Raw genomic sequence first — 44,726 nt, forward strand, 5'->3', positions numbered from 1 at the left:
GCAGATCCGCCTGACCGCCGAGAAGCACAAGGTGGAAAAAGTGGAACGCGTAAGCTGGCTGGTAGACGAGAACGTCCACCACTACGCCCTGACGTTCTACCCGCTGATGGGCGGCACTGGGCGCGGCGTGGTGATCCGCATCGACGACATTACTCAGCGCCTGTCGATGGAAGAGCTGATGGTGCAGTCGGAAAAAATGCTTTCGGTGGGTGGCCTGGCCGCTGGCATGGCCCACGAGATAAACAACCCCCTTGGCGCCATCCTGCACAACGTGCAGAACATTCGCCGGCGCATTTCCCCGGAACTCGACCGCAACCAGGAACAGGCCGCCATCAACGGCATCAGCCTGGAATCCGTCAGCCAGTATCTGGAAGCCCGCGAGGTCCCCAGGCTGCTGGACGACATCCATCAGGCCGGCGCCCGAGCGGCGAAGATCGTGACCCACATGCTTGCCTTCAGCCGGCGCAGCAATCGCCAGCTGGCGCCCTGCCAACTGCCAGTGCTGATCGACCAGGCGCTGGAAATCGCCAGCAACGACTTCGACCTGACCGAGGGATTCGACTTCAAAGGCCTCAGGATCGTCCGTGAATTCGACCCGAAGCTAGGGCCGGTACCCGGCACCGCCAACGAGTTGGAGCAGGTCTTGCTCAACCTGTTGAAGAACGCCGCCCAGGCGATTCACCTGCGCGAGGACGACGAGGAAGGCCGCATCACTTTGCGCACCCGCCTGAGTCCGCCCTGGGCAGAAATCCAGGTGGAGGACACTGGCATGGGTATTCCCGAGAATGTGCGCAAGCGCATCTTCGAGCCCTTCTTCACCACCAAGGAAGTCGGCCAGGGCACGGGACTGGGGCTGTCGGTTTCCTACTTCATCATTACCAACAATCACAAGGGCCAGATGGAAGTGCAGTCCAAACCCGGTCAAGGCACCTGTTTCACCCTGCGCCTGCCGCTCACTTCCAGCGCCACAGACGCAGGAGCCTGAGATGGGCAACCGCCTTTCGAAGATTTACACCCGCACCGGCGACAAGGGAGAAACCGGCCTGTCCGGCGGTCGTCGCGTCCCCAAGGACCACCCACGGATCGAGGCCATTGGCGAAGTGGACACCCTGAACAGTCAGCTCGGCCTGTTGCTGGCTGAGCTGGCCGAGCGTCTGGAGCGCTGGCCTGGGCTGGGCGAGGTAATTGACGCGCTGGCGCCCTGTCAGCACCGCCTGTTCGACCTTGGCGGCGAACTGGCGATGCCAGAGTACCAAGTGGTGCAGAAGCAAGAGATCGAACGGCTGGAAGCCACCATCGACCATTGGAACGATGAGTTGGGGCCGCTGAAGAATTTCATTCTCCCCGGCGGCTCGCGCTTGGTGGCCCAGGCCCATGTCTGCCGTAGCTTCGCCCGCAGCGCCGAACGCCGCACGCAAACCCTGAACGGCGAAGAACCGCTGCGCGAGGAACTGCTGGCCTACCTCAACCGACTTTCCGACCTGCTCTTCGTCGCTGCCCGCCAGATCGCCCGGCGGCAAGGGGTGGACGAAGTGCTGTGGCAGGCGGCCAGCAAGCAGTGACGTCAATCGCCAAGCCGGTCGAAGACCGGCCTCAGGTTGGCGTTGAGCCAAGCGAAACCCGACGCGTCAGCCATCCCCTGGTCGGGTTTCACGGAGCCCGGCCAAACCTACGATTCCGGCCAGAATGCCCGAATTCCCGCCACGCCCTGTGCACCGATCTGCCAGGCGCGCTCCAGGTCCCGAGCGCCAACGCCCCCCAGCAGGAAGGCCGGCTGGTTGAAGCTGCGCAGCAGTTCTTCCGCGCGCTCCCAGCCTAGCGGCAGGGCGTCGGGGTGGGTCTGGGTCGCCTGAACTGGCGAAAGGGTGACGAAATCCACGTCCATGGCCGCGGCCAACTGCAACTCTTCGACGCTGTGACAGGACGCTGCCAACCAACGCTCGCGTGGAAACGGCCGGCCATTGGGCGCGTACTTGCGCAGCTGCTCGGCAGTCAGGTGCCAACCGGCTGCGGGAAAGTCGCCCAGCCACTCCAGCGGGCCCTTGAGCATCAGCTGCGCCTTGCCGGCGCAAAGGCCCTGCACATCGATGGCCAGGTCGCGGTACTGGGCATCGAACATCTTCGGGGCTCGCAGCTGGACCAGGCGCACACCGTCGGCCAGGGCAGTCCGGAGTCCAGCCAGCAGCACCTGGGGCTCGATGTCGTCCGGGGTAATGAGATAGCGCTCCGGTAGACGCGCAGCAGCCACGATGGGCTTGTTGGCGGCCGGGAATTCGAAATCCCCCAGCTCACGGGGAGAGGCCCATGCCAAGGGCTGGCCTTCCGCGCCGTGGGGTTCGCCGGAGAAGGCGCTGACTTCCCAGACATCCAGCAGCACGTGTTTGTCCGGGTAGTCGTGGTGTACCTGGATCAGGGGCCGGAAGGCACTGACGCGAATGCCCAGTTCCTCCTCCAGCTCGCGGGAGAGCGCTGCCTGCACAGCCTCGCCCTCCTCAACCTTGCCTCCGGGGAACTCCCAGAGACCGCCCTGGTGCTTGTCGTCCGGGCGCCTGGCGATCAGCACCCGGCCGTCGGCGCCGCGAATCACAGCGGCCGCCACATGCACTCGTTTCATTCGATGATCTCCGTTTCCTGCAAGGCGGCCTGATACCAGCGCTGGAAAGCAGGCCACCGGTAGATGGTGTCGACATAGGCCGCGGCTACCATCGGCAGCTCCACGGCATAGCTGCGCAGGCGGCTGGCCACCGGCGCGTAAAAGGCGTCGGCGATGCTGGCATGGCCGAACAGGTAGGGGCCGTCCTGACCGAAGCGCGAGCGGCATTCAGCCCAGATGGCGCAGATACGACGGATGTCTTCCGCCACGTCGTCCGATACCTCGGCAAGCGACTGGTTGCGCTTCATGTCCATGGGCATGTGGCTGCGCAGGGGGACGAAACCACTGTGCATCTCGGCACAGACCGCGCGGGCCATGGCACGGGCCGCCAGGCCGAAGGGCCAGAGATGCGCCTCGGGGAAGCGCTCGGCAAGGTATTCGGCGATGGCCAGGGAATCCCAGATGGTGCCATCTTCGGACTGCAGCACCGGCACCTTGGCGGTGGGCGAGTAGGACAGCAGGCGCTTGCGGCTATCTGCCTGGTAGAGCGGGACGCGCACTTCATCGTAGGGCGAGCCGGTGAGCTCCATGGCCAACCACGCGCGCAACGACCAGGACGAGTAGTTCTTGTTGCCTATTACCAGTGTCAGGGACATGCCTAGCTCCTTTTTTCCAGTTCCTCGGGGTCTCGCTGGATCATGGAAGCTGCCTGTACCCGTGGCAAATTCCCGATTTTCATCGAGGGATGAAAATCAGGAATGCCAGGCCAAGCCCGAGGGGGCCGGTTCATGAGCTGCTGCGCTGAAACGCAGCCGATCATGAAACGGTGCTCAGGTACGGTACTCGGCGTTGATCTTCACGTACTCGTGGGACAGGTCGGTGGTCCAGATGGTCTCGCTGCAATCACCACGACCGAGTTCGATACGGATGGTGATTTCCTCGCGGGCCATTACCGCCGCGCCTTGTGCTTCGGTATAGGTAACGGCACGACCGCCCTGGCTGGCGATGCACACCTCGCCAAGGAACACGTCGATCTTGCTCACGTCCAGGTTCGGCACGCCGGCATACCCCACGGCAGCCAGGATGCGCCCCCAGTTGGGATCGGAGGCAAACAGCGCAGTCTTGATTAGCGGCGAATGGGCCACTGCATAAGCCACGTCCAGGCACTCCTGGTGATTGCCACCGCCGTTGACCTGCACGGTGACGAACTTGGTGGCGCCTTCGCCGTCACGCACGATGGCCTGGGCAATCTCCATGAACACGTCGAACACGGCCTGCTTGAGCTTGGCGAACAGTTCGCCGCTGGCCGCCGTGATTTCCGGCAGGGCGGCCTGACCGGTGGCGATCAGCATGCAGCAGTCGTTGGTAGAGGTATCGCCGTCGATGGTGATGCGATTGAAAGACTTGTTCGCCGCGTCGCGCACCAAGGCGTGCAACACGTCACGAGCGACCTTGGCGTCGGTCGCAATGTAGCCGAGCATGGTGGCCATGTTCGGACGAATCATGCCGGCACCCTTGCTGATACCCGTGATGGTGATGGTCACCCCATCGTGCTGGAACTGACGGCTGGCACCCTTGGGCTGGGTGTCGGTGGTCATGATGCCTTCGGCAGCCTGGGCCCAGTTGTCCACCTTCAGGTCAGCCAGGGCAGCCGACAGTGCAGCTTCGATCTTCTCGACCGGCAGCGGCTCGCCGATCACGCCCGTGGAGAATGGCAGCACAGCGTCCTCAGCCACACCGGCCAGGTCAGCCAGCTTGGCGCAGGCGCGGCGGGCGCGAGCCAGGCCGTCAGGGCCAGTGCCGGCGTTGGCGTTGCCGGTGTTGGTCAGCAAGTAGCGCACGTCTCCTTCCAGGCGCTCGCGCGTGATCAGCACGGGGGCGGCGCAGAAGGCATTGGTGGTGGTAACGCCGGCGATGGTAGAGCCTTCGGCGCAGCGCATCACGACTACGTCCTTGCGCCCAGGGCGCTTGATGCCAGCAGAGGCAATGCCGAGTTCGAAACCGGGTACCGGGTGCAGGGTAGGCAGAGGGCCAAGACCAACAGCCATGGGAAGCGCTCCTTTTTCAGCAGGCGACCGGCTGCGGTTGGCGCAGGCGGCCAGGGATATCAGGAAAAACGCCGCGAGCGGCAGAGCCGGTCGCGGCGTGGGAACTACTACGGCAAGGCCTTAGCTGATCTGACCGTGGCAGTGCTTGTACTTCTTGCCGGAGCCGCAAGGGCAAGGCTCATTACGGCCTACCTTTTGTTCAGCCCGTACCGGAGCGACCGCGGCAGCGACGGCGACGTCACCTTGCTCCTCGGCCATCTCGGGCTCCTCCAGACTGGGCGCAGCGGCATGCTGGAACTGCATGCGGCGGGCCATTTCCTCGGCCTCGCGGCGCAGGCGCGCCTCTTCTTCGGCCGGGTCCTCGCGACGCACCTGGACATGGGAGAGGACACGGATGGTGTCGCGCTTGATGGAGTCCAGCAAGTCCCGGAACAGCGTGAAGGACTCGCGCTTGTACTCCTGCTTCGGGTTCTTCTGGGCATAGCCACGCAGGTGGATACCGTGGCGCAGGTGATCCATGGTGGACAGGTGGTCCTTCCACAGGTCGTCCAGCACACGCAACAGCATCTGTTTCTCGAAAGCACGCAGCGCTTCGGCACCCGCGAGGTCTTCCTTCTCCTTGTAGGCAGCCAGGAGCTCCGCCATGAGCTTCTCGCGAAGGGTCTCTTCGTACAGTTTGTCGTCTTCATCCAGCCACTGCTGGATCGGCAACTTCAGGCCAAAATCACTGTACAGCGCAGCTTCCAGGCCAGCGATGTCCCACTGCTCCGGCATGGACTGCGGCGGGATATGGGCATCGACGGTGCTGCTCAGTACTTCTTCGCGGAACTCGGCGATGGTGTCGCCGATGTCATCGGAGGCCAGCAGCGTGTTGCGCATGTGGTAAATCACCTTGCGCTGCTCGTTGGCCACGTCGTCGTATTCGAGAAGCTGTTTACGAATATCGAAGTTGCGGCCTTCTACCTTGCGCTGGGCCTTCTCGATGGCGTTGGTCACCATGCGGTGCTCGATGGCCTCGCCCGATTGCATGCCCAGCGCCTTCATGAAGTTCTTCACCCGGTCAGAGGCGAAGATGCGCATCAGGTTGTCTTCCAGCGACAGATAGAAGCGGCTGGAACCCGGGTCACCCTGGCGACCGGCACGACCACGCAACTGGTTATCGATCCGGCGGGATTCGTGACGCTCGGAAGCGACAACGTGCAGGCCACCGGACTCGATCACTTGCTGGTGGCGCTTCTGCCATTCGGCCTTGATCTGTGCAACCTGCTCGTCCGTCGGAGCGTCCAGAACGGCCACTTCGGCTTCCCAGTTGCCGCCGAGGAGGATGTCGGTACCACGGCCGGCCATGTTGGTGGCAATGGTCACGGCGCCTGGACGTCCAGCCTGAGCAATGATCTCAGCTTCTTTCTCGTGGTACTTGGCGTTGAGCACCTTGTGGTCGATACCAGCCTGGGTCAACAGCTGGGAGACATACTCCGAGCTCTCGATCGATGCGGTACCCACCAACACCGGGCGGCCATTGGCCTGGCATTCCTTGATGTCGGTGATGATGGCGGAGAACTTCTCTTCCTGGGTCAGATAGACCAGGTCGTTGAAGTCCTTACGAGCAACGGGACGGTGGGTGGGAATTACCACCACATCCAGGCCGTAGATCTGGCGGAACTCGAAGGCTTCGGTGTCGGCGGTACCGGTCATGCCGGACAGCTTCTTGTAGAGGCGGAAATAGTTCTGGAAGGTGGTGGAAGCCAGGGTCTGGCTCTCCGCCTGGATCGGCAGGTTTTCCTTCGCCTCGATGGCCTGGTGCAGGCCTTCGGAGAGGCGACGGCCCGGCATGGTACGGCCGGTGTGCTCATCGATCAGCAGCACCTGTTCGTTCTGCACGATGTATTCGACGTTGCGGTGGAACAGCGTGTGGGCACGCAACGCAGCATAAACATGGGTCAGCAAGCTGAGGTTGTGCGCCGAGTAGAGGCTCTCGCCCTCAGCCAGCAGGCCGGCCTCGGTGAGCATTTCCTCGATGAACTGGTGGCCCATCTCATTGAGCTCGACCTGGCGGGTTTTCTCATCGACCGAGTAGTGGCCTTCCTGAGTGACCTGGCCTTCCACCTCTTCGATGTGCTGCTTGAGTCGCGGGATCAGCTTGTTGATCTGGATGTAGAGCTTGGAGCTGTCTTCGGCCTGGCCGGAGATGATCAGCGGGGTGCGCGCTTCGTCGATGAGGATGGAGTCCACTTCGTCGATCACGGAAAAGTTCAGTTCGCGCTGGAACTTGTCGTCCAGGCTGAACGCCATGTTGTCGCGCAGGTAGTCGAAACCGAACTCGTTGTTGGTGCCATAGGTGATGTCGGCAGCGTAGGCGGCACGCTTTTCCTCCGGCGGCTGGAAGGGCGTGACGATGCCGACGGACAGGCCGAGGAATTCATACAGGGGACGCATCCAGTTGGCGTCGCGACGGGCCAGGTAGTCGTTCACGGTAACCACATGCACGCCCTTGCCGGACAGCGCGTTGAGGTAGACCGCCAAGGTACCCACCAGGGTCTTGCCCTCACCGGTACGCATCTCGGCGATCTTGCCCTCGTGGAGGGTCATGCCGCCGATCAGCTGGACGTCGAAGTGGCGCATGCCCATGACGCGCTTGCCGGCCTCACGCGCCACGGCGAAGGCCTCGGGCAGCAACTGGTCGAGGTTTTCGCCTTTACCCAGGCGCGCCTTGAACTCTTCGGTCTTGGCACGCAGCTGCTCATCGGACAGTGCCACCATCTGCTCTTCGAACGCGTTGATAGCCTGCACTGCCCTGGCCATGCGCTTCACTTCGCGTTCGTTCTTGCTTCCAAAGAGTTTCTTCAACAAGGGCGCAAACATATAGAGAGGTTCTTCCACACATTAGGATGGAGGGCGGCCTGGAGTCGCCCGCGCAGCCGCCATGGCTGCTTGCGAAGGGGGCATTCTACCCGGATTCCTTGTCGAGGAAAGCGGGAGCACTTCCCGGTCTCCGTAGGACGGCGTCCACAGCCCCCGGCCATGGCGCCTCGCAACGAACACGCCAGCAAATCGACCGTCCGAGCAATCGAATGACGCGCGCGCACCGTGGCGACGGGTACCCTCTGTTAATATGGGCTGCCCTGCCCTCATTCAAGCACTCACCATGGCGTTTCGTCCTTTGCCCGCCCGCTCCCCCGCCGCGCTTCTGCGCGAGGAGAAGCCATTGAAGGCGCTGTTCAATGAGGCGCAGCGTATCGACCAGCTGCAACAGCTTCTCGCCAGCCAGCTGCAACCCGCCGCCCGCGAACACTGCCATGTTGCCTCGTGGCGCGAGGGTCGGCTGCTGCTGGTCGTCACCGATGGCCATTGGGCCACAAGGTTGCGCTATCAGCAGGCCCGTCTGCTGCGGCAGCTCAAGGGATTCGACGCGTTCGCCGGACTGGAGCGGATCGTCTTCAAGGTCCAGCCGAGCTACACCCCGCACAGTCCGCCAGTGACAGAGGGCCGTCTGTCTTCCACAGCGGCGGAAAGCCTGCAAGCCACGGCGGACACTGTCAGTGATCCCCGACTTCGGGAAGCACTGGAGCGCCTGGCGCGCCACGGCAAACCACAAACGCAAGACTGAGCAATGAGCGAAGCGCGAACATAAAAAAAGGCCACCCGAGGGTGGCCTTTGAAGTCAGGAAAGAGGGTATTGCTTAAACGGCTGCTACCGGTCGCATGTAGGAGATAGGTGCAGTCCTGGCATCCTCGAAGGTCACCACTTCCCAGGCATCCTTCTGCTCGATGAGCTGGCGCAGCAAACGGTTGTTCAGCGCGTGGCCCGACTTGAAGCCACGGAATTCGCCGATCAGGCTGTTGCCGAGCAGATAGAGGTCACCGATCGCATCGAGAATCTTGTGCTTGACGAACTCGTCCTCGTAACGCAGGCCGTCTTCGTTGAGCACCTGGTTCTCATCAACCACGATGGCGTTCTCCACGCTGCCGCCGAGTGCCAGGTTCTGAGAACGCAGGAACTCGATGTCGCGCATGAAGCCGAAGGTCCGCGCGCGGCTGACCTCCTTGACGAACGAGGTGCTGGAAAAATCCACGCTCGCACTCTGGGTACGATTGCGGAATACCGGGTGATCGAAATCGATCTCGAAGCTCACTTTGAAACCGTCGAAGGGCACGAAGGTGGCGCGCTTGTCGCCCTCCTCCACAGTCACTTCGCGCAGGATGCGGATGAACTTCTTCGGCGCGTCCTGCTCCTGCAGGCCGGCGGATTGAATCAGGAATACGAAGGGACCAGCGCTGCCGTCCATGATCGGCACTTCCGACGCGGAGAGTTCGACGTAGGCGTTGTCGATGCCCAGGCCCGCCATGGCCGAAAGCAGGTGCTCCACGGTGTCCACCTTGACCTCACCGTTGATCAGTGTGGTCGACATGGTGGTCTCACCGACATTCTCGGCGCGTGCAGGGATATCCACTACGGGGTCGAGGTCGGTACGGCGAAACACTATACCGGTGTCGACTGGCGCAGGCTTGAGGGTCAGGTAGACCTTTTCCCCGGAATGCAGCCCCACGCCAGTGGCACGGATAATGTTCTTGAGAGTGCGTTGTCTGATCATGGCATTGGCCGCTTGTGCGCAAGTTGCGAACTGTTTTCAACAATGGGCGGCGATAATAGCAGAACCGCCCTTTGCTGAACACCAATCACCCTAATGCTCCTGATACAAATCATCAATCAGCCTGGCGACGCAGGAACGCCGGGATGTCCAGGTAATCCAGGTCATCCTGAGTGTTGAGCTTGGCCGCGGTGGCCGCGCCGGCGTGAGCCTGATTGCGCATCACGGTCGGGCGATCCAGGTCGCGATAATTGACAGACGGCTGCTCCGGACGAGTGGCTACAGTGGCGGTGGCCACAGTGGCTGCCTGCACGGTGTTGTCGACTACCTTGACCGGTTTCTCGATACGCGCACCCAGGCCAGTGGCCACTACCGTTACGTGCAGTTCGTCGCGCATGTCCGGATCGATCACGGTGCCCACCTTGACGGTGGCGTGCTCGGAAGCGAACTGCTCGATGATGTTACCCACGTCGGAGTACTCGCCCAGGGACAGGTCCGGACCTGCGGTGATGTTCACCAGGATGCCGCGGGCGCCCTGCAGGTTCACGTCGTCGAGCAGCGGGTTGCGGATGGCCGCTTCAGTGGCTTCGCGAGCGCGATTCGGACCGCTGGCGCAGCCGGTGCCCATCATCGCCATACCCATTTCGCCCATCACGGTCTTAACGTCGGCGAAGTCGACGTTGATCATGCCGGGACGCTTGATGATGTCGGAGATGCCGCGTACCGCGCCGGCGAGCACGTCGTCAGCCTTGGCAAAGGCGGACAGCAGGCTGGCGTCCTTGCCGAGAATGGTCAGCAACTTCTCGTTGGGGATGGTGATCAGGGAGTCGACGCTTTCAGCCAACGAACGGATGCCCTCGTCGGCGATCTGCATGCGCTTGCGGCCTTCGAACGGGAACGGACGGGTCACCACCGCAACGGTGAGGATGCCCATTTCCTTGGCCACTTCAGCGATGATCGGCGCCGCACCGGTACCGGTGCCACCGCCCATGCCGGTGGTGATGAAGACCATGTCGGCGCCCTGCAGTACTTCGGCGATGCGCTCACGATCTTCGATGGCAGCCTGACGACCGACTTCCGGATTGGCACCGGCGCCCAGGCCCTTGGTGACACCTGGGCCGAGCTGCAGAACGGTGCGTGCTCCGATGTTCTTCAGCGCCTGGGCATCGGTGTTGGCGCAGATGAACTCGACGCCTTCAATGTTGCTCTTGGCCATGTGGTTCACGGCGTTGCCACCGCCACCACCGACACCTATTACCTTGATGACCGCTGTTTGCGGAACATTATCTACGAGTTCGAACATATCCCCTCTCCTTCCTTTTTTAGTTTTTCGCCTACTGCGTACCGCGGTTAAAAATTGCCCTGAACCCAGCGTTTGAGCCGTTCCAGTACAGGAGCCTTGGCGTCTTCGGAGTAGCCGAAGCTGCCTGTGGAAGCAGGCATGCCGTCGGACTGCTTCTGCAACCCGTACATCAGCAGGCCCACGCCCGTGGAATAGATGGGGTTGCGCACGACATCGGCGAGCCCCTTGACGCTATGCGGCACGCCCAGGCGCACCGGCATGTGGAAAATCTCTTCGGCCAGCTCGACCGCGCCTTCCATCTTGGCGGTGCCACCGGTCAGGACGATGCCGGCTGGGATCAAGTCTTCGTAGCCACTGCGGCGCAGCTCGGCCTGGATCAGGGTGAAGAGTTCGTCGTAACGGGGCTCGACCACCTCAGCCAGGGCCTGGCGCGACAGTTCGCGCGGCGGACGGTCGCCGACGCTGGGCACCTTGATGGTTTCTCCAGCACCCGCCAGCTTGGCCAGGGCGCAGGCATAGCGGATCTTGATCTCTTCGGCGTACTGGGTCGGCGTACGCAGGGCCATGGCGATGTCGTTGGTCACCTGGTCGCCAGCGATCGGGATCACCGCGGTATGGCGGATGGCGCCCTCGGTGAAGATGGCGATGTCGGTGGTGCCGCCACCGATATCCACCAAGCAGACACCCAGCTCCTTCTCGTCATCGGTAATCACCGAATAGGCCGAAGCCAGTTGCTCGAGGATGATGTCGTCCACTTCCAGGCCACAGCGGCGCACGCACTTCTCGATGTTCTGGGCGGCGTTCACCGCGCAGGTCACCACATGTACCTTGGCTTCCAGGCGCACACCGGACATGCCCAGCGGCTCGCGCACGCCTTCCTGGTTGTCGATTACATAGTCCTGGGCCAGGGTGTGCAGGACGCGCTGGTCGGCAGGAATGGCCACCGCCTGGGCGGCGTCCAGCACACGCTCGATATCGGCGCCGCTCACTTCCCGGTCGCGAATCGCCACGATGCCGTGGGAGTTCAGGCTGCGGATATGGTTGCCGGCGATGCCGACGAACGCCGAGTGGATGCGGCAACCCGCCATCAGCTGCGCCTCTTCCACAGCGCGCTGGATGGACTGCACGGTGGACTCGATGTTCACCACCACGCCCTTCTTCAGGCCGCGCGACGGATGGGTGCCAATGCCAACGATTTCCAGTTGGCCGTCGGCTGCGACCTCGCCCACCAGCGCCACCACTTTGGAGGTGCCGATGTCCAGGCCGACGATCATCTTGCCGCTCTGTACGCTTGCCATGGTTCTAACCTTCTCTCTCAATTCACTGCACGGCGACCGCAGCCGCCGCTGGGGCCTCGACCGGCGTCCGCCAGGCCACTGCAAGGCCGTTGGGGTAGCGCAGGTCGACGCGCTCGATGTTCGCTATCTGATCCTTCAGCGTTTTCTCGTAGATCGAGATGAAACGCCGCATTTTCTCCACCAGATGATCCCGCCCCAGCAGCAGCTCGACGCCCTGGCCGGTGGACAGGAACCAGCTGCCGCGCTCACGCAGTTCCAGCCGGACTATGGAAAAGCCGAGCGGACGCAGCATCTGGCTGAGCATCTGGTATTGCTGCATCACTTGCTCCTGGGCCCGCTGCGGTCCCCAGAGTTGCGGCAGCTGTTCATAGTGGGCCAGCTCGCGCGGAGCAAAGGCCTGGCCCTGATTGTTCAAAAGCGCTTCATCGCCCCAACGGGCGATGGGTAGTTGTTCTTCCAGGCGGACCATCACCTGGTCCGGCCACACCCGACGTACCTCGGCATGGGCAATCCACGGCATCTGTTCCAGCTCGCGGCGCATGCCCGCCAGGTCGATGCTGAAGAAACTCGCGGCGATATACGGAGCGATTCGCTGCTGCACCGCCTGCTGGCTGATGTAGCTCAAGTCGCCCTGCACATTGACCTTGGCGATGGGCCGGTCGGCGTAAGGCAGCAGTCGCTGCGCCGCCTCATAGGCGCCGAAGCCGAGCACCGCCAGCATCACCGGCCAGGCCAGCTTCCGCAGGAAGCCGAAGCTGGGCTTGGGTAGGCGCTGCGTCAGCGGTTCCTTCGCCACCATCCGACTGGCGCCACGCGGCATCGGCTTGCGCGGCGGAACGGCGCGACCGATTACGGGTTCCTGACGACGGATAGTGGCGCTTCGCATGGAATCAGCCCCTTGCCTCGACGCTGTCGGTCAGAATCGCCAGCACCAACTGCTGGAAATCCAGACCCGCAGCGCGCGCTGCCATGGGCACCAGGCTGTGATCAGTCATGCCGGGTGCGGTGTTGACTTCAAGGAGCCAGAAACGCCCTTCAGCGTCCTGCATCACATCGGCCCGGGCCCAGCCCTGGATGCCGAGGGTTTCGCAGGCACGCGCGGTGAGCTGCTTCAGTTCCTCTTCCTTGTCCGCATCCAGGCCGCAGGGGATCTGGTAGCGGGTATCACTGGCCAGGTACTTGGCGTCGTAGTCGTAGAAGGTGTGCGGAGTACCGAGACGAATGGGCGGCAGCACCTCCCCGCGTAGCCAGGCGATGGTGAACTCCGGACCATGGATCCATTGCTCCACCAGCACCTGCGGGTCGTAGGCACCGGCATCACGCCAGGCCTCGATGAGTGCGTCGACGTTCTCCACCTTGGCCATGCCGATGCTGGAGCCTTCGTGGGCGGGCTTGACGATCAGCGGGAAGCCCAACTCGGCGGCGGCCTGGCGGCAATCCTGCTCGCTGGCGAGTACGGCGTGGCGCGGCGTCGGCAGACCGAGGCTGACCCACAGCTGCTTGGTGCGCAGCTTGTCCATCGCCAGGGCTGACGCCAGGATGCCGCTGCCGGTATAGGGAATGCCCAGGCACTCCAGCAGACCTTGCATGCTGCCGTCTTCGCCGCCACGGCCGTGGAGGATGATGAAGGCGCGGTCGATCTTCTCTGCCTGCAGGCGCTGCAGAAGGTCATCCCCCACATCGATGCCGAAAGCATCCACACCCGCGGCCTGCAGAGCCTGCAGCACCATGGCGCCGGACTTCAGCGACACTTCGCGTTCAGCGCTCTTGCCGCCGTAGAGCACGGCAACCCGGCCGAACGCAGCCGGTTCGAGGGTGGATTTCAATTGCGCGCTCATTTCGTCTTCCTCTTGGCGGCGTCAGCAGGCTGACCGCCAAACAACGGGTTCTGAATCAGTTGTGGCGCCAGCGCGCCGATGTCACCGGCACCTTGGCAGAGCAGAATGTCGCCGGGACGCAGCAGCGGCTTGACCAGCGGCGCCAGGTCAACGCCACGCTCGATATAGATCGGATCCAGTTGGCCGCGCTGACGGATGCTGTGGCAGAGCTGACGGCTGTCGGCGCCGGGGATCGGCTCTTCGCCGGCCGGGTAGACCTCCATCAACAGCAGCACGTTGGCTTCACCCAGCACCTGTACGAAATCGTCGTACAGGTCGCGGGTACGGCTGAAGCGGTGCGGCTGGTAGACCATGACCAGGCGACGCTCCGGCCAGCCACCGCGAACGGCCTTGACCACCGCAGCCACTTCGCGCGGATGGTGGCCGTAGTCATCCACCAGCATCACGCTGCCGCCTTCCACTTCCAGCTCGCCGTAGACCTGGAAGCGCCGGCCCACCCCTTGGAAGCCGGACAGGCCCTGGACGATAGCTTCATCGCTGATGCCCTCGTCGGTAGCGATGGCAATGGTGGCCAGGGAATTGAGTACGTTGTGGTTGCCCGGCATGTTCACCGAGACATCCAGCGGCTCGCGGTCCTTGCGCAGGACGGTGAACCAGGTGCGCATGCCTTCCTGGCGCACGTTGATGGCGCGTACGTCTGCGTCTTCGGAGAAGCCGTAGGTCACAGTGGGGCGTGCCACCTGGGGCAGGATCTCGCGGACCACCGGGTCGTCTACGCAAAGCACGGCCAGGCCGTAGAACGGCAGGTTGTGGAGGAACTCGACGAAGGTTTTCTTCAGCTTGTTGAAGTCCCCCTCGTAGGTACTCATGTGATCGGCGTCGATATTGGTGACCACTGCCACCATCGGTTGCAGATGCAGGAAGCTGGCGTCGCTTTCGTCGGCCTCAGCCACGAGGTAGCGGCTGGTGCCAAGCTGGGCATTGGTACCCGCGGCGTTCAGTCGGCCACCGATGACGAATGTCGGATCGAGGCCGCCGGCGGCGAAGACCGACGCGATCAGGCTGGTAGTGGTGGTTTTCCCGTGGGTGCCTGCGACGGCGATGCCATGGCGGTAGCGCATCAGCTCGGCGAGCATTTCGGCACGTGGCACGACCGGGATGCGGCGCTCCAGGGCAACCGCAACCTCGGGATTGGATTTGTTGACGGCGCTCGAAACCACCAGCACGTCAGCGTGCTCGGCATTCTCGGCACGGTGACCGATGAATATCTGCGCCCCGAACTTCTCCAGACGCTCGGTTACGGCCGAGGTCTTGAGGTCGGAACCGGATACCCGGTAACCGAGGTTCAGTAACACCTCAGCGATCCCGCACATACCCACACCGCCAATACCGACGAAATGAATACGGCGGATGCGGCGCATCTCCGGCTGTGGCATGGCTTTATGACTCTCAACCATTGGCCACCTCCAGACAGATCTCGACCACAGTGCGTGTGGCGGCAGGTTTGGCCAGACGGCGGGCGGTAGCGCCCATGGCCTTGAGTTTCTCGGGCTGCATCAGGACCTCGGTCAGCTGAGCGGCCAGCTTGGCCGCGTCAGTGGAATGTTGCGGAAGAAGGACAGCCGCGCCCTCCTTCGCCAGATAATCGGCATTGCGCGACTGGTGATCGTCGATCGCATGGGGCAGCGGCACCAGGAACGATGGCAGTCCAGCGGCTGCCAGTTCGCTCACGGTCAAGGCACCCGCACGGCAGATGACCAGATCGGCCCAGGCATAGGCACGAGCCATATCCTTGATGAAGGGCGCGACCTCGGCTTCGACCGCAGCTTCGCGATAACGCTCCGCGGTGATCTCGTCATGTTTGCGCCCGGCCTGGTGGAACACCTCGGGACGCAAGTCCGCCGGTACTTTGGCCAAAGCTTCAGGCAGCAACTTGTTCAGCGGTTCTGCGCCCAGGCTCCCGCCCAGCACCAGCAGGCGCGGCTTGCGACCTGACAGCGCATCACGCGGGGTCTCCAGGAACAGCTCCTCACGCACCGGGTTACCGGTGGTCCGCCGTTTGTCGCTTTTCCCGAAGGTTTCGGGGAAGGCTTCGCACACGCGGCTGGCGAATGGCGCCAGGCTGCGGTTGGCGGTGCCCGCCACGGCGTTCTGCTCGTGGATGATCAGCGGCACACCGGACAGGCGAGCAGCCAGACCACCAGGCCCCGTGACATAGCCCCCCATACCGAGTACGCAGATGGGTTTCAGTTCACGCACGATGCGACGTGCCTGGAACAGCGACTTCAGCAACTCGAACGGTGCCTTGAGCAGCGACTTCAACCCCTTGCCCCGCAAACCGCTCACCTGAATGAGATGCAGGGGCAGACCGGCCTGGGGTACCAATTCGTTCTCGATACCTTTCGGTGTGCCCAGCCAATGCACCTTGAAGCCGCGCGCCTGAAACTCGCGGGCGCAGGCCAGGGCCGGGAATACGTGGCCGCCGGTGCCGCCGGCCATGATCAGCACGTTGCCGCTCATGGGCGCACCTCCTCGTCGAAGAAATCGCTCTCGACGAACTCCACTTCCTCATTGCCCAGTTGGGTACGCCGCTCCCACTCGATACGCAGCAGCAAGGCGAGACTGACGCAACAGATCACAAGGGAGCTGCCGCCGTAGCTGAGGAACGGCAATGTCAGTCCCTTGGTCGGCAGCAAGCCGACGTTCACGCCGATGTTGATCAGCACTTGGCCGATCCAGAGGAAAGCCAGGCCATAGGCGACATAGGCGGAGAAGTACTGGCGCGCCTTCTCGGCCCAGAGACCGATATAGAGAGCGCGGACGCTTACGAAGACGAACAGGCCGACGGTGGCCAGGGCACCGATCATGCCCAGCTCTTCGGCCAATACTGCGAAGACAAAGTCGGTGTGGGCTTCCGGCAGGTAGAACTGCTTCTGGATGCTGTTACCCAACCCCACGCCGAACCATTCCCCACGGCCAAAGGCGATCAGCGCCTGGCTGAGTTGATAGCCGGCACCGTACTGGTCAGCCCACGGGTCGATGAAGTTGGTCAGACGCTGCATCCGGTAACTCTGGCTGGTCATTACCAGCACACCGGCGGCGAGTACCGCACCGACCAGAGGGATGAAGCGCACCAGGTTGATGCCACCAAGGAACAACATCGCGATGCAGGCGCCCACCAGCACCACGGTGGCACCGAAGTCCGGCTCGGCCAGCAGCAGCACCGCAATCGGGCCCAGCACCAGCATCGGCTTGATGAAGCCGGTGAGTTTTTCACGCACCTCATCCTGGCGACGCACCAGGTAACCGGCGATGAACATCACGGTGAACAACTTGGCCAACTCAGACGGCTGCAGGTTGAACAGACCGAAGCCGATCCAGCGCTTAGCGCCGTTGACCTCGCGACCGATGCCAGGCAGCAGCACCAGGATCAGCAGAACGATGGCGGCCAGCATCAGCCGGGCGCCATGACGCTGCCAGAAGGCCATGGGTATCTGCAGGGTGACCAAGCCCGCACCGAGGCCAATCGTCAGGTAAACCAGATGACGGATCATGTGGTACAGCGGGTTGCCAGACGAGGCCGCCGCGACCTCCGACGAAGCCGAGGTGATCATCACCAGGCCCAGGCCGAGTAGCGACAGGCAACCAGCGAGCAGCGGGAAGTCGATGTCGATGCCGCGGCGGCTGCGCAGCGGCGAGGGGGCGGCGAGCAGACGGGCCAGCATCAGGAGAGCCCCTCCACGGCTTGCGCGAACAGACGACCGCGTTCTTCGAAGTTCTTGAACATGTCCAGGCTGGCGCACGCCGGCGAGAGCAGCACGGCATCGCCGGCTTCGGCCAGCTCGGCGCAACGCTGCACGGCATCGTCCAGGGTTCTGACCCGCACCAGAGGAACTGCGTCCCCCAGAGCCTCGGCAATCAACTCGGCATCGCGCCCCAGCAGCACGACGGCGCGGCAGAAACGTGTCACCGGCGTCTTCAGTCCGGAGAAATCGGCGCCCTTGCCATCTCCACCGGCAATCAGCACCAGTTTGCCGTCGATGTCGGCTCCCAGGCCTTCGATCGCCGCCAGGGCCGCCCCGACGTTGGTGGCTTTGGAGTCGTCGTAGTAGGAAACGCCGTGCAGCTCACGTACCCACTGGCAACGATGGGCCAGACCGGCGAAGGTCCGCAGGGTGTCCAGCATGGGTTCGAACGGGAGGCCCACGGCATGTCCCAAGGCCAGGGCAGCCAGGGCATTGGACTGATTGTGGGCGCCGCGGACTTTCAGCTCGCGCACCGACATCAGCTTGTCGAATTGGTAGGCCAGGTACTTCTCGCCCTGTTCTTCGACAAGGCCGAAGGATTTGAAGTCAGGCTTGTTGAGGCCGAAGGTCCAGCAAGGCACCTGGTCCGCCACCAGTGGGCGAGACAGCGCATCGCCACGGTTGACCACAACCTGACGTGCGCCACGAAAGACGCGGTGTTTGGCCAGGTGATAGGCCTGCATGTCCGCGTAGCGGTCCATGTGGTCTTCACTGACGTTGAGCACCGTTGCCACCTCAGCGTTCAGCCGATCGGTGGTTTCCAGCTGGAAGCTCGACAGTTCCAGTACATAGAGTTCGATGTCGTCGGCCAGCAAATCCAGTGCCGGCGTGCCGAGGTTGCCGCCTACGGCGACGCGCTTGCCGGCAGCCTTGGCCATGTCGCCCACCAGCGTGGTGACGGTGCTCTTGGCGTTGGAGCCGGTGATGGCAACGATCGGCGCCTTGGCATGTCGGGTGAACAGCTCAATATCGCCGGACAGCTTGGTGCCGCGTCGGGCGGCTTCCTGCAATGCCGGCGTGGCCAGCGCCAGGCCCGGGCTCACATAGAGCTCGCTGGCGCGACCGAGGAAGTCCGGATCAAGCTCGCCACAACGCACTTCCACCTGCGGGAACTGACTCTGGAGCGTCGCAAGTTCCGGCGGGTTCGCACGCGTATCGGCCACGGCAAACGGAACGCCCTGGCGCGCCAGGAAGCGCACCAGGGACATGCCGCTCTTGCCGAGGCCGACAACGATGCGGAACTGGTCGGAAGCGATCAGCGTCACTCTCGGTTACCTCAATTTCAGGGTGGCTAGACCGATCAGCACCAGGATCACAGTGATGATCCAGAACCGTACGATGACCCGGGGTTCGGGCCAGCCTTTCAGTTCGAAGTGGTGATGAATAGGAGCCATGCGGAAAACGCGACGACCGGTCAGCTTGAACGACGCGACCTGGATCATCACCGACAGGGTTTCCATGACGAACACGCCGCCCATGATGAACAGCACCACTTCCTGGCGCACGATCACGGCGATAGTGCCCAGGGCCGCCCCCAGAGCCAGGGCACCTACGTCACCCATGAAGACCTGGGCCGGGTAGGTGTTGAACCAGAGGAAGCCGAGGCCGGCACCCACCAGGGCGGCACAGAACACGATCAGTTCTCCCGCACCCGGTACGTACGGGATGAGCAGGTATTCCGCGAATTTGATGTTCCCCGACAGGTAGCAGAAGATCCCCAGTGCGCCGCCGACCATGACGGTCGGCATGATGGCGAGCCCATCGAGTCCGTCGGTCAGGTTCACCGCATTGCTGGAGCCGACGATCACGAAGTACGTCAACACCACGAAACCGATGCCCAGCGGGATCTCGATGTTCTTCACCAGCGGCAGGATCAGGGTGGTCTCGGCCGGAGTGCTGGCGGTCATATAGAGGAAGATCGCGGCGGCGATACCAAATACGGACTGCCAGAAATACTTCCAGCGGCTCGGCAGGCCACGGGAGTTCTTCTCGATCACCTTGCGGTAGTCGTCTACCCAACCGATGGCGCCGAAGGCCAAGGTCACGGCTAGCACCACCCATACATAGCGGTTGGACAGGTCGGCCCAGAGCAGGGTGCTGATGCCAATGGCGGTCAGAATCAGCGCGCCCCCCATGGTCGGCGTGCCGGATTTCGACAGATGCGATTGCGGGCCGTCGTTACGCACAGCCTGGCCGATCTGGCGAATCTGCAGGGTACGAATCATCCAGGGACCGAGCCAGAGCGACAGCGACAGGGCTGTCAGGACGCCGAGAATCCCGCGCAGAGTCAGGTACTGGAATACGCCGAACCCTTTATGAAACTGTTGCAGGTACTCAGCGAGCAGCAGCAGCATGATTAGTGAGCCTCCCCCGTCCCGCAAAGCGCCGCGACGACTTTGTCCATCGCTGCGCTGCGGGAGCCTTTGATCAGAATTGTGGTGTTTGAGTCCTGCTCGCTGACCAGCGCCTGGATCAGGCTGGCCTGGTCGGCGAAATGACGCCCTTGGGTGCCGAAGGCAGTAACCGCATGTGCCATCAGCGGACCGACGGCGTACAAGGCGCTAACCTTGCCGCGCGCGTATTCGCCTACGTCACGGTGGCCCTGTTCGGCCCATTCGCCGAGCTCGCCCATATCTCCGAGCACCAGGACGGTGCGACCGGAAAAGCCGGCGAGTATATCAACGGCGGCGAGCATCGACGCGGGGTTGGCGTTGTAGCTGTCGTCGATTACGCGCATGCCGCTGGTGGCGAGCTGCGCTACGGCGCGGCCTTTGACAGGCTGCAGGTTTTCCAGGCCCGCCTTGATCCCGACCAATGGCACGCCCAAGGCATGGGCGGCTGCGGCAGCGGCCAGAGCATTGGCGACGTTGTGCGCCCCCAACAGGTTGAGCTGGATGTCCGCTTCGCCGACCATGCCACGAAGGCTGAAGGCCATGCATCCGCGGGCATCCCGAGCCAGGTTCTCAGCGCGCACGTCGGCGCGCGAATCATCCAGACCGAAACTGATGACTTTCCGACCGGCAGCACGTGTGTGCCAGATGTCGAATGCGCGGTCGTCACGATTCAGAACAGCGATACCGTCAGACGACAGCCCTTCGAGGATTTCACCCTTGGCCTCTACGATTTTCTCGGGCCCGCCGAATTCACCCACATGGGCAGTGCCGGCGTTGTTCAGGATCGCTACTTGGGGACGGGTCAGGCGTACCGTGTAGAGAATCTCGCCGACACGGGAGGCTCCGAGTTCGATGACGGCGCTGTCGTGTCCGGCGCCCAGTTCCAACAATGTCAGGGGCACGCCGAGATCGTTGTTCAAGTTGCCGCGGGTAGCCAGCACGGAACCCTGGGTCCGCAGGATGCTGGCGAGCATTTCCTTGACCGTGGTCTTGCCACTGGAACCGGTGACCGCGGCAACACGGCCGGTGAAGCCATCGCGGTTGTAGGCCCCCAGACGGCCGAGACCTTCGCGGGTGTCGGCCACCAGCAGTTGCGGAATTGGAGCGTCAGCCACCTTGCGCTGTACCAGCGCAGCGACGGCACCTTTCGCAGCGACGTCCGAAATGTAGTCGTGCCCATCGAAACGCGGGCCGACCAAGGCAACGAATAGTTGTCCGGCTTCAATCTTGCGGCTGTCGCTGGAGACGCCGGTAAAGGCGACGTCGGCCCCCACCAGCTCTCCCTGGAGCGGCGCGAGCAGTTCAGACAACTGGAAGGGCTTAAGCATGCGGCACCTCCCAGGCATCCAGCGCCTTGGCAGCTTCGTCCAGGTCGGAGAAGGGATGACGCACGCCGGCGATCTCCTGGTAATCCTCATGCCCCTTGCCTGCCAACAGCACCACATCGTCAACATTGGCGGAGGCGATCAGCTGGGCAATCGCCATACCGCGGCCGGCGACAAACTCAACATTGTCGGCGTCGGCAAAGCCTGGACGGATGTCACCGAATATCTGCGCGGGGTCTTCGGTGCGCGGATTGTCATCGGTCACCAGCACCCGGTCGGCGAGGCGCGCGGCGACAGCCGCCATCAGTGGGCGCTTGCCGCGATCCCGATCACCGCCACAGCCGAACAGGCAGAGCAGGTGACCCTGGACGTGAGGGCGCAGGGCTTGGAGAACTTTTTCCAGCGCATCCGGCGTGTGGGCGTAATCCACTACCACCAGGGGTTTCTCGCCTCCCCCCAGGCGCTGCATACGGCCAATCGGGCCTTGCAGCGACGGCAGCACATGCAGTACGTCGGCCAGCGGGTAATCCATGGCCAGCAGCGCGCCAACCACGGCAAGCAGGTTGCTGAGGTTGAAACGGCCCAGCAGCGGGCTGCGCAGAAGGCCTTCGCCCTGGTGGGTAACTACGTGGGCGCTTACACCGTGATCGTCGAAACGGGCTTCGCGGCAATAAAGGAAGGCACTGGAATCTTCCAGGCTGTAGCTGAACAAGCGCGACTCGTGCTGCTCGTTAGCCAGTTGGCGACCAAACTCGTCATCCAGGTTGACTACCCGCGCACGCAGGTTAGGCCAACTGAACAGCCTGGCTTTGGCGGCCGCATAGGCCTCCATGGAACCGTGGTAGTCCAGATGATCACGGGACAGGTTAGTGAACACCGCTACGTCGAAATCCAGGGCGGCAACCCGGCCCTGCTCCAGACCATGGGAAGAAACTTCCATCGCCACGGCTCGGGCACCGGCCTGCTTCAGGTTGGCCAACGTAGCTTGCACGGCCAGCGGGTCGGGTGTGGTATGACGGCCGCTTTCCAGCTCGCCGTAGAATCCGGTACCCAAGGTGCCGACAATGCCGCAACGCTCGCCCAATTGGTCAAGGGCCTGGGCCAGCAGTTGGCTGACACTGGTCTTGCCATTGGTGCCGGTGACGCCAACGAGGCGCAGGGCACGGCTCGGCTCGCCATAGAAGCGGCCGGCAATGGCCGACAGCTGGTTAGCCAGGCCTTTGATCGGAATCAGTTCCGCGCCGACAACCTCAGGCACCTCGGCACCAGCAGTTTCATAGGCCACGGCGACCGCACCGCGCGCCACGGCGTCGGCGATATGGGCACGACCGTCGTGCTGTGCGCCGGGCACAGCCAGAAACAGATCGCCCGGACGCACTTTTCGGCTATCCAGGGTCAGTTCGCGAATCAAGGTGGCGCATTGTGCTTGGAGCAGTAGTTGGTTCAGTGGCATGGGCATCAGATCCGCCCTCCTTTGCCGGTAACCGCGTTTGCGGTTTGTTGTTCCTCGGTGGGCAGGTTGTCTGGCGCGACGTTCATCAGCCGCAGGGCGCCGGCCATGACCTTGCCAAATACCGGGGCCGAAACCAGGCCGCCGAAATAGCCCGCCTTGCTGGGCTCGTCGATTACCACCACCATCGCAATGCGCGGATTTGTGGAAGGACCGAAGCCCGCGAATAGCGAGCGATAGGCGTTCTGGGTGTAGCCCTTGGTTCCTACGCTGGCTTTACGTGCCGTGCCACTCTTGCCGGACACGTGGTAGCCCGGCACCTTGGCGCGGAATACGCCGCGCGGCGCCTCGACCACCTGCTGCAGCATGACCTGCATGGTCCTGGCGACATCTTCAGGAATGACCTGGACGCCATCGGGGACATTGTCCACCCGAGTCATCGACAGCGGTACCGCCTGGCCGTTATTGGCCAAGGTGGCGTAGGCGTGGACCAGTTGGATCGCGGTGGTCGACAGGCCATAGCCATAGGACAGGGTCGCGGTTTCCGCCTTGCGCCATTCGCGGTGGTTGGGCAGATTGCCCACGCGCTCACCCGGGAAGCCAAGGCCGGTATCCTGGCCCAGGCCGAGCTTGCGCATGGTGTCGTAGATAGTCTCGCCGCCGATATCGAAGGCGATCTTGCTCATGCCGACGTTACTGGAGTTGATCAGGATACCGGTCAGGTCGAGGATCGGACCTTCGCTCCTGGATACGTCCTTGATGGTGTAGCGGCCTATCTGCAGGGAGCCGGGGTAGACCTCGACCTTGTCCTCAGGCTTCCAGCGGCCGGTCTGCAGGGCCGCAGACATGGAGATCGGTTTTACAGTCGAGCCCGGCTCGAACACGTCGATCATGGCGCGGTTGCGCATGGCCGCCGGTTGCAGGTTACGACGGTTGTTCGGGTTGTAGGTGGGCTGGTTGGCCATTGCCAGCACCTCGCCAGTCTTCACATCGACAATCACGAGACTGCCCGCCTTGGCACCATTTTCAACCAGGGCGTTGCGCAGCTCCCTGTGGGCCAGGTATTGCAGGCGCAGGTCAATGGACAGGGCCAGGGTCTTGCCAGGCTTGGCGTTGCGGGCAACCTGAACGTCCTTGATCAGACGACCACGGCGGTCCTTGAGTACCTGGCGCTTGCCTGGCACACCAGCCAACCACTCTTCGAAAGACAGCTCGACACCTTCACGACCGCGGTCATCGACATCCGTAAAGCCCACTACATGAGCGGTGACTTCGCCCGCCGGATAGAAGCGGCGAAATTCTTCGATGCCGTAAACCCCCGGCAGCTTGTTGGCGATGATGGCCTGTCCCTGCTCCGGTGTAAGACCACGCACCAGGTACATGAACTCGCGGGTGGCGTTCTGCTCGATGCGCTGGGCAAAGGCCTTCGGATCCTGCCCCAGCGCCTGGGCGATCTTCGGCCACTCGCCGCGCAGCGCCATCAAGTCCTTGGGATTGGTCCAGAGGGTAGTAACCGGCGTACTAACCGCCAGGGGCTCACCATTGCGATCGGTGATCAGGCCGCGGTGAGCGGGAATCGGGATATGCCGCACGCTGCGTGCATCGCCATGCGCCTTGAGGAAGTCATGGTCAATCACGTGCAGGTCAACGATACGCCAGGAGATGGCACCGATCATGATGGCGAGCAAACCCAGGACGACCCGGAAGCGCCACGGATAGAGCGCGCCTTCGAGTTTCATCATGGCGCCACCATCCGCACTTCAGTCGGATCGGGGATTCGCATCTTCAGCTGTTCGCTGGCCAGGGACTCGATGCGGTTGTGTGCAGTCCAAGTGCTCTGCTCGAGAACCAGGCGCCCCCATTCGGCCTGTGCCTTGTCGCGCACACTGAGCTCCGAATAGAGCTCGTTGAGTAGCTTGCGGTTCCAGTGGGCGCTGTACGACACCGCGATGGCGGACAGCAGGACGCCCGCGAACAGCAGCAACATCAGCAGGCTGCCGCCAGGCAATGGCTTGGCGTAGATGCGGCTCATCGCACCTTCTCCGCCACACGCATAACTGCGCTACGCGAGCGCGGGTTGGCCTTGAGCTCTTCGTCCGACGCGTACTGCGGCTTGCCCAGCAGCTTCAAGCGCGGCTCGAAGACAGCCTGGCGAACCGGCAGGTCACGGGGCAGCTTGTCGGCTTCGCCCTTGGCGTGTTTGCGCATGAACAGCTTGACGATGCGATCTTCCAGCGAGTGGAAGCTGATCACCACCAAACGACCACCGACAGCAAGGGACTCGAGCGCAGCATCCAGCCCCTGCTCCAGGTCGCCGAGCTCATTGTTGACATGAATGCGAATGCCTTGAAACGCGCGGGTAGCAGGATTCTTGCCCTTCTCCCAGGCGGGATTGGCCGCGGTCAACACAGCAGCCAGATCGGCGGTGCGCTCGAATGGTTTCTCAGCACGACGCTGCACCACGGCACGGGCCATTCGCTTGGCGAAGCGCTCTTCTCCGTAGTCCTTGAAGACGCGGGCGATTTCGTCCTCGCCAGCGCTGGCAATCCACTGCGCGGCACTCTGGCCGCGGCCGGGGTTCATGCGCATATCCAGCGGACCATCATTTAGGAAACTGAAGCCACGCTCCGGATCGTCCAGTTGCGGGGATGACACGCCAAGGTCGAGCAGAACGCCGTCCACCTTGCCGCCCAAGGCGCGCGCCTGCACCTCATCACCCAGCTCGGCAAAGCTCCTTTGCACAATGACAAAGCGGCCGTCATCGGCCGCCAGAGCTTGCCCCGCTGCAATCGCTTGCGGGTCTTTGTCGAACCCCAACAAGCGCCCGCCGGGCCCGAGCCGCTCCAGAATGAGCCGACTATGCCCACCTCGCCCGAAGGTGCCATCCAGGTAGCAGCCGTCTGCGCGCAAGGCGAGTCCTTCCACTGCCTCTTCGAGCAGTACGGTGATATGACGGAAGCTGCTGGTTGCGCTCACAGGATTAGGTCACGTAGTTCATCCGGCAGACCGCCAGGTTGTTTGATTGCCATGAGATCCGCCTCGGAAATCGCGTTCCAGGCATCTTCATCCCACAGTTGAAATTTGTTCAGTTGGCCGACCAGCATGGCCCGCTTGTCCAGACTGGCGTGCTCACGCAGGCGCGGCGGAACAAGGAAACGCCCGGCGCTATCCAGCTCCAGGTCCACGGCATTACCGATCAGCAGACGTTGCAGGCGGCGAGTTTCCTCGCGCAGGGAAGGCAGCTCTCGCAGCTTGGCTTCGATGAGCTCCCATTCAGGCAGGGGATAGACAGTCAAACAGGGATCGACGGCGTCGATTGTCACGATGAGCTGCCCACCACAACGCGAAACGAGCTCATCACGATACCGACTTGGCATCGCGAGTCGCCCTTTGGCGTCGAGACTGATGGCGTTAGCTCCGCGAAACAAGGCTGCGCTCCCCCATTGATTGGCTTTCCGTGCCAGTAAATCCCACTTCTACCCACTTCGCTCCACTTCCGCACACTATAGAAATGCGCAAGCCCCACCGTCAAGGCGCGCAAAAGCGGAAAATTCCTTACAGGACGGCAATTTAGCGAGGGTTCGGAAGGGATTGGGATGGTTATACCGAGGCAAAGACGGAGCAAAATCCAGCACTTACAGGAAGCTGAACTTCGAACTTAAAGTAAATTGTTAAGAGTAAGATCTTTTCGGTATTTCTAAGGAGGGTAAGAGAACGCGAAAGAGCTAACGCGGAGCAGAAAGGAGAAAAAGCAGAGAGTCGATCTGTAAGCCGGGTTCTGTCGAGGACAGTCATTCATCTACGGCTGCCATCACTGACAGCCTTTAGCAACCTACCCGAATCCGACGCGGGCCACGCCATGGATTCCTATTTGGTCTTGCTCCGAGTGGGGTTTACCTAGCCACGAACTGTTGCCAGTCGTGCGGTGCGCTCTTACCGCACCTTTTCACCCTTACCGGCGCTTGCGCGCTTAGGCGGTTATTTTCTGCGGCACTTTCCGTAGGCTTGCGCCTCCCAGGCGTTACCTGGCACTCCGCCCTATGGAGCCCGGACTTTCCTCCCTCTCAAAATCGCAGAACGAAATGAGACAGCGACTGTCCGATCGACTCTCCACCGCCAAGATTAACGGCAGGCGCTCCCAAGAACAAGCTCAGGAATCGCCCTGCCGCTCCAAGGCCGCCTGGTAGAGCAGATTCTTGCGCACGCCCGTGATCTCCGCCGCCAGCGCGGCAGCCCGCTTCACCGGCATTTCTGCGAGCAACAGGTCCAGAACTCGCAGCGCTTCTGCACTCAGAGCCCCCTCACCCTCCGGCGCCTGCCACCCCTTTACCAGCACGACACACTCGCCGCGCTGCTGGTTCAAGTCCGCCGCCACCCAGCCACACAACTCATTCAGCGGCGCGCCCTTCAGCGTTTCGAACGTCTTGGTCAACTCCCGCGCCAGCACCGCCGGGCGATCGCCACCGAATACGCCACGCATATCCTCTAAAGACTCCAGAAGTCGATGCGGCGCCTCATAGAAGATCAGCGTACGCGGCTCTTCCTTTAACTCGTCCAACCGCCCACGGCGAGCATTGGCTTTGGCCGGCAGGAATCCCTCGAAAATGAATCGATCCGACGGCAGACCAGCGGTCGACAGCGCCGCGATCAGTGCACAGGCCCCGGGCACAGGCACCACTGTGATTCCCGCGGCACGCGCTTGTCGCACCAGATGAAAACCCGGATCGGAGATCAGCGGCGTACCTGCATCAGAAATCAGCGCCACGTCATCCCCTGCCTGCAATCGCGCGAGGAAGCGCCCACCCTGGTCCCGCTCGTTGTGCTCGTGACAGGCAGCCAGGGGTGTTTCGATGCCGAAGTGCTGCAGTAGACGGGCCGAGTGACGGGTGTCCTCGGCGGCGATCAACGCAACCTCTCGCAACACTCGCAGGGCTCGGGCGGTGATGTCGTCGAGGTTACCGATAGGCGTTGCGACCACATACAGCGTGCCGGAAGCACTGCCACTGGCAGGGGAAAGAGTCACAAGCCACCTCGGAAAAGACTTAAAGCGCGCATTGTATCCCGATTCGCCGGCCCGACATCGCGCCTCAACCGGGGCTTGGGTACAATCGCGTCTTTCTTCAACGAGTATCGGGACCGATAAATGATCGCTTGCCTGCGTCCGCTCTCCGCCCTCTGCCTCGCCGGCCTGCTGGCTGCCTGCGCCAGTTCGCCCTCGTCCAGCCTTGGCGAACTGCCCCGCACACCTCAGGCCAGCATCGAGCAACTGCTGCAGCAAGCCAGCGAAGCGAAACCGGAAGAAGCCGCACTGCTGCGCCTGTCCGCCGCCGACCTCGCCTACAAACAGCAGGATATCGGTCGTTCGGCTCGCATCCTGGAGCAGATTCCGCTGGAGAGCCTGAAGCCCGCCCAGCAGATATTCGCCAGCACCCTGGCTGCCGAACTGGCCATGGCCCGCAACCAAACCAAGAGCGCCCTCAAGGCACTGAGCCATCCCAGCCTCGACCACCTTGCCGAGCTACCCGTTGACCAGCAGGTGCGCACTCAACTAGTTCGTGCCCGCGCCCTGGAAGCCGACGGCCAGACACTCGCCGCCGCCCGCGAACGCGTGTTCATTGCTCCGCTGCTCAGCGGCGAAGCCGCCAGCAACAACCATGAAGCAATCTGGGCACTGGTTTCCAGCCTGCCGCTGAACCAATTGCAAGGCGGCGCCGACAAGGACCTTGCCGGCTGGCTGGAACTGGCGAGCCTGACCAAGACCTCGTCCACCCTGGAACAGCAGCAAGCCGCCATCGATAACTGGCGCGCAATGAATCCGGACCACCCGGCCGCCAAGCAGCTGCCGCAGGCCCTGACCAAACTCAAGGAAATTGCCGGCCAACCGCTGACCAAGATCGCCCTCCTGCTACCCCAGGAAGGCCAACTGGCCTCCGTGTCCCGCGCCTTGCGCGATGGCTTCCTGGCCGCCCACTACCAGGCGAAGCAGTCCGGCCAGCAGCAACCGGCCATTGAGCTCTACGATAGCTCCAAGCTGACCTCTATCGACGACTTCTACCGCCAAGCCCAGGCCGACGGCGTACAACTGGTAGTCGGCCCACTGGAGAAACCGCTGGTCAAGCAGCTCAGCACCCGAGAGCAACTCCCCATCACCACACTGGCACTGAACTACAGTGACTCGGGCCAGGAAGCTCCAGCCCAACTCTTCCAGTTTGGCCTTGCCGCCGAAGATGAAGCCCGGGAAGTGGCCCGTCGCGCCTGGGCTGACGGCATGCGCAGCGCCGTGGCCCTGGTGCCTCGCGGCGAGTGGGGGGATCGCGTATTGCGCGCCTTCCAGCAGAGCTGGCAAGCCGAAGGTGGTCGTCTTATCGCCGCCGAGCACGTCGACCAGCCGGTGGCGCTGGCCCAGCAGATTGCCGATCTGTTCCAACTCCGCCAGAGTGAAGCCCGCGCCAAGCGCCTGCAGGGGACCCTGGGCGTACCGGTAGCCGCCCAACCGGCGCGCCGCCAGGACGTCGACTTCATCTTCCTCGCCGCCACCCCACAGCAAGCCCAACAGATCAAACCAACCTTGGCCTTCCAGTACGCTGGCGATGTACCGGTCTACGCCACTTCCCACCTCTATTCGGCAAGCAACGATCAGGCCCAGTACCAGGACCTGAACGGCATCCGCTTCTGCGAAACCCCCTGGCTGCTGAACGGCGACGATCCACTACGCCAGCAGGTCGGCAACCAATGGCCACAAGCCGGCGGCAGCCTGGGACGCCTCTATGCCATGGGCGCGGATGCCTATCGCCTGGCACCGCGCCTAACGCAGCTGAAAGTACTGCCGGAAACCCAAGTGGATGGACTTTCCGGCCGACTGAGCCTCAACCCCGCCCGCCGTATCGAACGCCAGCTCCCCTGGGCTGAGTTCCGAAATGGCCAGGTCCAGCGTCTGAAAGACAGCGACTCTTGAGTGACAAACGCGCCCGCGGACAAGCGGCGGAAGCCCTTGCCCGCGCCCACCTCGAAGCAAACGGACTGCGTTTGTTGTCTCAGAACTGGCTGTGCCGTCGCGGCGAGCTCGATCTGGTCATGCTCGACGGCGATACAGTAGTATTCGCCGAAGTCCGCTACCGGCGTCATGCCGGCTGGGGTGGCGCCCTCGAGAGCGTCGATGCCCGCAAGCGCGAAAAACTGGCATACGCCGCCCAGCAGTTCCTCCAGCAGGAATCCCGCTGGGCCAAACACCCTTGTCGATTTGATGTGATTGCCGTCAATGCAATGGACGGTGATTCACCCCCGCGACTGACCTGGCTGAAGAATGCCTTCGACACCTGATCGGTCGCCCCACTGAAGGTCTTACCCGATGGACATGCAACCCCGTATTCGCCAACTCTTCCAGGCCAGCATCGACACCAAGCTGCAGGCCATGGAACTGCTGGCCCCGCACATCGAGCACGGCAGCATGGTGATGGTCCACGCGCTGCTCAATGAGGGCAAGATCCTGTCCTGCGGCAACGGCGGCTCGGCCGGCGACGCCCAGCACTTCTCCTCGGAATTGCTCAATCGTTTCGAGCGCGAGCGTCCGAGCCTGCCCGCGATCGCACTAACCACCGACAGTTCGACCATCACCTCAATCGCCAACGACTACAGCTACAACGAAGTTTTCTCAAAGCAGATCCGCGCACTCGGCCAACCCGGCGACGTACTGCTGGCCATCTCTACCAGCGGCAACTCGGCCAATGTGATCCAGGCCATCCAGGCCGCCCACGACCGCGAAATGGTGGTAGTTGCCCTGACCGGGCGCGACGGCGGCGGCATGGCCTCATTGCTACTGCCCGAAGATGTGGAAATCCGCGTTCCCTCCAAGGTCACTGCGCGCGTCCAGGAAGTGCACCTGCTGACCATCCACTGCCTCTGCGACCTGATCGACCGTCAACTGTTTGGGAGTGAAGAATGATCCGTTCCCCCCTGATTCTCGCTGGCCTCGCCCTCTGCCTCGCGCTTTCCGGCTGCGGTGGCCGCACCATTGGCAAGACCATCGACGACCAGTCCATGCCATCCAAGGTGCGCGCGAAAGTCGAGGCCGCCAGCGCTGACCTGAAGACCAACTCGCACATCGTGGTCTCCAGCTACAACGGCGTGGTGCTGCTCGCTGGCCAGACGCCGCGCGCCGACCTCAAGGAACTGGCCGGACAGGCTGCCCAGAGCGCTCAGGGCGTACGCCGCGTGCATAACGAACTGCAAGTCCTGCCGCCCTCCTCCACCCTGGCGCGCATGAATGACAGCACCATTACCACCAAGATCACCACCCAACTACTGGCCGACAGCAAGGTTCCCAGTTCGCAGATCAAGGTGGTGACCGAGAACGGCATCGTCTATCTGCTAGGCCTGGTCACCCGCCAGGAAGCCCAGCTGGCCACCAGCATCGTTCAGGGTGTTTCCGGCGTACAGAAGATCGTTCGACTCTTCGAATACACCAACTGACCCCTGCGGCAGGCATAAAAAAGGCGATCCGAGGATCGCCTTTTTTCTTACTTGACCACTTTCAGACTGGGCCGGCCGCTTGGGCGGGAGGGATCACCTCCCGAACTTGGCGGCTCATTACCGGAGGGGCCGTCATCGTCCGGCTCCGGATCATCCCCGGGAAGCGGCGGCTCAAGATCGAAGACCATGCCCTGTCCATTTTCTCGGGCATAGATGGCCATTACCGCAGCCGAAGGGATGTAGAGGCTGTGGGCAACCCCACCGAAGCGACCCTCGAAGCTTACCGCGTCGTTGTCCATATGAAGATGGCGCACGGCACTGGGAGAAACATTGAGCACGATCTGGCCATCATTGGCGTAGCCCGGTGGCACCTGCACACCCGCATGCTCGGCATTGACCAGCAAGTGCGGCGTGCAGTTGTTATCAACGATCCACTCGTAGAGAGCACGGACCAGGTAGGGACGACTGGAATTCATCTTGGTCTCCTCAGCGCATATCGCGCTCGGCGGCGGACAAGCTGGCCAGGAAGGAGTCTCGAGAGAAGGCCCGCTCCATGTAGTCCAGAAGCGGCTTGGCCGGCCGTGGCAGCTCGATGCCCAGCACGGGAAGGCGCCACAGAATCGGCAGCAAGCAGCAATCCACCAGGCTGAAATCTTCGCTCAGAAAATAGGGTTTGTCGGCAAATAGCGGCGATACGCCGGTCAGGCTCTCGCGAAGCTCCTTGCGCGCCAGCGCCTTGTCGGCGTCCTTGCTGCGCGGATCAAGGATGCGATCCACCAGTGAGCACCAGTCGCGCTGTACGCGATGGATGAGCAAGCGAGTATTGGCTCGAGCTACCGGATAGACGGGCAACAGCGGTGGATGGGGATAGCGCTCTTCGAGGTACTCCATCACCACGGTGGACTCATAGAGCGCCAGATCGCGATCTACCAGGGTTGGCACGCTGCCGTAGGGATTGACCTCGGCCAACTTGGGCGGGCAACGGCCCGGCTCTACATTGATGATCTCGGCAGCGACCCCCTTCTCGGCGAGCACAATGCGCACACGATGGGAGTAGTGGTCGGCAGGGTCGGAATAACAGGCCAGCCTATTGGTGACGGCCATTGCGCCCTCCTCACTAGGGATTATTCAGGGGCAGAAAGACGCGCGCGCCCAATAAGGGCGCGCGCTTGTGAAACAGTCCAGCAGTGTATCAGTGCACGTCCTTCCAGTACTCGCGCTTGAGCAGATAGGCGAATACGAAGAAGAATGCCAGGTACAGCAGGACGTAGGTCCCGACGCGCTGGCTTTCCAGCTTGACCGGATTGGCCGAGTAAGCCAGGAAGGTCACCAGATTCTGGACCTTCTCGTCAAACTCGGCTTCGGTCAGCTTGCCGGTCTTCGGCACCACGGTCAGTTGATCACAGGCTTCATGGGTGATTGGCGCGCCAGTCAGCGGATCGAACTGCTTCTTGCCGTCCTCTACCACCTGAACCTGCTTGCAACCAATGACCTGACGGCCCTGCAGGCTGACCAGGACGTTCGGCATACCGACGTTCGGGAAGACCTTGTTGTTCACGCCCCAAGGACGCGCAGGATCCTCATAGAAGGCACGCAGGTAGCTGTACAGCCAGTCAGTACCACGCACGCGGGCAACCAGGGTCAAGTCCGGGGGAGCCGCACCGAACCATACCTTGGCGTCGTTGGGCTGCATGCCGATCTTCATGTGATCGCCGATCTTGGCGCCTGTGAAGACCAGGTTCTGCAGCATCAACTCTTCGGAAATACCGAGATCCTTACCTACACGCTCGTAGCGCTGGAACTTGGCACTGTGACAGCCCATGCAGTAGTTCGCGAAAGTACGCGCGCCGTCCTGCATCGCAGCCTTGTCGGTCAGGTCGATGTCGACCTTGTCCAGATGCACACCTTGACCGCCAGCAGCGAAGGAAAGAGCCGGCAGCGCAGCAAATACAAATGCAGCAAATAGCTTTTTCATTAGCCCGTCACCCTTTCCGGAACCGGTTTGGTTTTTTCCATCCTGGTGTAGAACGGCATCAGGATGAAGTACGCGAAGTACAGGATGGTGCACACCTGCGACAACAACGTACGGCCCGGGGTCGGCGCGAGAACGCCCAGCACGCCAAGGATGATGAAGGAGACGCAGAACACCAGCAGCCAGATCTTGCTCAGCCAGCCCTTGTAGCGCATCGACTTGACGGGGCTACGATCCAGCCACGGCAGCACGAACAGCACAGCGATGGCAGCACCCATGGCGATTACGCCGAGGAGCTTGTCTGGTACCGCACGAAGAATCGCGTAGAACGGGGTGAAGTACCATACCGGCGCGATGTGCTCAGGAGTCTTGAACGGGTTCGCCTGTTCGAAGTTCGGCTTCTCGAGGAAGTAGCCGCCCATTTCCGGGAAGAAGAACACCACGAAGCAGAACACGAAGAGGAATACCACGACACCGACGATGTCTTTCACGGTGTAGTAGGGGTGGAACGCGATGCCATCAAGCGGCACTCCGTTCTCGTCTTTCTTCTTCTTGATGTCCACGCCGTCCGGGTTGTTCGAACCCACTTCGTGCAGGGCCAGGATGTGCAGCACAACCAGGCCAAGCAGAACGATCGGCAGGGCGATCACGTGCAAGGCGAAGAAGCGGTTCAGAGTGATACCGGAGATCAGGTAGTCACCACGGATCCACTGGGTAAGGTCATCACCCACCACCGGGATTGCACCGAACAGGGAGATGATCACCTGGGCACCCCAGTAGGACATCTGGCCCCAGGGCAGCAGGTAACCCATGAAGGCCTCGGCCATCAGGGCGAGGTAGATCAGCATGCCGAAGATCCACACCAGCTCACGCGGCTTCTGATAGGAGCCGTAGAGCAGGCCGCGGAACATGTGCAGGTAGACAACGACGAAGAATGCCGATGCACCGGTGGAGTGCAGGTAGCGGATGATCCAGCCGTACTCCACGTCGCGCATGATGTACTCGACCGACGCGAAGGCCTCTTCGGCGGACGGAGTGAAGCTCATGGTCAGCCAGATACCGGTAAGGATCTGGTTAACCAATACCAGCAGTGCCAGCGAACCGAAGAAGTAGAAGAAGTTGAAGTTCTTCGGGGCGTAGTACTTGCTCAGATGGTCTTCCCACATCTTGGTCGCGGGGAAGCGCGCATCGACCCATTCCATGAATTTGCTCATCAGGCCTTCTCCTGGTCCACACCGACGACGATGACGTCATCCGACTCGTACGAGTACGGCGGCACCGGCAGGTTCAGAGGCGCGGGCTGCGCCTTGTAGACACGACCGGCGAGGTCGTAGCGGGAGCCGTGACAGGGGCAGAAATAGCCGCCGACCCATTCGGCGCCCAGGTCAGCCGGCGCGACTTCCGGACGGAAGGACGGCGAGCAGCCGAGGTGGGTACAGATACCTACCAGCACCAGGATTTCCGGCTTGATCGAGCGGATGACCGGATCCACGTAGGTCGGCTGCACCGAAGCCTTGGACTCCGGGTCGGCCATGCTACCGCTGAGCTTGCCCAGATTGGCCAGGATCTCTTCGGTACGACGCACGATGAACACCGGCTGACCGCGCCATTCGGCGATGATCTGCTGGCCTACCTCGACCTTGCTTATATTCACCTTGACCGGTGCACCCGCGGCCTTGGCCTTGGCACTGGGCAGCCATGACCCCACGAACGGGACCGCAGCCCCCACCGCTCCCGCCGCACCGACCACGGACGTGGCCGCTACGAGGAAGCGACGCCGGCCTGCATTCACGCCGTCATTGCTCATTCAGTCGTCTCCCATCAGCTTCTGTGGCCTGTTGCTCAGGCCTCTACTAAGTAAAAAATCGAGCCGCGCAAAAAATTCGCCAAATGGTAAAGAAAACCCCCTTTGCTGACAAGGTAATAGCCGGATACAAATAGGCCGAAAGCCTTGAACGGCGCGGGATTCGCACGTGCGACAAGCTGTCGCATGCCATAACTTTTAGCGCATAAAAAAACGCCCAGCTCCGAAGAAACTGGGCGTTCTTTGCAAGCGCTGAATTAACGCTTGGAGTACTGCGGACGCTTACGCGCTTTGCGCAGACCGACTTTCTTACGTTCAACTTCGCGAGCGTCGCGAGTCACGTAGCCGGCTTTACGCAGCGAACTGCGCAGGGTTTCGTCGTATTCGATCAGGGCGCGGGTGATGCCGTGGCGAATAGCACCGGCCTGACCGCTTACACCACCGCCAACGACGGTGACGTAGATATCGAATTTCTCGACGGTCTCGGTCAGCTCCAGCGGCTGACGCACGACCATGCGAGCGGTTTCGCGACCGAAGAAGGTATCCAGGGTGCGATTGTTGATGGAGATCTTGCCAGTACCCGGACGCAGGAAGACGCGCGCGGTAGCAGTCTTACGACGGCCGGTGCCGTAGTTTTGAGTCGCCGACATAATGAACTATCCCGTTAAATCTTCAGTTCTTGGGGCTGCTGAGCGGTGTGCGGGTGAACAGCACCCTTGTACACCTTCAGCTTGCGATACATGTCGCGACCCAGCGGATTTTTCGGCAGCATGCCTTTTACCGCGGTCTCGATCACGCGCTCAGGGGCTTTGGCAATCAGCTTCTCGAAGTTGATTTCCTTGATGCCGCCCGGGAAACCGGAGTGCGAGTAGTACATCTTGTCGGTAGTCTTGGCACCGGTAACACGAACCTGCTCGGCATTGATCACGACGATGTAGTCGCCGGTATCAACGTGAGGGGTGTATTCCGGCTTGTGCTTGCCACGCAGACGGCTGGCAATTTCGGTGGCCAGACGACCCAGGGTCTGACCTGCAGCGTCGACGACGTACCAGTCGCGCTTAACAGTTTCCGGTTTTGCAGTAAAAGTCTTCATTCGCTATAGCCTCAGGGGCCGCCCTGAAAATAAGACGGCGGATCTTACTGAATAGTGCTCGCTCTGACAAGGTCAGAGACAGCCGGAAACAGACGCTATCGGGGGCTCGGGTCAGCGCGTCCGCTACGGCATAGGGTTTTCGGCAGGCTAGGCATCCCCGCCTTCCTTCTCTGCAGGCTAGGCATCCCCGCAAAGAAAGCCGCGAAATTATGCCGATTGCAGGAAAAATTTCAACCTGATTTCATTCATCCTTTATGAAAACGCTGGAGGCAGCGATGGAATACCGCCAACTCGGCCGCACCGACCTCAAGGTTAGCAGCCTATGCCTAGGCACTATGACCTGGGGTGAGCAGAACACCGAGACAGAAGCCTTCGCTCAGATCGAGCGCGCCAAGTCGTACGGCATCAACTTCATGGACACGGCGGAGATGTACCCCGTACCGCCGCGTGCCGAAACCTACAGCGCCACCGAAACCATCATCGGTAACTGGTTCGCCAAGTGCGGCGACCGTGCGGAGTGGGTCCTGGCAAGCAAGGTAGCCGGCCCCGGCAACGGCATCAGCCATATCCGCGACGGCAACCTGAAGCACAACCGCCAGCACATCACCGCCGCACTGGACGCCAGCCTGAAGCGCCTGCGTACCGACTGGATCGACCTCTATCAGTTGCACTGGCCCGAACGCAGCACCAACTTCTTCGGCCAGCTCGGCTATCAGCACAAAGAGGACGACTTCACACCGCTACAGGAAACCCTCGCAGTGCTCGGCGAGCAGGTCAAGGCTGGCAAGATCCGCCATGTCGGCCTGTCCAACGAAACACCCTGGGGCACCATGAAATTCCTCCAGCTTGCCGACCAGCTCGGGTTGCCGCGCGCCGCGTCCATTCAGAACCCCTACAACCTGCTCAACCGCAGCTTCGAAGTAGGCCTGGCGGAAGTGGCGATTCGCGAGCAGTGTGGGCTGCTGGCGTATTCGCCAATGGCCTTCGGCATGCTGTCCGGCAAATACGAGAACGGGGCACGCCCAGCCAACGCGCGGATCACGCTCTTCAGCCGCTTCACCCGCTACACGAACCCGCAGTCCCAGGCGGCTTGCTCGCGCTATGTGCAACTGGCTCGCGAACACGGGCTCGATCCAGCGCAAATGGCCCTGGCATTCGTCACAGCCCAGCCTTTCGTGACCAGCAATATCATTGGCGCCACCTCGCTGGAACAGCTGGAAGCGAACCTGCACAGCAGCGAGCTGAAACTGTCCGAAGCCGTGCTGGAGGGCATTGCCGCCATCCATAAGGACCAGCCAAACCCAGCCCCCTAAAAACGCAGAAGCCCGGCACGTGCCGGGCTCCTCGTGTCCTCCGCTGCCTTACACCAGGGAACGGGCGATGATTTCCTTCATTATTTCGTTGGTGCCGGCGTAAATTCGCTGCACCCGCGCGTCCGCCCAGGCCCGCGCTACCGCGTACTCCCACATGAAACCGTAGCCGCCGTGCAACTGCACGCACTCGTCCAGCACTTTGCACTGCAGGTCGGTTCCCCAGTACTTGAGCATTGCCGCAGTGGGCACATCCAGCTTGCCATCCAGATGCAACTCCAGGCACCGATCGACGAATACACGACCGACCTGGATTTCAGTGGCCATCTCGGCCAGCTTGAAGCGGGTGTTCTGGAACTCGGCGATGGATTTGCCGAAGGCCTTGCGCTCACGGGTGTAGTCCAGGGTCCAGTTCAGCGCCGCCTCCGCCGAGGCCAGTGCACCGATGCCCACGGTCAGGCGCTCCTGGGGCAGCTCCTGCATCAGATAAGCGAACCCCATACCGGCCTGGCCCAACAGGCTCTCCTTCGGTACACGAACGTCCTGGAAGAACAGTTCGGCGGTGTCCTGGGCCTTCATGCCTACCTTCTCCAGGCGCTTGCCCTTCGCGAAGCCCGGGGTGCCCGCCTCTACCAGGAACAGGCTGGTGCCCTTGGCGCCCGCCTTGGGGTCGGTCTTGGCCACCACAATCACCAGATCGGCAAGAATGCCGTTAGTGATAAAGGTCTTGGAGCCATTGATTACATAGTCGTCGCCATCCAGTACCGCAGTGGTCTTCACTCCCTGGAGGTCAGAGCCAGCGCCAGGCTCGGTCATGGCGATGGCAGTCACCATCTCACCGCTGACCAGCTTGGGCAGGTACTTCTTCTTCTGCGCCTCGGAGCCGTAATGCAGGATGTAGGGTGCAACGATGTCGGAATGCAGCGAAAAGCCGATGCCGGTCAGTCCCAGACGGCCGATCTCCTCGATCACCACCGCGCTGTAGAGGAAGTCGGCAGCCATACCGCCGTATTCCTCCGGAATGTGCGAGCAGAGCATGCCGGCCTCACCCGCCTTGTTCCACAGGGTGCGATCGATGTGGCCGTCTTTCTCCCACTGATGGTGATAGGGCACGGCCTCCTGCTCGAGGAACTTGCGCACGCTGTCGCGGAAGAGTTCGTGGTCAGAGCTGAACAGGGTTCTCGGGATCATGGCATCACCTTGGAATGACACTGTGGTCATGTGGGTTCGGAGGCCACCGACTCTAGGCCAGCCCCCTCCCCCGCCACACTGGACACTTAGGACAAAAAATAAGACGATCCAGCCGGAGAATGACCGCTTTCCCCTAATAAGAACAACACCATGAGTAATTCGCAGTCCCCTAACCTTCGGCAGGTCAGCATCCTGGCCATCGACGGTGTCTTCGCCTCCACCTTGATGCAGGCCAAGGACTTCTTCCACATGGCCAGCCTGCGCTTCGGCAAACTGCAGGGCAAGGGCCTCACCCCCGCGTTCCAGATCCACTTGGTCAGCCCTGATGGTCGGCCGGCGGACAGCTTCAGTGAAGTACAACTTCCGGTAGACGGGCCTCTGGACGACGCGGAAATCATCATCATCCCGGCCTTCTGGGGCGATTTCGACGCCCTGCTTGCGCGTTATCCACAGGTCTGTGGCTGGCTGCGAGAGCGCCACGCCGCTGGCAGTGCCATTTGCGGCGAGGCCACCGGGGTATTCTGGATGGCCCAGGCCGGCCTGCTGGACGGCAAGGAGGCAACGACCTACTGGCGCTTCTTCGGAGAGTTCGCCGAACGCTTCCCCAAGGTTCTGCTGAATCAGGACAAGCACCTCTCCGACGCTGACAACCTCTACTGCGCGGGCGGTGTCACCTCGGCCTGCGACCTGTACATCTACCTGATCGAACGCTTCTGCGGCGCCGGCATCGCCCAGGCGGTCGCCCGCGACATCCTCTACGAAGTACAGCGCAGCTACACCCCGGGCCGCATCGGCTTCGGCGGGCAGAAGCTGCACCACGACATGACCATCCTGCAGATCCAGCAATGGCTGGAAGATCACTTCGCCGACAAGTTCCGATTCGAGGATGTGGCCCGCGACCATGGCATGAGCATTCGCAACTTCATGCGGCGCTTCCAGGCAGCTACCGGCGACAAGCCCCTGCACTATCTGCAGCGGTTACGCATCGAAACGGCGAAAGGGCTGCTCTCGGCTACGCGCAAGAGCATCAAGACCATCAGTTACGAAGTGGGCTACGACGACGCCAGTTTCTTCGCCAGGCTGTTTCGCCAGCACACCCAGCTTTCTCCGAATCAGTACCGCCGTCAGTACCAGCAAAAAGGAGAATGACGCCGCCATTCCAAGGATAGGTTGGCCGGCAGCGCCACGACCCTATGATCGGCCCATGCCCGAACGGGATGCTCCGAACCCGCGCCAGCCCCGGCACGGGAGGACAACAACAAGAAAAGGTCCATCGCCATGCGCCGCTACCTGCTTGCCCTGCTAGCCGCCTGCAGCCTTACCGCTGTGGCGGACGACAACTGGAAACCCTTCCCCTATGACCAGGCCGCCTACGACTACTCCGGCGACAAGCTGCGTGAGGCCTGGCCGCGCCTGACTCGAGGATTCGGCCCGAACTACCCCTACCCGGATGCCGACTGGGTGGTGACCATGGCCACCAAGTACCCGAAGGCCCTGGAACTGACCGTTACCGGCAATACCGGCTTCACGGGCAAGCCCGAGGAAGCCGAGGCCTACGCAGCCAAGCTGCAGGATGTCTGGCGCCTGATGTTCCGGGGTGAATTTGCCAAGGCGAAGAAGCAGGGCCTGGAACTGGGCGTCGGCGGCCAGGTGCCAGCCATGTTCGCCCAAGTGGTTTATGCCATGTTCCTGGTGCCTGATCAGGCGGAGAAGCATCAACTGTTGGAAGAAGTGATCCGCTACACCGACGAAGCCGGCGATCTGGTCAAGGCAGATGTGGTCGCCCAGTTCGGTCGGGCCTACGCCAAGGCCCGCCTGGGTGAGGAGCTGCCGGTTCCGGTAGTGCTCAAGCGCGGCTATACCAGCCAGATTCCCGATGAGCTGGACGCCCTGCTGATGAAACAACCGCAGCAGCCTTTCGCTCTCGCCCTATACGGCGGCTACGAGGCTGGCGTGATCCGCAAAGTGGGCAAGCTGGTGGGCAAGATGACCTACGGGGTCAGTTCGGACAAGATGGAGCAGTACTTTGCCCGCTCCTTCAAGGCCACCGACGACCTGCCCATTGGTCACTACGAGTACGCCAACGCACTGGAATACGTGTACGGCGAGGACGAGGAAGCCAAGGCGCTGGAACACCTGAGGAAGGCGGTGGCAATCAAGCCGATCAACGCCATGGAAGCGCTGGAAGTCGCCCATGCGCAAAGGCTGCTGAAACAGCAGGAGCAGAAGCTGGCGCAGAACTGAAATACCCTGGCGAAATTGAGAAAGGCTGCCTTCGGGCAGCCTTTTTCTTGCGTGTTCCTCAAGGCTTGTGCGGCCTGGAAAGGAACTCGTGGGACTGCATCTCGAGCAGGCGACTAAGGGTACGCTGGAACTCGAAGTTCAGGCGGCCACCGGAATATAGGTCCTTCAGCTCCACTTCGGCCGAGATGATCAGCTTCACGTTGCGGTCGTAGAACTCATCCACAAGGTTGATGAAGCGCCGCGCCATGTCGTCCTTGGCCACGCCCATCTGTTCGACGTTGGCAAGGATCACCGCATGGAAGATCTTGCCCAGCTCGATGTAGTCGTTCTGGCTGCGCGGGCCATCGCAAAGCTCACGGAACTCGAACCAGGCGACGTCTTCGCAGACGCGCACGGTGCGGATCTCGCGATTCTCGATCATCAGGACTTCGTTTTCCTGAGCCATCGTGCAGTCTGGCAGTAGGCTCTTGAAGCTGCGGCTCAGGCTGGCCTCGGCCTCGGTGTCCAGCGGGAAGTGGAACAACTCCGCCTGCTCGAGGGCGCGCAACCGATAGTCCACGCCACTGTCAACGTTGACGATATCGGTGTGCTCCTTGAGCAGCGCGATGGCCGGCAGGAACCGCGCCCGCTGCAGGCCGTCCTTGTAGAGGCCATCAGGGACGATGTTCGAGGTCGCCACCAGGCTGACGCCGTTCTTGAACAGCTCCTCGAGGAGCGTGGCCAGAATCATGGCGTCGGTGATATCGGAGACGAAGAACTCGTCGAAGCAGATCACTCGGGCTTCATCGGCGAAACGCTTGCCAATGATGGTCAGCGGGTTCTTTTCGCCCTTGAGGGTCTTCATCTCCTCATGGACGCGTTTCATGAAGCGGTGGAAGTGGGTACGCATCTTCTGCTTGAACGGCAGTGCTTCGTAGAAGGTATCCACCAGGTAGGTCTTACCGCGACCCACTCCACCCCAGAAGTACAGGCCCTTCACCGGGCCCTGTCGCTTCTTGCCGAACAGGCCACCCAGCAGGCCGGGCTTGCTGCGGCCGTCAGCGATCAGGTCGTCATACAGCCGCTGCAAGTGGCGAACAGCCGTTTCCTGCGCAGCATCGTGAAAGAAATCCGGCCGTTTGAGATCGGCCTGGTAGCGCTCGAGGGGGGTCATGATCGGTAGCAAGGCAACGAAAAACGGGGCGAGTACTTTAGAGCCTGCCCCGTAGATTGGCAATTGGCCGGCAAAGCCGGCCGCTGGAAAGGCAGTTATTCCTGGGACGCGAGAGCCACATAGAGGCGCTGGATAGCAGCATCGCGGGCCGCAGCGTCGGCAAAGGCGGGGCTGGAAGCCACCTGCTCGTCATCCAGCCAGATACCGAAGGCTTCGCCTTCGACACGCAGGTCCAGCTCATCGCTTGACTGCAGACGCTTGCTGACCTGGCCGGCGGTCTTGCCGTCGGCGAAGGAGCGAGACAGCAGCAGTTGCTCCCCATCGGCATCCAGCAGACGGAAACGGAAGCTGCCGTCCTCGTCGCGGAAACTCACGAAGCGCGCGCTCTTGGCCGCTTTCTTCTTCGTCTCGCCACCAGCTTGTACGTTGGTGCGGAACGATCGCAAACCCACAGCCTCTCGCAGTTCGTTGAGGAAGGGCGTGGCGATCTTGCGGGCCTTGGCAGCGCCGGCCAGGAGAATGTCCTCCAGATCGGACGGCCGCTCGATCAGTGCATGGTAGTGCTCGCGCGCCTCGCCCAGTTCGTTGTCGAGCAACTGGAACAGACGCTGCTTGGCTTCGCCCCAGGCCAGGCCAGCCAGCAGGTCAGCACGGAACTCGGCGAGCTGCGCCGGGGTGGCGAAGGCCTGGTACAGGGTGAAGAGATGGGAGTTGTCCGGGTCTTTCGGCTCGCCGGGTGCGCGGGAGTCGGTGACGATGCGCGCGATGGCGTCCTTCAACTGCTTGGCGCTACCGAACAGTGGAATCGTGTTGTCGTAGCTCTTGGACATCTTGCGGCCATCGAGTCCGGGCAGGGTCGCTACCTCTTCCTCGATCACCGCTTCCGGCAGGGTGAAGTACTCGCGGCCGGCCCCGAACAGGTGGTTGAAGCGCTGGCCGATGTCGCGGGCCATTTCCACATGCTGGATCTGGTCGCGGCCAACCGGCACTTTGTGTGCGTTGAACATCAGAATGTCCGCGGCCATCAGCACCGGGTAACTGTACAGGCCCATGGTGACGCCGGCATCCGGGTCTTCGCCGTTCTCCAGGTTCTTGTCCACGGAAGCCTTGTAGGCGTGCGCCCGATTGAGCAGCCCCTTGGCGCTGACGCAAGTCAGCAGCCAGGTGAGCTCGGGGATCTCGGGAATGTCAGATTGGCGGTAGAAGGTCGCCTTATTGGTATCCAGGCCACAGGCCAGCCAGGTGGCGGCGATTTCCAGGCGCGAACGCTGGATGCGGACCGGATCGTCGCACTTGATCAGGGCATGGTAGTCGGCCAGGAAGTAGAAGGAATCGACGTCGCTGGCGCGACTGGCAACGATGGCCGGGCGGATGGCGCCTGCGTAGTTGCCGAGGTGCGGCGTGCCGGTGGTGGTGATGCCGGTAAGGATACGAGTGGTCATGGTGTTCGCTTGTCAGACTTCGTTCGGAATCAGAGACGCGGCAGGACCAGATCCTTGAGATCGGTCAGCTTGCCGTGGAAGAAGTGCCCGCATTCTGCCACTTTCAGCAGCTCATGGGGGCGCGTGAGGCCAGCGGACCAGTCATACACCGCTTGGGGCGGCACGACCTCATCGGCTTCGGGCTGGATCACTGTCACCTCGCCGCCTTCAGGCAGCGGGTTATCCGCCGTCAGGCGCATGACCGCCGGCGCCACCATGAACAGGCGTGGGACCAAGATACCCTGACGCTCGAGGCGACCAGCAAGGCTGGCAGCAACGAAGCCACCAAAGGAGAAGCCGAACAGGGTCAGAGGCAACTCCGGTCGCTGGGTGTGGAACCAGTGGGCGACGGCTTCGGCGTCGTCCACCTCGCCAGTGCCCATGTCATGACTACCGGTACTGGCGCCGACGCCTCGATAGTTGAAGCGCAATGTGCTGTATCCCGCGTCACGGGCGGTGCGTTGCAGGGTGGAAACCACCTTGTTGAGCATGGTGCCGCCTTGCACCGGATTGGGATGACAGATCAGCGCCAGGCCTTTGGCCTCGGGCAAATCAAGATGCAGCGCCTCGATCTGGCCACAGGGACCATCGAGCAGGAGAGGGTTTTCTCGGCTCAACTAGGGAAACTCCGTGACCCCGTGACGGGTCGACTCGTCTTGGATTAGCACAACAGGGCTTGCGTCGCGGTATACAGCGCGGATTCGAGCCGTTAACGTAAAGCAAAGCCGTTTATAGAGGAAGGACTCGTGGAACAGTCGCTCACCGTCTGGTTGTTACCAGCCTTCGCCCTGCTCGCCGGTATCGGCATCGGATTCCTGATCGCCCGCCTGGTGCCCAATGCCGCTCCGAGCCGGACGCAGCGCCAGCTGGATGATCTGCAGGAACGTTTCGATACCTACCAGAGTGAGGTGGTCACTCACTTCAACACCACCGCCAGCCTGGTGAAAAAACTCACCCAGAGCTACCAGGAAGTGCAGGAGCATCTGTCCGAGGGCGCCAGCCGCCTGGCCCTGGATGAGCTGACCCGCCAACGCTTACTGGCCGCACTACACGCCGATGAGGCTGCCAGTCCGCGAGAGCGCCTGACACCACCGAAAAGCAATGAAGCGCCCAAGGACTATGCGCCCAAAGCCCCGGACGCCCCTGGCACCCTGGACGAGACCTTCGGTCTGAAAGGCAAGTACTGATTCCTTCACGGCTGGACCTCCGATCGGCCAGCCGAACCGGAGGCCAACAAAAAGCCCCGCAATGCGGTAATGCTGTTCACTTAAGCGGAGCAGCATTGCGGTCCACCGGGTAGCGGGTCTTGCAGATCTTCACCGTCCTCGGCCTTGAGGGCCTTGGGCGGTGATCCAGAAACAGCCCG

Annotated in this window: 43 protein-coding genes and 1 other RNA gene (1 of these 44 cut by a window edge); 11 read left to right on the forward strand and 33 right to left on the reverse strand. The window is 62.1% G+C overall.

Features of this window, described 5'->3' with window-relative positions:
* Positions 1–985, forward strand: the 3' end of a protein-coding gene (locus tag FFS60_RS05140; RefSeq protein ID WP_137821323.1) for a HAMP domain-containing sensor histidine kinase. 1,034 nt of this gene lie to the left of the window's left edge; the window shows 985 of its 2,019 coding nt (coding positions 1,035–2,019); its start codon lies beyond the left edge, outside the window; the stop codon is at positions 983–985.
* A gap of 1 nt (position 986) precedes the next feature.
* Positions 987–1,562: a cob(I)yrinic acid a,c-diamide adenosyltransferase gene (locus FFS60_RS05145; protein WP_137821324.1), complete on the forward strand. Its 576-nt coding sequence runs from the start codon at positions 987–989 to the stop codon at positions 1,560–1,562.
* Positions 1,563–1,669: 107 nt separating this feature from the next.
* Here FFS60_RS05145 and FFS60_RS05150 read toward each other — a convergent pair whose 3' ends face one another.
* The 4 genes from FFS60_RS05150 to secA form a co-directional block, all read right to left on the reverse strand.
* A complete protein-coding gene (locus FFS60_RS05150; protein ID WP_028628437.1) occupies positions 1,670–2,614 on the reverse strand; it encodes a Nudix family hydrolase in 945 nt (314 codons plus the stop codon).
* Positions 2,611–3,249 carry a glutathione S-transferase family protein gene (locus tag FFS60_RS05155; RefSeq protein ID WP_137821325.1) on the reverse strand — a complete coding sequence of 213 codons (639 nt, stop codon included), beginning with the start codon at positions 3,247–3,249 and terminating at the stop codon, positions 2,611–2,613. The genes FFS60_RS05150 and FFS60_RS05155 overlap by 4 nt, the downstream gene beginning before the upstream one ends.
* Positions 3,250–3,423: 174 nt before the next feature.
* Positions 3,424–4,641, reverse strand: coding sequence for a bifunctional glutamate N-acetyltransferase/amino-acid acetyltransferase ArgJ (gene argJ / locus FFS60_RS05160; protein ID WP_137821326.1), 1,218 nt, complete (start codon positions 4,639–4,641; stop codon positions 3,424–3,426).
* Between the two features lie 120 nt (positions 4,642–4,761).
* A complete protein-coding gene (secA, locus tag FFS60_RS05165; RefSeq protein WP_028628440.1) occupies positions 4,762–7,503 on the reverse strand; it encodes a preprotein translocase subunit SecA in 2,742 nt (913 codons plus the stop codon).
* A gap of 283 nt (positions 7,504–7,786) precedes the next feature.
* On the opposite strand from secA, the gene FFS60_RS05170 reads away from it, so the two are divergent.
* Positions 7,787–8,248 (forward strand): DUF721 domain-containing protein, encoded by a 462-nt coding sequence (locus tag FFS60_RS05170; protein ID WP_137821327.1) that lies wholly within the window; start codon positions 7,787–7,789, stop codon positions 8,246–8,248.
* Positions 8,249–8,321: 73 nt separating this feature from the next.
* On the opposite strand, the gene lpxC is transcribed toward FFS60_RS05170, so the two are convergent.
* The 18 genes from lpxC to rsmI all read right to left on the reverse strand — a co-directional run bounded on the left by lpxC (position 8,322) and on the right by rsmI (position 27,666).
* Positions 8,322–9,233, reverse strand: coding sequence for a UDP-3-O-acyl-N-acetylglucosamine deacetylase (lpxC, locus tag FFS60_RS05175; RefSeq protein WP_028628442.1), 912 nt, complete (start codon positions 9,231–9,233; stop codon positions 8,322–8,324).
* A gap of 112 nt (positions 9,234–9,345) precedes the next feature.
* Complete coding sequence (ftsZ, locus tag FFS60_RS05180; protein WP_028628443.1) at positions 9,346–10,533, reverse strand: cell division protein FtsZ; 1,188 nt, start codon at positions 10,531–10,533, stop codon at positions 9,346–9,348.
* A gap of 47 nt (positions 10,534–10,580) precedes the next feature.
* A complete protein-coding gene (gene ftsA / locus FFS60_RS05185) occupies positions 10,581–11,831 on the reverse strand; it encodes a cell division protein FtsA (protein WP_028628444.1) in 1,251 nt (416 codons plus the stop codon).
* A gap of 22 nt (positions 11,832–11,853) precedes the next feature.
* Positions 11,854–12,717, reverse strand: coding sequence for a cell division protein FtsQ/DivIB (locus FFS60_RS05190; RefSeq protein ID WP_028628445.1), 864 nt, complete (start codon positions 12,715–12,717; stop codon positions 11,854–11,856).
* A gap of 4 nt (positions 12,718–12,721) precedes the next feature.
* Complete coding sequence (locus tag FFS60_RS05195; RefSeq protein ID WP_028628446.1) at positions 12,722–13,669, reverse strand: D-alanine--D-alanine ligase; 948 nt, start codon at positions 13,667–13,669, stop codon at positions 12,722–12,724.
* On the reverse strand, positions 13,666–15,126 hold the full coding sequence (murC, locus tag FFS60_RS05200; RefSeq protein WP_137821328.1) for a UDP-N-acetylmuramate--L-alanine ligase: 1,461 nt from the start codon (positions 15,124–15,126) through the stop codon (positions 13,666–13,668). The genes FFS60_RS05195 and murC overlap by 4 nt, the downstream gene beginning before the upstream one ends.
* Complete coding sequence (gene murG / locus FFS60_RS05205; RefSeq protein ID WP_028628448.1) at positions 15,119–16,189, reverse strand: undecaprenyldiphospho-muramoylpentapeptide beta-N-acetylglucosaminyltransferase; 1,071 nt, start codon at positions 16,187–16,189, stop codon at positions 15,119–15,121. The genes murC and murG overlap by 8 nt, the downstream gene beginning before the upstream one ends.
* Entirely contained in the window at positions 16,186–17,394 is a 1,209-nt protein-coding gene (gene ftsW, locus FFS60_RS05210) for a putative lipid II flippase FtsW (protein ID WP_028628449.1), read from the reverse strand. Before ftsW ends, murG begins: the two co-directional genes overlap by 4 nt.
* Positions 17,394–18,740 (reverse strand): UDP-N-acetylmuramoyl-L-alanine--D-glutamate ligase, encoded by a 1,347-nt coding sequence (gene murD, locus FFS60_RS05215; protein ID WP_137821329.1) that lies wholly within the window; start codon positions 18,738–18,740, stop codon positions 17,394–17,396. Before murD ends, ftsW begins: the two co-directional genes overlap by 1 nt.
* 6 nt (positions 18,741–18,746) lie before the next feature.
* Positions 18,747–19,829: a phospho-N-acetylmuramoyl-pentapeptide-transferase gene (gene mraY, locus FFS60_RS05220; RefSeq protein ID WP_028628451.1), complete on the reverse strand. Its 1,083-nt coding sequence runs from the start codon at positions 19,827–19,829 to the stop codon at positions 18,747–18,749.
* 2 nt (positions 19,830–19,831) lie between these two features.
* On the reverse strand, positions 19,832–21,196 hold the full coding sequence (gene murF / locus FFS60_RS05225; RefSeq protein ID WP_137821330.1) for a UDP-N-acetylmuramoyl-tripeptide--D-alanyl-D-alanine ligase: 1,365 nt from the start codon (positions 21,194–21,196) through the stop codon (positions 19,832–19,834).
* Entirely contained in the window at positions 21,189–22,652 is a 1,464-nt protein-coding gene (gene murE / locus FFS60_RS05230; RefSeq protein ID WP_028628453.1) for a UDP-N-acetylmuramoyl-L-alanyl-D-glutamate--2,6-diaminopimelate ligase, read from the reverse strand. The genes murF and murE overlap by 8 nt, the downstream gene beginning before the upstream one ends.
* Positions 22,652–24,385, reverse strand: a complete 1,734-nt coding sequence (locus tag FFS60_RS05235; RefSeq protein WP_036997353.1) for a penicillin-binding transpeptidase domain-containing protein — start codon at positions 24,383–24,385, stop codon at positions 22,652–22,654. Before FFS60_RS05235 ends, murE begins: the two co-directional genes overlap by 1 nt.
* A complete protein-coding gene (gene ftsL / locus FFS60_RS05240; protein ID WP_028628455.1) occupies positions 24,382–24,675 on the reverse strand; it encodes a cell division protein FtsL in 294 nt (97 codons plus the stop codon). Before ftsL ends, FFS60_RS05235 begins: the two co-directional genes overlap by 4 nt.
* A complete protein-coding gene (gene rsmH / locus FFS60_RS05245; protein WP_028628456.1) occupies positions 24,672–25,619 on the reverse strand; it encodes a 16S rRNA (cytosine(1402)-N(4))-methyltransferase RsmH in 948 nt (315 codons plus the stop codon). Before rsmH ends, ftsL begins: the two co-directional genes overlap by 4 nt.
* On the reverse strand, positions 25,616–26,071 hold the full coding sequence (mraZ, locus tag FFS60_RS05250) for a division/cell wall cluster transcriptional repressor MraZ (protein WP_028628457.1): 456 nt from the start codon (positions 26,069–26,071) through the stop codon (positions 25,616–25,618). Before mraZ ends, rsmH begins: the two co-directional genes overlap by 4 nt.
* Positions 26,072–26,394: 323 nt before the next feature.
* Positions 26,395–26,753: RNase P RNA component class A (rnpB, locus tag FFS60_RS05255), an RNA gene on the reverse strand.
* A gap of 40 nt (positions 26,754–26,793) precedes the next feature.
* Positions 26,794–27,666, reverse strand: coding sequence for a 16S rRNA (cytidine(1402)-2'-O)-methyltransferase (gene rsmI / locus FFS60_RS05260; RefSeq protein ID WP_137821331.1), 873 nt, complete (start codon positions 27,664–27,666; stop codon positions 26,794–26,796).
* Positions 27,667–27,786: 120 nt separating this feature from the next.
* On the opposite strand from rsmI, the gene FFS60_RS05265 reads away from it, so the two are divergent.
* From FFS60_RS05265 to FFS60_RS05280, 4 genes are read left to right on the forward strand one after another with little or no spacing between them, the layout of a single operon-like run.
* Positions 27,787–29,598: a penicillin-binding protein activator gene (locus FFS60_RS05265; RefSeq protein WP_028628459.1), complete on the forward strand. Its 1,812-nt coding sequence runs from the start codon at positions 27,787–27,789 to the stop codon at positions 29,596–29,598.
* Positions 29,595–29,963, forward strand: coding sequence for a YraN family protein (locus FFS60_RS05270; RefSeq protein WP_028628460.1), 369 nt, complete (start codon positions 29,595–29,597; stop codon positions 29,961–29,963). Before FFS60_RS05265 ends, FFS60_RS05270 begins: the two co-directional genes overlap by 4 nt.
* A gap of 28 nt (positions 29,964–29,991) precedes the next feature.
* A complete protein-coding gene (locus FFS60_RS05275; RefSeq protein ID WP_028628461.1) occupies positions 29,992–30,585 on the forward strand; it encodes a phosphoheptose isomerase in 594 nt (197 codons plus the stop codon).
* Positions 30,582–31,112, forward strand: a complete 531-nt coding sequence (locus FFS60_RS05280; RefSeq protein WP_028628462.1) for a BON domain-containing protein — start codon at positions 30,582–30,584, stop codon at positions 31,110–31,112. Before FFS60_RS05275 ends, FFS60_RS05280 begins: the two co-directional genes overlap by 4 nt.
* 47 nt (positions 31,113–31,159) lie before the next feature.
* On the opposite strand, the gene FFS60_RS05285 is transcribed toward FFS60_RS05280, so the two are convergent.
* The 7 genes from FFS60_RS05285 to rplM form a co-directional block, all read right to left on the reverse strand.
* Entirely contained in the window at positions 31,160–31,588 is a 429-nt protein-coding gene (locus FFS60_RS05285; protein ID WP_028628463.1) for a ClpXP protease specificity-enhancing factor, read from the reverse strand.
* Positions 31,589–31,598: 10 nt separating this feature from the next.
* Entirely contained in the window at positions 31,599–32,216 is a 618-nt protein-coding gene (locus tag FFS60_RS05290) for a glutathione S-transferase N-terminal domain-containing protein (protein WP_028628464.1), read from the reverse strand.
* Between the two features lie 88 nt (positions 32,217–32,304).
* Positions 32,305–33,087 carry a cytochrome c1 gene (locus FFS60_RS05295; RefSeq protein WP_137821332.1) on the reverse strand — a complete coding sequence of 261 codons (783 nt, stop codon included), beginning with the start codon at positions 33,085–33,087 and terminating at the stop codon, positions 32,305–32,307.
* Entirely contained in the window at positions 33,087–34,298 is a 1,212-nt protein-coding gene (locus FFS60_RS05300; protein ID WP_137821333.1) for a cytochrome bc complex cytochrome b subunit, read from the reverse strand. The genes FFS60_RS05295 and FFS60_RS05300 overlap by 1 nt, the downstream gene beginning before the upstream one ends.
* The gene (gene petA, locus FFS60_RS05305; protein WP_137821334.1) at positions 34,298–34,891 is read right to left on the reverse strand and encodes a ubiquinol-cytochrome c reductase iron-sulfur subunit; all 594 of its coding nucleotides are present in this window, start codon (positions 34,889–34,891) and stop codon (positions 34,298–34,300) included. The genes FFS60_RS05300 and petA overlap by 1 nt, the downstream gene beginning before the upstream one ends.
* A 254-nt stretch (positions 34,892–35,145) precedes the next feature.
* Positions 35,146–35,538, reverse strand: a complete 393-nt coding sequence (gene rpsI, locus FFS60_RS05310) for a 30S ribosomal protein S9 (protein ID WP_028628468.1) — start codon at positions 35,536–35,538, stop codon at positions 35,146–35,148.
* Between the two features lie 14 nt (positions 35,539–35,552).
* Positions 35,553–35,981 carry a 50S ribosomal protein L13 gene (gene rplM / locus FFS60_RS05315; protein WP_016490991.1) on the reverse strand — a complete coding sequence of 143 codons (429 nt, stop codon included), beginning with the start codon at positions 35,979–35,981 and terminating at the stop codon, positions 35,553–35,555.
* 275 nt (positions 35,982–36,256) lie between these two features.
* Between rplM and FFS60_RS05320 the strand changes: the two genes are divergently transcribed.
* On the forward strand, positions 36,257–37,294 hold the full coding sequence (locus FFS60_RS05320; protein WP_028628469.1) for an NADP(H)-dependent aldo-keto reductase: 1,038 nt from the start codon (positions 36,257–36,259) through the stop codon (positions 37,292–37,294).
* Positions 37,295–37,342: 48 nt separating this feature from the next.
* Here FFS60_RS05320 and FFS60_RS05325 read toward each other — a convergent pair whose 3' ends face one another.
* Complete coding sequence (locus FFS60_RS05325) at positions 37,343–38,482, reverse strand: acyl-CoA dehydrogenase family protein (RefSeq protein WP_028628470.1); 1,140 nt, start codon at positions 38,480–38,482, stop codon at positions 37,343–37,345.
* A gap of 249 nt (positions 38,483–38,731) precedes the next feature.
* On the opposite strand from FFS60_RS05325, the gene FFS60_RS05330 reads away from it, so the two are divergent.
* Both FFS60_RS05330 and FFS60_RS05335 read left to right on the forward strand, forming a co-directional pair.
* A complete protein-coding gene (locus FFS60_RS05330) occupies positions 38,732–39,631 on the forward strand; it encodes a GlxA family transcriptional regulator (RefSeq protein ID WP_162144818.1) in 900 nt (299 codons plus the stop codon).
* A gap of 129 nt (positions 39,632–39,760) precedes the next feature.
* Positions 39,761–40,726 carry a hypothetical protein gene (locus FFS60_RS05335; RefSeq protein ID WP_028628472.1) on the forward strand — a complete coding sequence of 322 codons (966 nt, stop codon included), beginning with the start codon at positions 39,761–39,763 and terminating at the stop codon, positions 40,724–40,726.
* A 58-nt stretch (positions 40,727–40,784) separates the two neighbouring features.
* On the opposite strand, the gene zapE is transcribed toward FFS60_RS05335, so the two are convergent.
* The 3 genes from zapE to FFS60_RS05350 all read right to left on the reverse strand — a co-directional run bounded on the left by zapE (position 40,785) and on the right by FFS60_RS05350 (position 43,977).
* The gene (zapE, locus tag FFS60_RS05340) at positions 40,785–41,879 is read right to left on the reverse strand and encodes a cell division protein ZapE (RefSeq protein ID WP_028628473.1); all 1,095 of its coding nucleotides are present in this window, start codon (positions 41,877–41,879) and stop codon (positions 40,785–40,787) included.
* 95 nt (positions 41,880–41,974) lie between these two features.
* A complete protein-coding gene (locus FFS60_RS05345) occupies positions 41,975–43,321 on the reverse strand; it encodes a tryptophan--tRNA ligase (RefSeq protein WP_137821335.1) in 1,347 nt (448 codons plus the stop codon).
* Positions 43,322–43,350: 29 nt separating this feature from the next.
* A complete protein-coding gene (locus FFS60_RS05350) occupies positions 43,351–43,977 on the reverse strand; it encodes an alpha/beta hydrolase (protein ID WP_028628475.1) in 627 nt (208 codons plus the stop codon).
* A 129-nt stretch (positions 43,978–44,106) separates the two neighbouring features.
* Between FFS60_RS05350 and FFS60_RS05355 the strand changes: the two genes are divergently transcribed.
* Positions 44,107–44,547, forward strand: a complete 441-nt coding sequence (locus FFS60_RS05355) for a YhcB family protein (protein WP_028628476.1) — start codon at positions 44,107–44,109, stop codon at positions 44,545–44,547.
* Positions 44,548–44,726: the final 179 nt, after the last annotated feature.

This window comes from Pseudomonas sp. D(2018) (genome assembly GCF_005502555.1).
Lineage (GTDB): Bacteria > Pseudomonadota > Gammaproteobacteria > Pseudomonadales > Pseudomonadaceae > Metapseudomonas > Metapseudomonas resinovorans.

Bases quoted from the DNA above. Each gene is read 5' to 3' on its own strand.
- FFS60_RS05170 (WP_137821327.1), top strand. From the start codon at position 7,787: ATGGCGTTTCGTCCTTTGCCCGCCCGCTCCCCCGCCGCGCTTCTGCGC.
- FFS60_RS05155 (WP_137821325.1), bottom strand. From the start codon at position 3,249: ATGTCCCTGACACTGGTAATAGGCAACAAGAACTACTCGTCCTGGTCG.
- petA (WP_137821334.1), bottom strand. From the start codon at position 34,891: ATGAGCAATGACGGCGTGAATGCAGGCCGGCGTCGCTTCCTCGTAGCG.
- FFS60_RS05320 (WP_028628469.1), top strand. From the start codon at position 36,257: ATGGAATACCGCCAACTCGGCCGCACCGACCTCAAGGTTAGCAGCCTA.
- ftsZ (WP_028628443.1), bottom strand. From the start codon at position 10,533: ATGTTCGAACTCGTAGATAATGTTCCGCAAACAGCGGTCATCAAGGTA.
- murE (WP_028628453.1), bottom strand. From the start codon at position 22,652: ATGCCCATGCCACTGAACCAACTACTGCTCCAAGCACAATGCGCCACC.
- FFS60_RS05235 (WP_036997353.1), bottom strand. From the start codon at position 24,385: ATGATGAAACTCGAAGGCGCGCTCTATCCGTGGCGCTTCCGGGTCGTC.
- murF (WP_137821330.1), bottom strand. From the start codon at position 21,196: ATGCTTAAGCCCTTCCAGTTGTCTGAACTGCTCGCGCCGCTCCAGGGA.
- FFS60_RS05195 (WP_028628446.1), bottom strand. From the start codon at position 13,669: ATGAGCGCGCAATTGAAATCCACCCTCGAACCGGCTGCGTTCGGCCGG.
- FFS60_RS05290 (WP_028628464.1), bottom strand. From the start codon at position 32,216: ATGGCCGTCACCAATAGGCTGGCCTGTTATTCCGACCCTGCCGACCAC.
- FFS60_RS05330 (WP_162144818.1), top strand. From the start codon at position 38,732: ATGGCCAGCCTGCGCTTCGGCAAACTGCAGGGCAAGGGCCTCACCCCC.
- FFS60_RS05325 (WP_028628470.1), bottom strand. From the start codon at position 38,482: ATGATCCCGAGAACCCTGTTCAGCTCTGACCACGAACTCTTCCGCGAC.
- FFS60_RS05275 (WP_028628461.1), top strand. From the start codon at position 29,992: ATGGACATGCAACCCCGTATTCGCCAACTCTTCCAGGCCAGCATCGAC.
- FFS60_RS05190 (WP_028628445.1), bottom strand. From the start codon at position 12,717: ATGCGAAGCGCCACTATCCGTCGTCAGGAACCCGTAATCGGTCGCGCC.
- FFS60_RS05265 (WP_028628459.1), top strand. From the start codon at position 27,787: ATGATCGCTTGCCTGCGTCCGCTCTCCGCCCTCTGCCTCGCCGGCCTG.
- FFS60_RS05300 (WP_137821333.1), bottom strand. From the start codon at position 34,298: ATGAGCAAATTCATGGAATGGGTCGATGCGCGCTTCCCCGCGACCAAG.
- FFS60_RS05285 (WP_028628463.1), bottom strand. From the start codon at position 31,588: ATGAATTCCAGTCGTCCCTACCTGGTCCGTGCTCTCTACGAGTGGATC.
- FFS60_RS05145 (WP_137821324.1), top strand. From the start codon at position 987: ATGGGCAACCGCCTTTCGAAGATTTACACCCGCACCGGCGACAAGGGA.
- zapE (WP_028628473.1), bottom strand. From the start codon at position 41,879: ATGACCCCCCTCGAGCGCTACCAGGCCGATCTCAAACGGCCGGATTTC.
- FFS60_RS05335 (WP_028628472.1), top strand. From the start codon at position 39,761: ATGCGCCGCTACCTGCTTGCCCTGCTAGCCGCCTGCAGCCTTACCGCT.
- FFS60_RS05295 (WP_137821332.1), bottom strand. From the start codon at position 33,087: ATGAAAAAGCTATTTGCTGCATTTGTATTTGCTGCGCTGCCGGCTCTT.
- FFS60_RS05280 (WP_028628462.1), top strand. From the start codon at position 30,582: ATGATCCGTTCCCCCCTGATTCTCGCTGGCCTCGCCCTCTGCCTCGCG.
- rplM (WP_016490991.1), bottom strand. From the start codon at position 35,981: ATGAAGACTTTTACTGCAAAACCGGAAACTGTTAAGCGCGACTGGTAC.
- lpxC (WP_028628442.1), bottom strand. From the start codon at position 9,233: ATGATCAGACAACGCACTCTCAAGAACATTATCCGTGCCACTGGCGTG.
- rpsI (WP_028628468.1), bottom strand. From the start codon at position 35,538: ATGTCGGCGACTCAAAACTACGGCACCGGCCGTCGTAAGACTGCTACC.
- murG (WP_028628448.1), bottom strand. From the start codon at position 16,189: ATGAGCGGCAACGTGCTGATCATGGCCGGCGGCACCGGCGGCCACGTA.
- murC (WP_137821328.1), bottom strand. From the start codon at position 15,126: ATGGTTGAGAGTCATAAAGCCATGCCACAGCCGGAGATGCGCCGCATC.
- ftsW (WP_028628449.1), bottom strand. From the start codon at position 17,394: ATGCTGGCCCGTCTGCTCGCCGCCCCCTCGCCGCTGCGCAGCCGCCGC.
- secA (WP_028628440.1), bottom strand. From the start codon at position 7,503: ATGTTTGCGCCCTTGTTGAAGAAACTCTTTGGAAGCAAGAACGAACGC.
- ftsA (WP_028628444.1), bottom strand. From the start codon at position 11,831: ATGGCAAGCGTACAGAGCGGCAAGATGATCGTCGGCCTGGACATCGGC.
- argJ (WP_137821326.1), bottom strand. From the start codon at position 4,641: ATGGCTGTTGGTCTTGGCCCTCTGCCTACCCTGCACCCGGTACCCGGT.
- FFS60_RS05150 (WP_028628437.1), bottom strand. From the start codon at position 2,614: ATGAAACGAGTGCATGTGGCGGCCGCTGTGATTCGCGGCGCCGACGGC.
- FFS60_RS05345 (WP_137821335.1), bottom strand. From the start codon at position 43,321: ATGACCACTCGTATCCTTACCGGCATCACCACCACCGGCACGCCGCAC.
- ftsL (WP_028628455.1), bottom strand. From the start codon at position 24,675: ATGAGCCGCATCTACGCCAAGCCATTGCCTGGCGGCAGCCTGCTGATG.
- mraY (WP_028628451.1), bottom strand. From the start codon at position 19,829: ATGCTGCTGCTGCTCGCTGAGTACCTGCAACAGTTTCATAAAGGGTTC.